This is a genomic window from Paenibacillus sp. EKM206P, from assembly GCF_011066155.1.
GTDB classification, from domain to species: Bacteria; Bacillota; Bacilli; order Paenibacillales; family Paenibacillaceae; genus Paenibacillus; species Paenibacillus polymyxa_D.
Genome location: NZ_JAAMNQ010000019.1, coordinates 1 through 57,671 on the forward strand (window position 1 = coordinate 1; position 57,671 = coordinate 57,671).

The following is a 57,671-nucleotide window of genomic DNA, read 5'->3' on the forward strand; positions in this document are numbered from 1 at the left end:
GCATGCTTATTTTTCACTATACCATAAGGTTTCTAATTATTTTGCTGGAAATGTTGACAAGCTATTAGCTGGTATAGTTAAACAAAGGCAGCCGATCACTATGATCGGCTGCCTTCTTGTCTTTTATGAGCTATCGTTTTCCGTTAGCATAATGACTTACTGTGATACGGTTCACCGTGCTGTTTGTAACGGCAAGTTTAATGGTCATCTACACGGAGGGCCTTCTTAGCGTTATAAGCTACAAACTTTACAACGATTACTCAGATAACGGACGACAGCATCAATAAGAGCAAGTCGGGAGAAACGAACGCGTTCACGAAATGGTTTGTAAAATACGAATGATTTCTTTTTCGATAACGGAATCGTCAACAGTATCCAGATACTCAGGACTAATCACTTGATACTGTTTCATCTTATAAAATTCCATAACGGCTTGTTTCAAGGTGAGATCATACCATTGAATACTAAAGGTCGGTTCCATAATGCGCCGAAGCGTAGCATCGTCTTGAACTAAGGACAGCGCAACGTGCATTCTGTTAAAAATCTTTTTATCCATACCGGATTGAAAAAAAGATTGTAAATTTTTAATTCTATTTTGTTGAGCAACGGAAATATTTTCAAAAAGTCGTGGATAAAACTCCTTAAGGTCTTGCAGGAACAAATCGGATAAATAAATAACACCTATTAACGATTCCAGAAACGTTTTTTGAAAGCGATCAATATATGAAACGGAATCATCATATACAACGGTGTCAGCCTGCTGCAAGTACTGAATTCCATACTCTACAACCTGTTCGATGATTTCATCTTTGGATGAAAAATGCTTGTAAAGCGTCACTTTACTAATATCCATATGTTTTGCGATATCGTCAATTTTCAGTTGGCTGAATCTGGTTCTTCTAATTACAGGTTTGATTTTATTAAGATATTGATCTGCGCTCATGGGTTTTCTCACGATTGAAGCCTCCTCTACCGCTCGTCAAATCATATTATATCAAAATAGAGGTATCAATAAACAATGTTTAAAAAGATTATTAAATTAACTAATTTTATTAAATTAGTTTACTTAGTTTATTTATCCGATGTATAATCTCTCTTGTAATGAATATCCAATCAAGGAAGGGATAACGGTCCCAATAAGCGATATCCATTTCTCGAAATCACATTAAAAAAGGAGATTACACAATGAAAATCACAGTTCTCGGCTCACTCGGCAATATTAACCGCAACTACCTCCCATCCCTAATCGCAGACGGCCACGATGTTACCGTCATCACAAGCTCCAAAGATCGTATCGCCGACATCAAAGCGCTCGGTGCCGAACCAGCGGTCGGCTCAAACCTCGACGTCGAATTCCTCGCGCAGGCTTTTGCAGGTAGCGACGTCGTCTACCTCATGATATCAGGTATCAATTATGCCTCTGGCACCGACATGTGGCAGACCGCCATTGATCTTTCTGAAAATTATAAGGCCGCTGTGCTAAAATCAGGCGTAAAAAACGTCGTCAACCTCAGCTCAGTCGGCGCCGACAACCCAAACGCCGGCATTCTCTACAGCTATCATTTTGCAGAAGAAGCGCTAAACTCGCTTGAAGACGTGAACGTTGTCCACATCCGCCCTGTCGGCTTTTACAGCAATCTTTTTGCCGACATGCAAAGCCTAAAAACCCAGCAGACCATCTTCAGCCCAATTTCAGTTGACATCCCACAAGGCTGGGTCAGCCCCGTTGATATCGCGGACGTCGCTTACGCCCTGATTTCTCACACCCCATCGGGTAAAAGTGCGAAGTTCATTGTTAGTGACTGGGCCACAGGTAACGACTGGCTCAATGCCCTTGCTGAGAATGGTATCGAGGCCAAATACCAACAAATCACCGTTGAAGCTCTTGCTGAGAATATGAAAAAAATCGGCTTCCACGAAAACACTGCCAATGCCTTTGCCCAAATGAACCGCGCCTGCGAGAACGCCGACGAGTTCTACGTCAGCCTCCGTGCCACCGACTACCACCTCGGTAAAGTCAAGGTCGAAGACTTTGCAAAAGTTTTTGCAGATGTGTATATTAAATCTGTTTAAACAGCGAGAATATTGTTTAACCTGCGGATGAGAACGCGCCTAAGTGCGCTATTTCTTTCGATAACTTGAGACCTCGAATAGGGTTTACTATGACTTGGTTTTGACATATAAAGAACAAAGCTCGCTGAAGTGACAGCGAGCTTTGTTCTTTATTGATGAATGCGCACAAAAAAATAACCTTACCTGTGATAAGGTTCATATCGATTGACTTTAAACTAATCTGCTCGTTAGCTTAATGAAATAGCGTCAGTCTAATGTAGTGTAGTGCTTAGGAGAAAGAAAATAAGCCCATCACTTTGATTTGGAGGTTAAATCATTTCCAATTAATAAAGGGATAGGCTCTCTTTGGTATTAAATAAGGCGTGGTAAAAGCCAATTTATTGAGCTATCGTTTCCCCGTTAGCGTAATCAGCGATAAATAAATAAGCTCAAATTTTTTTTAATATACGCGGCGGATATATTTTTGTTCAAATCTTGTTTCTTTACTTATTGTGTAGAAACAGCCCTTTATGCTTATTGAAAAAATCAAAGTACACTTTTGGGTTTTCTAATTCCCACCATTGCTTTATGTCGACTGGATTAGCTTCTAAATCATATATTTTTGTAAACTCCATCGCCAGTAAAAACGGTGAGTGCGTTGCAATGATAAATTGACATCCGCAATAGTGAGCCATTTCCTCTATCATTTTGACAAGTTCAAGCTGCATTTTAGGAGATAGACTGTTCTCCGGTTCATCCAAACAATATAATGTGTCATTTTTAAATTTGGAATTAAAATAACTCAGGGCTGTCTCCCCATTGCTGTTCAGTTTAATTTCGGTGCCGGCGACTCTGCGAATAAACTCCCTGCGTGAAATTGATTTTTTTCTTGAGAGCACCTGTAACCTCAATGCTTCATAATCATCCATGCTATTCATTTTCACTGTATTGCCGAATTTCAGATTTCCCCATTCCGATCTTATATCTTCTGTGCTATCCACGATTTCATCGTTGTTTGTGCGGACTGTAAGCATATAATCAAAAATATCGTCACTTGTGATTATCCTACTTCCATTTGGAATTCGATGTTTAAATCCCTCGTCGTCAAGTCCAAGTTCAAATTTACAATGTTCAACATATGAACTGAACAATTCACTTGAATTGAATGGTGCAATACGATTTAGTTCCAATTTATTCGCTATGAGATTTAGAAGTGTGCTTTTCCCCGAGCCGTTTCCTCCATATAAAATTGTGATTTTTGAAAAGCTCAATTCGGAAAACCGATTTTTTGAGAAAATGCCACATGGGTAAGTTTCGTCGACATATCCAAACCTACCGCCATTGTATGCCATTCTTTGTTCTATCAATGAGGATTCTTCATCTATAGGCAATATGAATTTATCTAAATACATTTTCATTCCTCCGTAATTCATCTAACCTGCTCTTATGTTTTCTCTTCCGTTTCAATTTGAAGTTTTCAACTAGTAAACCTCCCTCAATAATGTGGGAGCTTCCTCTTCTAAAAGCATTGATTGCTCAATCCCCTTCCATTCATAGTCGATGTAGGTATTATAGCAGACGAAATCTACTTATCTTATCTTGGTTGTGCTAATCTGCTCGTTAGCTTAATGAAGCAACGTCAGTCTAATACTTTATTTTTCAGTCTAGAACTTTATTTTCTTTTGACAATAGCGGCAGTATGGACATGAGGTTGATCCATGCTGCCGCTATTTTTCTGTTTTCTGGGAGGAATATGCCTAACTTACTTGCTAGCGAAGGTGTTATTTTTGGTGATTTTTTCGGTATTCGGATGGAGTTACCTTGTTGACCGTTTTGAACATCTTGGAGAATAGGAGTACATCTTTATACCCTACAGACCGAGCAATATCTCCGATTTTAAGGGAAGTATTTCTTAATAGGGAGCACGATTTTTCCATCCTCAAATGTAATAAAAATTCCTGCGGTGACTTATTGAGTTGCTGTTTAAATAAACGATGCAAATACGAACGGTCAATTGAAATGTACTTAGCAATATCACTTACGGTAATGAAGTGTGAGTAGTTTTGTTGAATGAAGAGAAGCGCTTCTTTAATATACCGCTGCTGTCTTACCTCAGGGTTGACTTCCTGATTAGGGTAAAGTTCAAACATCAGATACAGAAATTCATACAGCTTGGATGTAAGCAACAGGTCTTTGTTGGATTTCAGCGTAGAAGAAACCACGATGCTCTCCATACAGCGGGCAAGGCTGCCCTCCGCTTCAAACCGGAAAATGGGATTGTCCCTATGGATACAGGTCCGGCTTAGATATTCTTTTGCTTGCACCCCATTAAAACCAATCCAGGCATATTCCCATGGGTCAAGCTCATCCGCTTCGTAGTAAATTAAAACCTTCGGTTCAATAAAGAAAGCATCGTTTTTCTCCAAATGATAGATTTTATCGTTGACTTTAAAGATCCCTTTTCCTTTTAAAATAAAATGCACCATATATCCGCTTCGAATGGCTGGACCATAAGAGTGTTTGCTGGTACAGCTCTCTTTGCCACATGTGTATAGATTGAGATCCAGATTGTTATAGGAATGATTGGAAAAATGCGAACTCATTTGGTTTCACCCCTTAATTCATCTCTGCATATTATCACACTGTTTCATATAGAGTCTACATTATTCCATATAATTATTAAAACTATTCAATTATTATTAGAATGTAAACGATAAGCAAACAACATAATTTATACTTTTTGAAAATATTACTATTGGCGCTACAAGGGGGTCACTATGGCTATAATCATCGATAAAGAAAAGCTTTTATTCCATTTACAAGGCAGCAATACCAGTTATGTCATGCAGGTTATACGAGGTGGTTATTTATCCCATCTGTATTGGGGAAAGAAAATTCAGAACTATCGGGGGAGCAATAAAATCATCTTTATGGATAGAGGATTTTCGCCCAATCCCGATGGCGAGGATCGAGCCTTTTCACTGGATACCATCCCACAAGAATATCCGTCATTTGGGAATAGTGATTTCAGGATTCCTGCGTATCAGATTCAATTGGAGAATGGTTCTACCGTGACCGATTTTCGGTATAAAGAACATCGGGTTTTCCAAGGCAAACCAAAATTGAAAGGGCTTCCTTCTACGTATGCAGAGGATGATGGCGAAGTAGCAACACTGGAAATCGTCCTTGAAGACCCATTAATTGATGTAAAGGTTGTACTATCCTATAGCCTATATCAAAAGCGGGATGTCATTACCCGTTCAGTCCGTTTCGAGAATGAAGGTCGGCAACAGCTAAAACTGCTTAGAGCGTTAAGTGCCAGTGTGGATTTTCGAGATGATGAATATGAACTCATTACCTTGTATGGTGCGCATAACAATGAAAAAAATATAGCAAGGCGAAAAATTGTACCCGGAATTCAAATGGTAGACAGCTGCCGTGGCGCTAGCAGCCCTCATCAGGCACCCTTTATGGCACTTGTAAGAGAAGGGACAGATGAAGATCAGGGCGAAGTATACGCCTTTAATCTGGTGTACAGCGGGAACTTTACGGCCCAGACGCAGGTAGATTCCTATCGGAACACAAGAGTCACGATGGGGATTAATCCTTTTGATTTCACATGGCTGCTTGAACCAGAGGAATCGTTCCAAACGCCAGAAGTGGTCATGGTATACACCGAAAATGGCTTGGGCGGTATGTCGAGAATTTATCATGATTTATACAGGAACAGATTATGCCGTGGGCCTTTTCGTGACAAGGAGCGGCCGATCCTGATTAATAACTGGGAAGCTACCTACTTTAACTTTGATGCCAACAAGATTGAGCAGTTGGCGAAGGAAGCTCAAAGTGTGGGAGTGGAGCTGTTTGTATTGGATGATGGGTGGTTTGGAAAACGAGATGATGACAATACTTCATTAGGCGATTGGGTGGTGGATCGTCGCAAACTTCCAGATGGATTGCCGGATCTTGCAAACCGCATTCGAAATCTGGGTATGGAGTTTGGTTTGTGGTTTGAACCTGAAATGGTATCCATAGACAGCGACTTATACAGAAAGCATCCCGATTGGTGTATCCATGTCCCTGATCGTCCGTATACGTTGGGAAGAAATCAGCTTATGTTGGATTTATCGAGGAAGGAAGTGTGTGAATACGTTATTAAATCGGTTTCCGATATTTTATCGGATGTTCCAATTACTTATGTAAAATGGGACATGAATCGTCACATGACGGATGTGGGTTCGGCAGCCTTGCCACCTGAGAGACAAAGGGAGACTGCGCATCGTTATATCCTGGGACTCTATAATATTATGGAAGAGCTTACATCAAAGTTCCCCAATGTCTTATTCGAGAGCTGTTCTAGTGGAGGAGGCCGTTTTGATGCCGGCATGCTCTATTACATGCCTCAGACCTGGACGAGCGATAATACGGATGCCATTTGCCGACTGAAAATTCAATGGGGAACAAGTCTTGTCTACCCGCCAATTACCATGGGGGCACACGTTTCCACAGTACCCAACCATCAAGTGGGTAGAATAACTCCCTTGGAGACAAGAGGTTATGTCGCCATGGCCGGGAATTTAGGATATGAGCTGGATTTGACGACATTAACCGTTGAAGAAAAAGAAGTGGTGAAAAAACAGATAGCTCTATATAAAGAAATGAGATCGCTCATTCAGTTTGGAAATTTTTACAGAATGATTAATCCGTTTGATGAAAATGAAGCCGCATGGAGCTTTGTGTCAGAGGATCAAACGGAAATGGCGGCCAGCTATTTCAAGGTTTTATCCCAACCCGCTGCCGCGATTAAAACGTTAAAATTCAAAGGTTTGAATCCAGACTACGTTTATAGAAATGTAGAAACCGGTGAGCTGTTCGGCGGTGATGAATTAATGCATGTTGGCATAACGCTTGCCAGGGTGAAGCAGGACTTTTTAGGCATGTTCTGGAGATTTGTTAAAGAAGAGATCTGATTCAGCTAGAGGAGGGTTTACTAGATGGAAGCAAAAGAAAAGCGGTATAAGCACATTTCTCAAGAAATTTTAAAATATATCGGTGGTGAAGAGAACATTATCGGTGTGGCCCATTGTGCCACAAGATTAAGAATTGTACTTGAGGACAATGAAAAAGCGGAATTAAAGAAGATTGAAGATATTGATCTGGTTAAAGGTGTTTTCATAGCGGGGGATCAACTGCAGATCATTTTTGGAGCAGGGTTGGTCAATAATATCTATGCCGTGTTCTCCAAACTGACCGGAACAGAAGATATGTCATTAAGTGATGTCAAATCAAAGTCCGCACAAAAGCAAAATCCTTTTCAAAAAGCCATTAAATCGCTGTCAGATGTCTTCATTGAGATCATGCCGGGAATTCTCGCCGCCGCATTGTTAATGGGGATAACCGGGCTGTTAGGTCAGAAGGGGTTATTTGGTCCTAAATCGATTGTGGAGATGTATCCAATTTTTCAAGGGATTAATCGCTTTGTTCAAATCGTTTCCACGGGTATTTTCACCATCCTGCCGCTGCTTGTTGTTTATTCTGCAACCAAGAGATATGGCGGTCGTCCTATTCTGGGGCTTGTGCTGGGTGCGATTATGCTGCATCCGGCCCTGGCGGATGCCTTTGAGGTAGCTAAAGGGAGTCAAAATCCGGAATCGATCAGTCTTTTCGGCCTTCCCGTACAGTTGGTTGGATTTCAGGGTGGTATTATTATTGCTCTAATGATGGGATACGTGGTAGCCAAGTTGGATCAGTTTTTTAACAAAAAGGTTCCAGACATGATTAAATTATTTTTGGCTCCGTTGCTGACGGTCTTTGTTTCTTCCCTGCTATTGTTTACGATTATCGGCCCTCTTGGGCGAGAGTTGGCCAGTCTAGTCACCGTTTCGCTGCTTTGGATGACGCAAAATCTTGGAATATTCGGTTTTATGTTTTTTGCAGGCATTCAGCAGATCATTGTTATTACAGGTTTACATCATGTTATGGGTGCGGTAGAAGCGCAGCTGTTAACCGATACAGGCAGAAATTTTATCAACCCATTGGCATCAGTAGCTTTGATGGCTCAAGGGGGCGCCGTTTTGGGGTATATTCTTTTGAATCGCAAAGACACTAAAGTTAAAGAAATGGGTTACTCTGCATTCGGGTCTGTACTTTTTGGAATCTCGGAACCAGCGATCTTCGGGGTCACTTTAAAGTATAAGTTCCCCTTAGTTGCTGGATGCCTCGGAGGAATGGTTGCGGGAGCATATGTATATTTAAGTAAACTGACAGCCATAGGATTCGGAACCACGGCTCTTCCGGGCTTTGCAATTGCAGCGTCGGATTATCACGGTCATATCAATTATCTTGTCGCTCATCTTATTGCCCTGTTATGTGGGGCATTATTTACCTTGGCTTACGGTGCTATCAAGAGCAAGAGGTCACGAGCCTGAACCAAAAGAACATTAGCAGGTTGAAAAAATTAAGCTTTTATGAAAACGGTTAAAGGAAGAGAATATTTGTGGAATGGACAAGAGAGCATAGATGAAAAATTAAAAGGGCCGTCCTCCGTCGTTATAAACGACCGAGGATGGCCCTAAGTTTTACATAGGTATGCATGTACATTCGTTAAAGCTAATCGATGCCACCATCGCTTTCAATCAGCCCTTTGCCGATTACATTGGCCGAAACCGGAGGCTTGCCGAGCTCCCGAGACCATATGGACAATTGCCCAATATGGTGGATTTGGTGGGCAATGACATGGCGCATCACCTCGCCCCAGGCATCCATTACAATTCTGCCGTCCGGGAGGTGATCTTCAAACCTTTTCCGTTCCAGACCATCATGCCAGGCGAGCACGAACGGCTCGACATTGAGTCGAAACTTCGCATCCAGCTCACGGACCTTGTCGAGCGTATCATACAGAGAGAAGTCCTCCTGAAAGTCGGGTTTGCCCTGAATCGTTTGAATCCAGCTCCACTCCACATCAACGATATGAAAGAGTGTCTTTAGAATGCCGCCGACTCCGCCGACGCGTTGTTTCAGTAATTCCTCCTGCGACACCTCTTCACACCAGCGGTACCATTGTTCCCGAATCATCCAGTTGTAACGAAAAAAAGTCTGCATCCATCAACCTCCAGAGCCATATTTGAGAATCATCTCCACCAGTTTACCATGGAATGCCAAAAGGGCTGTCTCATTCGTAGAAAATCTACTTTTGAGACAGCCCTTATTATAGGATAAGAATGTTGCTACTGGCTTATTTCTTTGCAGCCGCGTAACGTTTGTTGACTTCATCCCAGTTGATTACATTGTAGAAAGCTGAAATGTAGTCTGGGCGTTTGTTTTGATATTTCAGGTAGTAAGCATGCTCCCAAACGTCCAGTCCAAGTACCGGAGTCAGACCTTCAAACAGCGGGCTATCTTGGTTTGGAGTGCTAGTGATCGCCAGTTTGCCGTCTTTGCCGACAACCAACCAAGCCCAGCCGCTACCAAAACGAGTTGTAGCTGCTTTAGTGAAGTCTTCTTTAAATTTGTCATAGCCGCCCAGTTCATTGTTGATTGCTTCAGCAATTGCACCTGTTGGCTGTCCGCCACCGTTAGGACCGATAACTTCCCAGAACAGGCTGTGGTTGTGATGTCCACCACCGTTATTGCGAACCGCAGTGCGGATGCTTTCTGGAACGCTGTCCAGATTAGAGATCAGATCCTCCAGGCTTTTGCTTTGCAGTTCGGGAGCGCTCTCCAGAGCTGCGTTCAAGTTTGTAACATATGTGTTATGGTGACGATCATGGTGAATTTCCATTGTCTGTGCATCAATGTGCGGTTCCAATGCGTCTTTTGCGTAAGGAAGTTCTGGTAATTGAAATGCCATAGTAAAATCCCTCCTGGTTATATGGTTGGGTAAGTGTTCCTATGTAATAATACCCTCGACAGTTATATTAAACCGCATTCAGCCTATTTAATCAACATTTTTGTTTGTAAAATAGCAAACTGGGCAATACGGCCTGGTAGATAGCATGTCCAAAAACCCGCTTGGAATACACAATACATAGGTAATAAGAGGTAAATTGTGAACATTAAAATGTAAACGCTTTATATACAGCGCTTACATGAGAAAAAGGGATGTATTCCGTCAAAAAGTATGGTTTAATGGTCAAGGAAGCAGAAATTTCGGCTTTTTTGTCGTCTGCTATAATCTGTCATGTCTATGACATGACGAACTTGAGGGCATACACCCTTTTCCTGTTCTTCATTTCATATATAGCAGATCGTATGCATTTTTATCATAATGCCTTGTGATTAACACCATGATAAGAAATTTAAGGATTTATGTAAAAATGACGGTGCTGTCTCAATTTTTTTATTATGCTTACGAAAAGGGAGATATTACTTATGCACGTTCGTTCCTTTCAATTAAGTGATGTGAACTCAGTAACGGAACTCATGCAAATTGCCTTGTCAGAGGAGTGCTACAAAGAGACGGTGAAAGCATTTGCCCGTCAGCTTTCGTGGGATTCCGGTTTGATTATCGTTGCAGAAGAAGAGGGAGAGATCGTGGGTGCTTTGATCGGCACGATCGATCAGAATGATGGTTGTTACTATCGTATCGCTATTCACCCGGATCGTCGTCGGATGGGAATCGGCAAATCGCTTGTGGAGTCCATGGAGCAGCGTTTTCAGCAACGTAAGGTTAGCCGTATTTGGGTAGCGGGGGACAAGCATAACAGTGTGGCCATGCCTTTGTACGAAGCGATGGGCTATGGAGCAAGCCAGATTTTACAGGCTTTTCAGAAGCTGAGTATTTTGGCGCCTCATTAATTGGAAATCGAAATAAAGAGAATTGAATAACATTAAGTATAATATTTACATTTAGAGCATATCTGAGTAACCGTTGCAATCGGGTACGGGATATGCTTTTCTATTTATAACAGGGTTGAGGAGGTTTAATTATGGACGCTTTGGCTCCTTCGTCAGGCCCGCCTCCCTCGCCGGAAACGTCCAAACAAGCAGGTCGCTCTGGTTACATACGCGATTGGTTAGTCACTCTTCTGATCGCTATGGTCGTCTTGCTGCTTCTGAACCTGTTTGTATTTAACTTGTCCACGGTTAGAGGACATTCGATGCAGCCGACGCTAATGGAAAGCCAGCATTTGTTCGTTAACAAGCTGGTTTATAATTTTCATGATCCGGGCAGGGGGGACATTGTGATTTTAAAAGATCCCGATTCCAAGCTGTCGAACCCAAGATTTTTAGTGAAAAGAGTCATAGGTATTCCCGGAGATGTAATCCGAGTTGAACATAATCATTTGTATGTGAACGGTGAACTGCTAAATGAACCTTACACTAACTCTGACGTGGAGGATGGTGATTATGGTCCTTTTACGGTGGAACCGGGGCACTTTTTTGTCATGGGAGATAATCGCCATACTGCAGCAAGCAAGGATAGCCGCTATTTTGGCAGCATTAAATCTCAAGATTTACTGGGACGTGCAGAATTTATATTTTGGCCGATATCTGAGTGGAAATGGCTATAGAGCAACTAAAGTCTGAAATTAAGGAAAGGAAGAGGATGATGAAAGAAGTGATGGTATATACCGACGGCGCTTGTTCGGGAAATCCGGGTCCTGGGGGCTGGGGGATCGTTCTGCTGTATGGGGAGCATCGTAAGGAGCTGTCAGGTGCCGAGAAAATGACGACAAACAACCGTATGGAGATTAAGTCCGTGATTGAAGCACTGAAGCTGCTCAAGGAGCCTTGCCATGTGAAAGTACACAGTGACTCTGCCTATGTCGTCAATTGCTTCAAACAGGGCTGGATTAAGAACTGGCTTCGTAATGGCTGGCGCAACAGTAAAAATCAGCCAGTGGAGAATAAGGAATTATGGGAAGAGCTGTGGGAACTGATGGGTAAGCATGAGGTTGAATATGTGAAGGTTAAGGGGCACAGTGACAACGAACTGAATAATCGCTGTGATTTTCTGGCGACCAGTGCTGTTAAAAATTTACGGTAGCATCTGCTGCTATTTTCTGTTGAAATTTGAGATATGAGAATTTTGCAAATCCTCATATCTGTAATGATAAAAAGTGGAAGAGAGGTGAGTATCGGATGCAACGCGGATTGACTCAGGCGGCTGCCGGAACCGCTTCGACTTGGGCTTCGCTCAAGCAGGAAATTATTGAGGCGGCTCCAGGGCTGGGTATCGACTCCATCGGGTTCGCATCCGCCGACCCCTTTCTGTCTCTGAAAGCTATATTGGAAGAGCATCGTGCGAAAGGCTATGAATCCGGCTTTGAGGAGCCAGATATTGATAAGCGGATCTACCCGGAGCTGTATGGCTCACAGCCTGCATCTCTGATTGCTATTGCGGTGGCGTATCCTTCCAAAATGAAGGACCCGCCGAAGTCGGACAAGGGGAAGTACCGTGGTATTTTGGCGCGTTCAGCCTGGGGGAAAGATTATCATCTGGTACTACGCGAAGCGATGGAAAAGCTTGAGGCTTTTATAAGTGAGCGGGTGCCTGATGCCATTATGAAAAATATGGTGGATACCGGAGAACTGTCGGATCGAGCCGTTGCGGAACGTGCAGGGATTGGCTTTAGCGGCAAAAATACGATGATGATTTCACCGACGCTGGGATCATGGATTTATCTAGGTGAGCTGTTGACGAACATTCCTTTCCAGCCAGATGAACCGGTAACGGAGGGTTGCGGCGAATGTACCAAATGTTTGGATGCCTGTCCTACGGGCGCGCTTGTGGGTCCTGGACAGCTGAATGCCCAGCGGTGCGTATCCTTTTTGACGCAAACGAAGGGCTTTCTGGATGAGGAGTTTATGCGGAAGATAGGGAATCGGCTGTACGGATGTGATACTTGCCAAATGGTATGCCCCAAAAATCGGGGTCTCAACTGGGATCACCATCCCGAGCTTACACCCGATCCTGAAATTGTGAAGCCGTTGCTGCTGCCGTTATTGGATTTGAGCAACCGTGAATTCAAAGACCGATTTGGTCAAAGTGCGGCGGCTTGGCGGGGGAAGAAGCCCATTCAACGCAATGCAGTCATTGGACTGGGCAATTTCAAGGATATCAGTGCGGTGCCCAAGTTAACGGAGGTTTTATTGGATGATCCGCGTCCCGAGCTGCGAGGCACGGCGGCGTGGGCTTTGAGTCGAATAGGAGGGGAAAACGCTATGACAGCGATCAAGCAAGCATCAGAGAAGGAACAACATGAGCAAGTACGCGAAATGATCGCGCAAGCGCATTCCAAACTAGAGGAACAAGAGCAGGCAGAAGAGCAAAAGGCATCTGAATTATCAAAACCAGAAGTAACGGCCGGGGATTCACAGGGTCCAACGGCGATTTATTATGATGAGATGGAGACACCTGTGGGCACGTTGACGCTGTGCGCTACGGATCGGGGGGTGTGTCGAATAGACTATGGCGTTTTTCACGCGAAGGAAGCACTGCTTCAGCAATGGGCCCGAACATGGATTGGGGAATACGTCTATGTGCAGGAGCCGGAAAAGCTGTGCGAAGCCGCGGATCAACTGCGTGAATATTTTGCCGGAGAACGACGGGAATTCAGTATAGCCTATGATTTGAGAGGCACCCCTTTTCAAGAGCAGGTATGGCGTGCACTGCAAAATATTCCGTACGGACAAAGTGTGTCCTACAAAGATATTGCGGAATCGATCGGACGAGCCAAGGCGGTACGTGCTGTGGGTGAAGCCAATAACAAAAATCCGTTACCCATTCTGTTTCCATGTCACCGGGTATCGGGTGCTAATGGAAGTTTGGTCGGTTATGCTGGAGGCTTGCCAGTTAAGACGAAGCTGCTGGATTTGGAGAAACAATAAGGACATATGTTTGCAAAAAGTGATTTGCTAGCTGTCCCATGTTTTGCTATGATAGGTTCGTGTGTAATTCAAGATGTTTCATATAAATATACAGAGGTGACGACTTCGTGGTGTGGAATATTGTCATTCCGATTATTACCCTGATTGCTGGTTTGGTTGGGGGATTTTTCATCGGTGCTTATTATCTTCGTAAACAGCTTGAAAAGATGCAAAACGACCCTGAAACGCTGCAAAAAATGGCCAAACAGATGGGTTACAACCTGAATGGGAAACAAATGCAAAAAGCCCAGCAGATGATGAAGAACCAACAGTTCTCCAAAAATCAGCCTGGTCCGCGTAAAAATCAGGGCCGTCGGAAATAATGAGCAACGTGAGTACGGATGCCGCATGAGGTTGCTGCATAGAGGAGGATTACTGTGGCTGGCGTAAAAGATTATATTAACCGCAAAGCTGCGGATAACCGGGATAAAATCGAGTACCATGTGGAGCAGATTTTACAACTGATCGGTGAGGACCCCAAGCGTGAAGGGTTGTTGGAAACACCGGCACGCGTTGCGCGCATGTATGAGGAAATATTTGCGGGTTATGAGGTTGATCCCCGGGATGCGTTGGGTGTGACATTTGACGAGAATCACGAGGAGCTTGTGATCGTGAAGGACATCGTCTATTACAGCCAGTGTGAGCACCATATGGCTCCTTTCTTCGGAAAAGTGCATATCGGCTATGTACCCAGCGGCAAAATTGTAGGATTGAGCAAGCTTGCACGCCTGGTAGAGGCAGTGACCCGCCGATTGCAGGTACAGGAGCGTATTACATCACAGATCGCTGATATTTTAAATGAAGCGGTCTCCGCTCACGGGGTTATGGTAGTCGTAGAAGGCGAGCATCTGTGCATGTGTGCAAGAGGTGTCAAAAAGCCTGGCAGCAAAACAGTAACGTCTGCGGTACGCGGTACGTTTCGTGATGATGCTGCGCAGCGCGCAGAGTTTCTGTCGCTGCTTAAGGATTGATCGAACATCGCAAGACGTTTATGTGATGAACAAAAAAAGGGTGGTTTACGCATAGGCGTAGCCACCTTTTTTTGTTAACATCAGATATAGACGACGGGATAGCCGCCTTAAAATTACGATTAGCCTATGGATAACAGTTATTTTTATAGATAGGGGATAACGTATGGAGAATGTACATAGATCAACAGAAAAAACAACAGCTTTGCCTGAGTTGCAGTGGTTTGAAGCACCACTTGCGGACACTCAGGAGGACGTTTTGTCTCCGCTGGCTTGGGAGGAGCTGGCCTGTCGGCAAGTAGGGAAAGGAGCTGCACCCATTTTGCATCTTTGGCGGCATCCGTCAGCGCTTGTGATTGGTCACCGGGACCGCAGGCTCCCTTACGCCCCACAAGCGATGGAGCGAGTGCGCAACGCGGGAACCTCGGTATGCGTACGCCCCTCGGGGGGAGCGGCCGTCATGCTGGACAGGGGGATGCTGAACCTGTCCTTGATCCTGCCGAATCCACAGCGGGCCATCAGCCTGCATGAAGATTTTCGGCTCATGGCAGGGCTAATTACCGATGCGCTGGTTCCGTGGTCTGGCGAGGCGCAGACCGGAGAAATCCCCGGGTCCTTCTGTCCCGGGGATTACGATGTCAGCGTCCGGGGCCGCAAGTTTTGCGGCATTGCACAGCGACGTCAAGCCAAGGCGTATATCATCACAGCCTTCGTGATGATTGAGGGCAGCGGTGCAGAGCGTGCACAGGCGGTACAGCAATTCTATACAGAGGCAGCCGGAGATACGTCGACAGGCGTGCAGCAGCAGGATTATCCCCGGGTGAATCCAGCAACGATGGGGAGCCTGGCAGAGCTGGCTGGAGTGCCGTCTGTTGAGGCGTACACGGCATCTCTGCGCCGTGTCGTCGAGAGCCAGACAGTCATTTTACCTGCCGATAGCTGGCTGGTACAACCGGAAGGATGGACCGAACAAATGGCAGCGCTCAGAGAGCGATACGATTTGCAGGTGTAGTTTGTCTTTAGCTTAGAAGCCTATTAGTGCGTGTTCAAAAAGTCGGCTTTTCAGGACCGAGAAAGTTGGATGAAGCTAGGGACTGAGTAGCGGAGCGTAGACAGATCTACGTGAGCAACGGAAGGCCCGGCTGAATTCAAGATTCGACGTCGAATCCGCTTCTTGAATAGCTTCGTTATGGAAAGACGACTTTTTGAACAACCTCTAGAAGGGTTGCCATCTCAGCTTGGAGGCTTGATCGTAGCGTGCTTCCACTTCAGGCCAGTTAACGACATGCCACCAATCCTCAATGTATTTGTTGCGCTCGTTTTGATGCTTTAAGTAATATGCGTGTTCCCACACATCTATCGCCAGCAGCGGAATGGACTCCCATTGAGTCAGATTCTGGTGCTTTTCGGCCTGCAAAATTTCAAGCCGTCCCGCGCGCGGACTCCATACCAGGATCGCCCAGCCGCCACCCTCGACCTTTTCGGCTGCCGAACTGAATTGTTTTTTGAATGCATCGTAGCTGCCAAAATCTTTTTTAATCTGTTCAGCCAGCGGTCCGCTTGGGTTTCCACCGCCTTGAGGACTCATGATCGTCCAAAAAAGAGTATGCAGATAATGGCCTGCGCCGTTGAATGCCAGTTCGCGTTCCCAATGTTTTACGAGATCAAAATTACCTGTTTTTCGGGCTTCTTCCAGCTTCTTTTCCGCTTTATTCAGGTCATTCACATAGCTCAAATGATGCTTGTCATGGTGAATGCGCATCGTTTTTTCATCAATATACGGTTCAAGCGCATTATAGGGGTAAGGGAGCGGTGGGAGTCGATGTCCTCCAATAGGAACCGACCGGCCGATTGAGGTTTTTTCCGTTGCCGAAGGTTGAGCCTGGCTGGATTTGACGCCTTTAGTCGTCCATGTGCCTTCTCCCCTTATGCCTGCCTGACGTTCTCGAAACGCTTCCTCTGGGTAATTCTCACCCTCTGTCGCTACATGATACAACCCAGCAGCCCTTGCGATGGAGCCAGGTTCTTGAAAGGGGGTTGTCGAGATTAGGAAATATTGGCTTTCATGTGCCGCGTGTAATACAACTCCAGCGGATTTTGGCTGCTGACGCAATGCATGACTGTGCTCGCTCAGCAGACCGAGCTGCCGTACATACTCCTGTGACTGGCGGTTTGCGGTTTGTAGCAAATCGTCCAATCGACGATTTAATTCTTGTGAGTCAGGCTGAGCGTTTAATGCTGACTCTGACGATGGCATCTTTACAGATGATGATGCGTCTAATCCCCTTGACTGTTTTGGAGGTTCAGTGAATTCGTGTGTATGTGCTTGTGGGGCAGCCGACAGCTGTTTCCATTCCTGATGCCACGCCTGATCTGCCGGATCAAGTGCGCTCCGTTGCTCTTCAAGCAACTCTATGGCGGTGCGTTCCGTCTGTTCGAATACAGTCCGCCAATCATCCAGCAGCCGTACATAAGTAGGCTCCAGTCCCTCGGTAGCGGATTTAATCACTTCCACATGCCAACTTTCCTGCTGCTTCCAATGCCGAATTTCCTCCAGCACACGTAAGGGCAGGAAAGACCCATAAGTACTCAGCATCGTTTTATACCTCCCGTATCCCACTATGGCTATCCGGCGGATCTGGCAGATCTGCCCTGGATGCATACGTACCCAGTATATTCGCTGTCCTATCGGGAATATGTCTATGAACTCGCTTAATTTGGTCACATCTGTTACGTAGAACAAGAATACCATGGTAAACGAAAAAGAAGCCCAGCTACGGCACGGGTTAGTGTCCGTAGGCAGGCTTCTTCAAGGTGAAGAATTAAATACAGTTTTTTTGAAAAATAATTCTTTACTTTGTAGTCGTTTGTTTGTGGGCATCAGCGATCGTTTTCTTGTCCTCCAGCTCCTGTACACTGCTTAGAAACGTCGATACCCGCCGTAGATATTCACGGGGATGCTCTCTGAAAATAAGCTCATGTATTCCGTTTTTGACAATCCATACACTGGAAAGTGGGTTGGTTTGATTGGCAGCGAGCTTTTCCGCAATAGGATAAGGAGCCTTTTCATCCTGTGTACCATGCACAAACATGATCGGGAACGGATAGTTTTCCTTTTTAACCTCCTGATATGGAATCTGATGCAAGCTGGTGCCGTTCAAGACTGGAAACAGCAACTCCAGAATTTCCAAAGACGGATGTCTTGGCAGGTTAATTTGATTGTGAATGTTATGGTACAGCGTATCCGGCTCCAACAGGAAAGTGCTGTCCAAAATCATTGCGTCCACATCCTTGGTTTGCAAGCCCGCCTGAAGAGCGGTTCCTGCCCCCATGGAGAAGCCCCATACGATAATCTCCGACGAGCCGCGTTGCTTCGCAAGCTGGATCGCTCCGAGAAGCTGCTGGGATTCCGCTTTGCCTCCGGTTGCGACTGATTTGCTGTTTTGTGACGCGAATCCATAATCGAACATGACCACATTAAAGTTCAAACTGTGGGCATAATGCGCCAGATCATACATGGGAATCCAGCTTTCTTCGCGGTTAGCTCCATAACCATGGCTGAAAATAATCGTTTTCCGCGATTGATCCGCCGGGATATACCAGCCTTGTACCATGCGGCTACCATCCTTGGCAGGGAAGCTGACTTCCTCATAAGGCATGTTTTTGGCCTGCATCGGATTAGAGTACAGCGGCGCGACGGTAGGATTCGTAAGTACCCATGCGATGTAAGCATGCAAGGCAATAAAACAAAACAACAGAAAAAAAACGACCGACAGCAGCAGAGCAATCACAACGTGCTTGAACCGCAGCAGACGGGGATTAAAGAGTGGGGTGGACGGCTCCTGAACAGCGGTCTGTAGCTGAGAGTTGCGCTGGGATGTAGAAATCATGTAAGAGCCTCCTTATATAAAATTGATCTTCGTTTCAATAGAATTTAGGTATAATTCCACTTGAAAATGATAGTGTATATCCGTATAGATACCTATTATCGTATGATGGGGGTTATCCAAAGTCAACGCCTGAACCGGAAAAGTAAAAATGATGCAAAGAATTGTCGATGTTTGTTCTCGTTCTGTAATATGGTTGTCACAAAAACATCGGTTTACAGTAGCCGCGACTATTCTATATAATTTATGTAACCATGTTTCATAGTGTGAAACGAATATGGATACAAGAGGAGCGGTTCACGAATGGAAGACCGTAAATTAACCGTTCGCGCTGTAGAGCGTGCACTTGATATATTGCTGTGTTTTACCGCAGATTCGGATCTTGGCCTAACGGAGATTGCCTCCAAAATTGGTCTACATAAAAGCACGGTTCATCGGCTGCTGACTACGTTGGAGGATCGGGGCTTTGTCGTTCGGAATGCCGAAACGGAAAAATATCGACTTGGCTTCCGCATTTGGGAGCTATCCACACATTTGTCCCAAAGTGACGAGCCGGCGGTGTTGTTACAGCCTGCAATGGAAGGACTGCGTGACCGTCTGGGCGAAACGGTCAGCTTGTACTTACGGGACGGCAACATGCGTATTCGCATACAAGCCGTGCAGAGCAATCAGGCGATCCGCAGGGTTGCGCCTGTGGGTGCGCGTATGCCGCTGGCTGTAGGAGCCTCCAGTAAGGTGCTGGCTGCCTTTATGCCGCCGCAGGAGCTGGAAGCCCTGCTAAGCGGGAATGAATGGCCGCCCTCGGTAGACGCGGAGGTCTATAAAGCCCAGCTGCAGGACATTCGCGAGAAGGGCTATGCGACCAGCTATGAAGAACGGGAGCCAGGGGCCGCTGCTGTGGCCGCACCAATTGTGAACCGGAAGGGACAGGTCACTGCGGCTTTATCTGTATCCGGTCCGGTCAGCCGGCTTGCACCCGAGACGCTACATGACTTTGCTCCGATTTTGATCGAAGCGGCGAAGGAAATGGGGCTTATGCTTCCGTAACAAGAATGAATGCAGTTGAAGCAAGCAAAGTGATTTGGTGAGGAGCGTCTTCTTGCTAAATGGAACCTAGAAGGGTTGCCAAAGCCATAAATTTGAAGTAGTCTGATAAGGATGGCGGGATGTCTGTTATGTCCGCCTCATGTGAATAGAAGTATCGCAGTTACTGGGGGAGCCTGTAATGCCGGGCTGAGATGGAATCGTGTAAGATTCCGGACCCTTTGCACCTGATCTGGATCATACCAGCGTAGGGAAGTAATCGGCCATTGAAATGTATACGCAGCTGCTGTCTACGGTGACGCATTGGAATAGGATTATTCCACATGTGCACGGTCTGGATAGCTGCCTCGTTAGATTAGCCGGTTCCCTCGGGAACCGGCTTTTTTGCATAGATCAGCGCCACCCTGGGAATGGTTCCGGATCGGTGTGTCATTTCATCGAAACAGGAGGAATGGACAATGAAGCCGACAGAAGTAGAAGGAACAAAAGGAACAGAATTTAAATCAGCAGAAGTAAGGTTGGCAGGAACAAGGGAAGTTGGGGTAGAGAAGACAAACGGGGAGCAAGCCAGTGGGGTAACGCCCTTTCCAGGGAGCCGTAAGGTATATATTCAAGGCTCGCGGCCGGACATTGCCGTCCCAGAGCGGGAAATTGCTCTTCATCCTACACATACGCCGCAGGGCACGGAGCATCATGAGCCATTGCGTGTGTACGATACGAGCGGTCCCATGACTGACGAAGCCTATCAGGTCGATATCCGTCAGGGCCTGCCTCCATTACGGCGAGCTTGGGCACTGGAACGGGGCGATGTGGAGGCTTACGAGGGACGCGCCGTCAAACCAGAGGATAATGGACTGAAACCTGGCTCCAAACGGGAGACAGTTGAATTTCCCGGCGTGACCAACCGTCCGCTTCGTGCTTCGCAAGGTCGTACAGTGACGCAAATGCATTATGCACGGCAAGGGATCATTACGCCCGAAATGGAATTTGCGGCGATCCGCGAAGGGGTGGAGCCTGAGTTTGTACGGCAGGAATTGGCGGCTGGACGAGCCATTTTGCCTTCGAATATCAATCACCCGGAAAGTGAGCCGATGGTCATTGGGCGTCATTTTCACGTGAAGATCAATGCGAACATTGGTAATTCTGCGGTTACCTCCTCGATTGAGGAGGAAGTGGAGAAAATGACCTGGGCTGTGCGTTGGGGCTCGGATACAGTTATGGACCTATCCACAGGCCGTAATATCCATACCACACGTGAATGGATCATTCGGAATTCTCCTGTACCGATTGGAACTGTGCCGCTGTATCAGGCACTTGAAAAGGTGAACGGCGAAGCAGAAGCGCTGACGTGGGAGTTGTATCGCGATACGCTGATCGAGCAGGCGGAGCAGGGAGTGGACTATTTTACAATTCATGCGGGTGTATTGCTGCGGTATATACCGATGACGGCGAATAGAATGACGGGAATTGTGTCCCGTGGCGGGTCGATCATGGCAGCCTGGTGCCTTGCGCACCATCAGGAGAATTTTTTGTATACACATTTTGAAGAAATCTGCGAAATTATGAAAGCCTATGATGTGGCCTTTTCTCTCGGGGATGGTCTACGTCCAGGTAGTATCTATGATGCGAATGATGAAGCACAGTTTGCAGAGCTGGAAACGTTGGGCGAGCTAACGCAAATCGCATGGAAGCATGATGTTCAGGTCATGATTGAGGGGCCGGGACATGTCCCTATGCATAAAATCAAAGAGAATGTGGATTTGCAAATGGAGATTTGTAAGGAAGCTCCTTTCTATACCTTGGGACCGCTCACGACGGATATTGCCCCCGGATATGATCATATTACCTCAGCCATCGGGGCGGCGATGATCGGTTGGTTCGGGACGTCCATGCTGTGCTATGTTACGCCTAAGGAGCATTTGGGTCTTCCGAATAAGGATGATGTCCGTGAGGGTGTCATTACCTACAAAATTGCAGCACATGCTGCCGATCTGGCGAAGGGCCATCCACGGGCGCAGCAGCGGGATGATGCTTTGTCCAAGGCACGCTTTGAGTTCCGCTGGCGGGATCAGTTCAATCTGTCGCTTGATCCCGAGCGGGCCTTGTCCTACCATGATGAAACGCTACCAGCAGAGGGAGCCAAGGAAGCACATTTTTGCTCGATGTGCGGCCCCAAATTTTGTAGTATGCGCATCACGCAGGACATTCGCGCCTATGCAGCGGATAAGGGGCTGAACACCGAAGAAGCAGTGGCCGCTGGGATGCGTGAGAAGGCAGAGCAGTATCGGGATGGCGGTCAGTAAAACGAATGTGTGAGTTTAGGAACGCATGAATCAAAAAAAGCCGTGGTTCTCTACAGTCGATGTAGGAAACTACGGCTTTTTGGCTTATGTAAAGCGAGTCATGCAACCGGATAAACGGCGCCTTATTTTTTACCCATTTTTTCATTCAAAATGTCCTGAAAGCTGAGCTTCTTCTCCGAGCTATCTTCTTTCTTCTGCATACTCACCGCGTTGGCACGTTGGTATTGGTGGTGAAAGGGCATCAGGGTGTGGACGGTTAAGTTCATTGTATTCATGTAGATCATTCCTCCAATTCCATATTGTCAAATTCAGATTGAGTTGCTTAGGACGTCTGTATAGGACTATTTGTATGTACTTGATGTCGCAATGCTATGTAGGTTGCTTGGTTATGTTTCAATCATTATACCCACATTTTTTCAAAGTAAAACGCTTTTGACATAAAACAGGAAGATGGTCATGTGTGTTCAAAATGCCGATTAGGAGGATGGTCGTTTTAGGGGAAAATGTGCCTAGGTCTAAAACAAGGGCTTGAGGCCCGTTTTCTTAGTTTAGTAGTCGGGATTGTGTTTTTTTGTCGAATAACCTTGTAAAAGGAGGGTTTTGTGGACTCCTCAAGTCAGGATTGAGGCAGTCTGGTGGCGAATTAAAGTGTCAAAGTTGTATTGACTTTATGTTTGGTAGTAGATACCATGAACTGGTTGTCAGCGTATTTTGACAACAAGAGTCAGCCAATCGATCTGGCGATTCATCCTTTGAAATGTTAGAGAGAGGATTAGAGCATATATGAAAAAATGTATTGCAGACATCGCATTTATTATTCTGGGTGCGTTTTTTTTCGCACTAGCTGTTAATCTGTTTGTGATCCCGAATGAGTTTGGCGAGGGGGGCGTTACAGGGGTCACAATCATCCTGTACTACCTGTTTCAGTGGTCTCCCTCGATCGTTAATCTGGTGATTAATGGCTTGCTGCTGATTGTCGGATATAAATTTTTGGACAAGAGAACGACCTTGTACACTATCATTGCGGTCGCTTTTAACTCGCTGTTTTTACATTTAACAGTCAACTGGCGGATTGATTCGCATGAGCCGACGATTAATGCCGTTTTTGCCGGAGTTTTGGTGGGGGTCGGCATTGGCTTAATCGTACGGGTAGGTGGCACAACGGCGGGAACGGTCATTTTAGCCCGGATTGCCAACAAGTATCTGGATTGGAATATCAGTTATGGCCTGCTGTTTTTTGATTTGATTGTCGCATTCTCTTCCTATTTTATTATTGGCCCGGAAAAATTGATGCTAACTATCGTTATTTTGTACGTTGGTACGAAGGTGATGGACTTCATGATCGAAGGACTGAACCCCAAAAAAGCGGTCATGATTATTTCGGAGCACCAAGATAAAATTGCCGAGATGGTCATTACGAAAATGGATCGTGGAGTTACTGTCCTGTCAGGCCACGGTTATTACACTAAAAATCCAAAAGAAGTGCTGTATATCGTCATTAGTAAACAAGAGGTATCGGCGCTCAAAAAGATAGTGAAAGCCATCGACACAGCAGCGTTTATCACCATTCATGACGTGCGGGACGTGTTCGGAGAAGGTTTTCTGGATATTTCGAAGTAGCTCGCGTGCGAAGGTTAGGTTATAGGAGAACATAGTTGGAAGTCGGTCCTGAGGGATCGACTTTTTTGCTTTGAGATGTTTATTTTAATAATCGAAATAGAGTAGATAGATAATAACTTCTTTTCGAAACAGAAGAAAAGCTATTTTTTGTAAAAAATATTGTGAATGTGACTTTGATCTCTTATTTTTTTGAAAAATATGCATTATGATCTGACAATAATATATATTTTATTAAAATATATTCATTTTTTATATTGAAGTATTATAAATGCACTTACTTCTAAAATCAACTGAGAAACAGTTTCAAGTGAGGTTGTTTTGAGTGGAGAATAACTATGATTTAAAAAAAGAATTTAAAAAGCCGTGGATTCAGATTTCTATTTTATTTATTATATTGCATTTTATAAATTCATTTATTATATTGCCTTCAATGAACCCGCTAAAGCTCCCTTTAGCTTTTTTTATTGTGTCATCAGGAGCGATGATTATCTCTTTTCTTATTGTTGTCTTGTATCCAAAATTCTCGAAACATAGAGAACAATTTTCTGAAAATAATTTGGTTCCATATCGTAAAATATGTTCCAGTGTGTTTGTTGTTCTAAATTTTATTTTTCTTTTTTTAATGTTACTGTATTCAAATGCTATTTACTTCAGTCCCTTAAATATAGTTTTATTGGTTTCAGCGATATCGCACTTAACAGTAGGTATCACATTCACTAAATTAACACCTAACCGTTTAATTGGTTTGAAGTTCCCATGGCTGCTTTCGAATGAAAAGGCATGGAAGAAGACGCATCGTATCTCTGCTTATATTTGGATAGCCTTTGGCTTAATCGGGATCGCTATAGGATTAGGACAAGAAGTTAATGTGTATATGGTGCTCGCTTCTTGTTTACCGACGATGATTAGTTTTGTTACTTCTCTCTTTCTAAGCCATAGGTATAAAAATATAGACTGCTGATATCTGTATAATGCGGATCGATTTAGCATATTAGGGGGATTTCCATGAGAAGTAAATTAAATTTTTCTAATGTATTGTCTTTTCTTATTTCTGTTTTGCCTTTCATTATCTACCTTTTCATGTATCCGAGAATGCCTAGGAATGTAGCAATCCACTACAATTTCAATGATGTGGCTGACCGTTTTGTTGACAAACCCTCCCCTGAGGTATGGTTGTTGTGTGGAATCAGCCTCATATCTTTTATAATTATGCTTATGCTCCAACCCTATTTCAGTCGTCAGTTCAAGAGCGAAGAAGGCTCTGCAATCATGGAAAGCCTGCCTGGTCTCTTCACACTTCTTATAACCCTCGTATTTGCAATCTTGGGTATATGTTTTCTTTTAAAGGCTTGAAGCATGTAAAAAATCCCCTCTCAATGTGCAGTTTCCACTGCATTTGGAGGGGATTTTGTTATTTATACGCTCTTTACTCTTGAATCATTTGACGCAATACGGTTTGCAGAATACCACCGTTGTGGTAGTAGTCGATATCGACGGTGCTGTCCAGACGGGCAATTACCGGGAATTCGAACTTTGTGCCATCCTCGCGTTTAGCCACAACTGTAAGCTCTTGACCAGGCTTCACGTCATTGTTAATGCCGAGGATGTCGAAGGTTTCACGACCATTGAGGCCCAAGCTGGACCAGCCATAGCCTTCCTGGAATTGCAGAGGTAGTACACCCATGCCAACCAGGTTACTGCGGTGAATCCGCTCGAAGCTTTCGGCAATGACAGCCTTAACGCCCAGCAGAAGCGTACCTTTGGCCGCCCAGTCACGAGAGCTGCCTGTGCCGTATTCCTTACCAGCAATGACGATCAGGTTCTGATCGGCTGCCTGATATTTCATGGACGCATCATAGATGGACATTTCCTCATCCGTTGGCAAGTATTTGGTCACGCCGCCTTCAGTACCTGGAGCCACATTGTTGCGGATACGGATGTTGGCGAATGTACCGCGCATCATGACCTCGTGGTTACCGCGACGGGAGCCGTAGGAGTTGAAATCCTTGCGTTCCACGCCATGCTCCTTCAAGTACAGTCCTGCCGGGCTGGAAGGAGCAATGTTGCCTGCTGGTGAGATATGGTCCGTCGTGACCGAATCATTCAACAGGGCAAGCACACGGGCATTACGGATTTCCTTGATATCCTGCACGCCATCCTGAAGTTTTTCAAAGAATGGTGGATTTTGAATATAAGTTGATTTTTCATCCCATTCATACAGTTCGCCTTCAGGAACCGGAATGGAGTTCCATTTTTCATTGGCAGTAAATACATTTTCATATTTGCGACGGAACATATCCGGGCTGAGAGACAGGCTGATGGCTTCCTTGATTTCCTCGGAAGTGGGCCAAATGTCTTTCAGGTAGACAGGCTGATTGTCCTGATCGTAACCGAGCGGATCATTCACCAAATCAATGTTCACTGTACCTGCCAGCGCATAAGCGACAACCAGTGGCGGTGAGCCGAGATAGTTGGCTTTGACCTGCGCATGCACACGGCCTTCAAAGTTCCGGTTACCGGAAATAACTGCGCCAACCGTTAAATCATGGTCTGTGATAGCTTGACTCACTTCGTCAGGAAGTGGGCCGGAGTTACCGATACAGGTTGCGCAGCCGTAGCCTGCTACATGGAAGCCGAGGGCTTCGAGCGGTCCGATTAATCCCGCTTTTTGCAGGTATTCCGTCACGACGAGGGAGCCTGGCGTCAAGCTTGTTTTAACATAGCCTGGCTTTTTGAGCCCACGCTGCACTGCCTTTTTGGCCAGCAAGCCCGCACCGAGCATAACGCTTGGATTGGAGGTATTCGTGCAGCTTGTGATAGCCGCAATAACGACTGCTCCTGTACCTAACTCGCTGGTGGAGCCGTCCGGATGGGTCAGCGGAATCTTCTGTGCGATTTTTTCATCGCTCAGTCCATAGCCGCCCTTGTCCACCGGGGTACGAATAATGCCTTCAAACGTTTCTTTCATGCGGCCAAGCTCAACACGGTCCTGCGGACGTTTGGGTCCGGCGAGACTCGGTACAACCGAAGCTAGATCCAGCTCAATGGTATCGCTGAACACAGGGTCCGGTGTATCGGATGTGCGGAACATGCCTTGGGCCTTGTAATATTCCTCTACGAGGCTTACTTGCTCATCGGAACGTCCAGTGCTGCGCAGGTAGGCCAGTGTTTCCGCATCGACCGGGAAGAAACCAATCGTTGCGCCGTATTCCGGTGCCATGTTGGCAACTGTCGCACGGTCAGCCAAGCTGATGTTAGCCAGACCAGGCCCGTAAAACTCTACGAATTTGCCGACTACGCCTTTTTTACGCAGCATTTGTGTAACAGTGAGCGCCAGATCGGTGGCGGTAGAGCCTTCCGTCAGACTGCCTGTCAGCTTGAAGCCAATCACATCGGGAGTGACAAAATACAGCGGTTGCCCCAGCATACCCGCCTCTGCCTCAATCCCGCCGACACCCCAGCCAACAACACCAAGGCCGTTAATCATCGTGGTATGGGAGTCTGTTCCTACGAGGGAATCTGGAAAGACGACCGTTTCACCGTCAATGGTTTTGGTAGCGGCAACGGAGGCGAGATATTCCAGATTGACCTGATGGACGATACCTGTGGATGGCGGAACGGCGCGGAAGTTGTTGAACGCCGTTTGCGCCCAGCGCAGAAAACGGTACCGCTCCTCGTTACGTTCAAACTCTACATTAATGTTGTAATCCAGCGCATCACTGGTACCGAAAGCATCGACCATGACCGAGTGGTCGATAACGAGATCGACGGGAACGAGCGGATTGATTTGCTTCGGGTCCCCGCCTGCTTTTTTCACCGTATCACGCATAGCTGCCAAATCGACAACCACGGGGACACCGGTAAAATCCTGTAGCACGATGCGTGCAGGAATGAACGGAATCTCCTTGTTGGTGTCCCGATCCTCAGCCCAGCCTGTCAGCTGCTGTACATGTTCTTCAGTGATGGCGCGTCCGTCAAATTGGCGAACCGCGGCTTCCAGCAACACTTTAATGGAGAAAGGCAGCTTGGCGATACCGCTTTTTCCTTGTTCCTCCAGTGCCTTAAGACTGTAGTAGCGATAAGGCTTCCCGTTAACTTCCAGACTACGGGCGATGGAGAATTGATCTTTTCCTGACATAAGTATTACCTCCTTGAAGTGAATGCTTGGGGGAAAATAGGGATGTCGTTTTTTCGACGTCTTGCCCAGTTGGTTTAAATTGGTTGCGTTCTCAATTACATCTTCAGTGCTTCTTAACGTGTTAGAGGTTGTGATGAATGCAATTTGTTTCATTAGATGAAACGTGATTTCAAAATGATTGCTTTTGGATTAAGTATACCGTTTTCAGACAGTTCCGTAAAGTTTTTTTGGCCTAAATGATGCGTTGCAGATTGGAAAATAAAACGTCCCGCTCCCTCGCGTTTCGATGTTCATACCAAGCTTTAGAGATTCATACTTATAGATAGAGAGCATTTCAGACCAGAGAGGCAAGAAAGGAAGTTATACATCATTCCGGTTATCCCCGGAAAAGGATAGCGGGACGAATATGGAGGGATTGGGATGGGGGAGCGGGAATGGAAACAGGCCCTTTTTGCTTACGTGAATCAATACAATCGCAGTGAAGTGAATGGTGTACCGCAGCCGGATGAGTATCTGGAGGTGGGGCAGCGGATGGAACGAGCAGCACGTGCGGCCAGATTGGAGCAGTGGTACAACGAACGGGATGCTGTTCCCCTACGCAGCGAGACACGCGCCAAGCCGCTACGAATGGTGCAGGATACGCCGGATGAGGCTGTGGTAGATGTACAACTGCATGTCCGACTCTTTTATGAGAAGGGCGGGATGACTCACCGGGAGGATCGGATTGAACGGGAGCGTCTGACGTTCACACGCGAGGGTGAAGCCTGGCAGGTAGCGAGAATTGAGCGAGATCCGGCAGAAAGGAAGCCAGCGGGGGGAGAGGTTCCTTTTGAACAGGCTTCGTTTAATCAGGGAGGGAGTTTGCCGCTGCTGAATCGCGGTGTGCTGGGCTTTGGTACGTCCGCACGTCCCAGCCGATATCGCCGTGAAGAAGCAGCGGCTTATGCAGATCAGTGGTGGGATAGCTTTAACCCAGAGTTTGAAGGTTTTGATGTGGATTGCACCAATTATATCTCGCAATGCCTCTTTGCAGGGGGCGCACCGATCCACTATACTGGTAAAAGAGAATCGGGCTGGTGGTATAAAGGACGGGTCGCCGGACGTGAGCTGTGGAGCTACAGTTGGGCAGTTTCCAACAGTCTGGAGCGGTATTTGGGCTCCAGCTCATGGGGTTTGACTGCTGAGCAGGTGAGTCGACCGGAGCAGCTCATGCTGGGGGACGTCATTTTTTACGATTGGGATGGTGACGGAACCTTTCAGCACAGCACGGTGGTAACGGCCTTTGATGCGGGCGGCATGCCGCTAGTCAATGCGCATACGGTAAGCTCCAGACATCGTTATTGGGACTATAAAAATTCGTATGCGTGGACCGACAACACGGTATATCGCTTTTATCACATCGCCGACTATTTTTAAATGAGATGATGGATAACAGGTATAGTGACGCAAATCAGTCATAATGACGAAAGTAGGAAAGCGGAGGATAGGCATGGCAAATCAAAAATTGACCGTAGGGCTGGTGTACGGTGGCAAATCGGGCGAACATGAGGTTTCGCTGCAAACGGCGTATGCGGTAATGAACGCATTTAACTATGAGAAATACGAGATTATTCCTTTTTATATTACGAAGGCTGGCGATTGGCGTAGAGGGGCGCTATTAAGCGCTCCTCTGGCTTCTGTAGAGCAATTGAAGCTGGAACGTGCAGAGGGCGGTACCAAGGCGGCATTAGATACGTTGTTCGGCAAGCTGTACGGAGAGCAGACGCTGGATGTGCTGTTTCCGTTGCTGCACGGCACCTTTGGCGAGGACGGAACGATTCAGGGTCTGTTCGAAATGGCGGATATGCCTTATGTCGGTGCAGGAGTGTTGGCTTCGGCAGCAGGTATGGATAAAGGCGTCATGAAGAAGCTGTTTGAGCATGCAGGATTGCCGCAAGTGAAATACTGTTATTTTAATAGTACACAGTGGGCCCAAACCAGTCATGATCTGGTACGTAATATGGAAACCGAGCTAGGTTATCCTTGCTTTGTCAAACCGGCCAATCTGGGATCAAGTGTCGGTATTTCCAAAGCCAGCAACCGAGAAGAGCTGGAAAAGGCTGTAGATCTGGCTTTGCAATTTGACCTGAAGGTGATTGTCGAGGAGTACGTCGATGCCCGTGAGATTGAGGTCAGCGTACTTGGCAATGACGAGCCGATTGCCTCGGTACCGGGTGAAATTGTATCGTCGAGTGATTATTATGATTATGCTGCCAAATATACGGATGGCCAATCGGAAATGCTTATTCCGGCACCGTTGGATGAGGAAGTGGCAGATCGGATTCGTGAAGCCGCATTACAAGCATTCCGCGCGCTGGAAGGCTGCGGGATTTCCCGTGCCGATTTCTTCGTCAGACGCTCGGACGGACATATTCTTATTAATGAAGTGAATACGATGCCTGGTTTTACACCGTTCAGTATGTATCCATTACTGTGGAGAGAAACTGGCGTATCCTATACAAGTCTGCTGGATCGCATGATTGCTCTTGCACTGGAGCGTTATGAGCGCAGGTCGGCACTGCACTACGAGAACTCATAAACGAAACAAAGGGGAGCTGATCACTCTCCTTTTTGTTCATATATGGCACTTACTTGAGCATTTCACTCAACCCTTAATGATGAAAGGTGGCGGCTACACATGGGCTTTCAAACTGAATTTAACTCCGTGTGCAAATTCAAGAGCGAACAAGAGCTTTACGAACTGCTGGAATACGGACGTGGCAAAATGGTTAAATCCGGGCTGCGCGTGTTTCCGACAGGCCAGAAGGTCATTGCTTACAGCGTGGACAACGTGGCAGTAGCCATCGTGCAGATTGTGGGCTGTATCGCCGAAATTAATTTCCAGGGCGATGAAGTGACCGAAGTTGAAATGATCCTCATTCGTAAGCTGAATGAAGAGGAATCAAGAATTCAGACCGCATTGGCGGATGAAATGTTTTTTGGAGCACAGCAGCAATCCTAGCTGTTTGCTTCTTGCAATTTGTGCGATAACACCGAATCAGCATGTGCTTTTCCGGGTATGATCAGTAGAAAAGGGTTTTAGGTCACAGAACGAAAGCGGCCTTACCATCTACTGCGAACTACTGAAAGGAAGACACCCTATGATCGTAAGGTTAGGTTATGTAGCCATGTCGGTTACCGTGCAAAATGCATCCCCCTCTAAAACCATGACGATGGCCAGCTTTAACAAGATTGGAGACCGAGAAGCTGCGATCCGCAAGCTAGAACGGATAGCAGCCGAAAATCTCCATAATACATTGAGGCTGCTACGCCATAATCGTGCTAGTGATATCCAGGTCTATCGTTTCTCATCCAAGCTGATTCCGCTCGCGACCCATCAGGATCTGCGGGATTGGGACCCGTTTCAGGCGCTTGCTACTGACTTCGCAGAGGTTGGGAACTATGTCAAGGCGAATAGGATGAGGGTATCGTTTCATCCCGATCATTTTACAGTGTTAAGCACTCCCCGTCCTGAGGTGTTGGAGAGCTCCATTAATGACTTGAAGTACCACAAAGCGATGCTGGAGGCCATGGGGCTCGGTGCCGAAGCCAAGAACAACATTCATATTGGTGGTGCATACGGAGATAAGGTGACCTCAGGCCAGCGTTTTGTAGAGCAGGTTAGTGCTCTGGATCTTTCGTTAAGAGAACGTTTGACGCTGGAAAATGATGATAAAACATTCAATGCGGTGGAAACACTGGAAGCTTGCAAAATAACGGGCTTGCCGATGGTTCTCGATATTCATCATCAATGGGTCAATAACGAGGGTGAGAAGCCGTGGGAGCTATGGCCAGACATATTGAATACCTGGAAAGGGGAATTGGCCCAAGCCGGATCTTCTACTGATCATCCATTGCCGCCCAAAATTCATGCCTCCAGTCCCAAAAGTGAAAAAGACCCTCGTGGTCATGCAGACGGTGTTCTGGTGGAGCCGTTGCTGACCTTTCTGCGCAATATTGCTGGATATACGGATCGGATTGATGTCATGCTTGAAGCCAAGCTTAAGGATGAAGCGTTATTCGGATTGATGAATGAACTGCGTCTTCAGGAAGATAATGGGGTCAAAGTGCTGGATGGGGCTTCCGTAGAAATTATGCCTTAGAAAGTAGTATTTTGCGGATAAAGCTCTCATTTGGGGAAACTTTATGCAGTTTATTGTGTATACTAGAATGTGTAAACTAGCAAACTTGTACTGAAACAGAGATGGTTAAGAGACTGTGCTGTAGGCCAGCTTCGTAAACCACGTAACAATGATATAGAAAGTAGAGTGAACACGTTGAACGAACATGAAAACGAAAAGGTTCCCTATATCGTATCAGGAAAAAGCTATACGGCCGTGGCTATTAACGCGGCATCCAAAGCCGGGGAATGGATTAAGAGCAAGCTGGGAACTGTTGAACATTTGAATACCAAACAGTCTCCTACGGATCTAGTGACCGAGGTAGATAAAGGTGCAGAACAGATGATTCGCAGACTGATTCTGACCCATTTTCCCGATCATGCGATTTTGGGTGAAGAAGGTGTAGAGCCGGGAGCCGAAGCTTCGGCCCGCGCACTAGAGGCTGCCCGTGAAGAGGAATATTTATGGATTATTGATCCGGTAGATGGCACGACCAATTTTGTACACAGTCTGCCGTATTACAGTGTGTCTATTGCCTTGGCCCATCGTGGAGAGGTGATTGTCGGGGTTATTTATGATCCGTCCCGTGATGAAATGTTTGTAGCGGAAAAAGGAAAAGGCGCATATGTGCATGGTAATCGCATGCAAGCCTCAAGAGAAGAAACACTGGGAGATAGTCTGGTGTGCATCGGCTTCCCGCCAGATCGTACGTATGCACAACCGCTAAATATGAAAATCACGCAGGTTCTTACACCTCAGGTACGCGGCATTCGGGCGCTGGGCTCGGCAGCATTGCATCTGGCTTATGTGGCGTCGGGACGGTTATCGGCCTATTGCGAAATTGGTTTGAATGCGTGGGATGTAGCAGCGGGCGCTTTGCTGGTGCAGGAATCAGGCGGTACCATTACCGATACATTGGGCAGACCTTATGACCTGAGTGTACGGCATATTGCAGCTACGAATACAGCTATTCATTCTCAACTTATTCAAGTGCTGAAAGAAGCAGACGCAACCGGGTTATAATTCTACGTAGGGACCATCACCCTAAAGGAGGAAATCGCGATGAGTCAATCCGAAGAATTGGAACGCCAGCTCAGTGAACTGCTGACGGAAGGCGAAATTCGTGAGAATGAGGCCCAAAAGCGGGAACGGCTCAGCCCTAAATATGAGGTGCGGGTTCAGACTCATATCGATCCCATTGTTGAGGAAACGCGTAAATACCGGAGTATGGCACGGGAACTTGATGACCGATACGACGAATATATGAGCAAGGCGGACAAATCGAAACCAACCGATCAACGCTAAGCAAATGCAAATACCTCTTGCCGAATGACCAAGGCATGGGGTATTTTGTATGTTATAAAGGAGGCGACAATCACTGATTACCTACTTTAAAAGCGCTTACAAAAATGCTGGAATCCATCATAAAATGGTACTGCTGATCACGGTGCTTATGCTGGTTAATTTTGCAGTTGTTGCAGTCATACTTAAGTACGTATTTCACATTTATGATAATCAAATGTACAAAAAAACATCCGAAGTACTCAATATTTCTTCAATCGGTATAGAAAATGAGCTGAAGGATGTGGAAAAAGTTACTTTCAAGGTAACAACGGACGAGCAGCTTCAACGTTATTTGCTGCAATTGGAAAAAGAGAAATCCCCTTATGCCAAAATGGTGCTGCGTAAAAAAATAACGAATAGGCTTGTCGCCTTTGCCGGCTCTGAAACCTATGTCTATTCTATGATGGTCATCGACAAAGAGGGACAGGTCATGAGTGCGGGCAACCGCGAAGGTATTCCCCAAGAGCTTCGATCCACCCTGTCGGAGCTGGCAGACGAACATGACGGTTCCAATGCATGGTATGCCGCAGGTCATTCCTCCTTGCTGGCAGCTCGGCAGTTCAAATCCTTTACCGATTCCAATTTTACGCTGAATGGGCTCGGAACGCTTGCGATTCGTGTACGAATTGACCGGATTGTAGCGGACCGTGTGCAAACCTCCGGTCGTGACGGACAACTGATGATTACAGATGGAAGGCGGATGATTTATCCCGAAACACCACTTTTGAGTGAGAGTGATATTCAGGCCGAGCTGGGCCGGAAGCAGCCTTACGGGATTGCGACCTACTCAGGAGGAACCTTTTTCGCTGCTCAAATCAAATCTTCTTATACGGATTGGACGTATTTGCATATGACCCCCTTCGATGATATGTTTCGCAGCATTACGATTATCAAAGAAGTTGTAAGCGCTATTTTTGTCATTATGCTTCTTATCGCATTGGCTCTGGGGGCTAGATTGTCAGGGAGCATTACCAAACCGATCGTTCAATTAATCCAGAACATGCGTAAAATAGAAAAAGGCGATCTCGACCGTTTGGAAGAGGAAGCACTTGGTGCGGTCCCCCTTTCCACACAGGATGAGGTAGGCTTGCTTCATCGAACGTACAAGAAAATGATTCGCCGCATTCGTGAGCTCATTAATGAGAATGTTGCCAAGCAGCTATTACTGCGGGAAACAGAGCTAAAGGCGCTCCAGGCCCAGATTAATCCACATTTTTTATACAATACATTAGAGTCCGTGAACTGGCTCGCCAAGGCCAATAAACAGGACCGGATTTCAGAGATGGTGGAAGCACTTGCTTTTCTACTGCGCAGTGCGGTCAGTTTTGAGGAGCAGCTGATTCCGCTTCGAAAAGAGCTGGATATTGTAAGGAGCTACGTAACGATCCAAAAAACACGTTTTGATGAACGTCTCGTTTTCCATCTGGATATTCCGGAAGAACTGATGGATGCACAAATTCCGAAGCTAACGCTTCAGCCCTTGGTGGAGAATGCCATTCATTATGCGCTGGAGCCGCGAATTGAACCCTGTCAGATTGCTATTATTGCGAGAGAAAGCGAGGGGGCTCTATTTCTGCGAGTTGAAGATGACGGACCGGGAATGACGCCGGATTTCTTGGAAAAGCTGCGAAGCGGGCAGGTTACGACTCGTGGGCAGGGCATTGGACTTACGAATATTCAGGAACGGATTAACCTGACATTTGGTACACCTTGGGGGATAGAGCTGCATAGCGAGTCAGGAACAGGAACGTCGATTCATGTCTGTATTCCATATGTGAAAGGGGATCAGGGTCGTGTACAAGGTGCTACTGGTTGATGATGAGCGTATGATTTTGGAAGGCATATCACAGGTGGTTGATTGGGGGAAAGCGGGCACGAGATTGGTTGGCACGGCACGTAACGGGATTGAGGCTTATGATCAGATTCAAGCCAGCCCACCTGATTTTGTGATTAGCGACATCTCTATGCCAGGACTAGACGGTATCGGACTGGTTGCCAAAACGACGGAGCATTTTCCAGACGTCCGTTTCATTCTGTTGTCTGGCTACAAAGATTTTGACTATGCCTGTCGGGCCATGCAATACGGGGTGAAGCACTACTTGTTGAAGCCATGCAATGAGCGGCAAATTCATGAGGCTCTGACCGAGTTGGGACAGGAGCGGGAGGAGCAGGAAGAACGCAAGCAGTTTGTAAACCGGATGAAGCTAGATTTTCAGCGTATGCTGCCTCATGTGAAGGAACACTTTTTGAAGGAGTTTATTTCCTATAAAACTTACGGTAGCCGCGATATCGCATTTTATGAGCGGTTATTCGGACTTGAATTGCAAGATAAGCAGGTTCGAATGCTGCTGCTGCGGGTGGAGGAATCCCATGAGCCGGAGCATTTATTTGCATTGCAAAATATAGCGGCAGATTTGATGGATGATGTCTTGCTCAGTACGACCATGCAGGGACAATTGCTCATCGTGCTGGAAAGCGAGGATGATACGTCACGGTTTATGAAACAGATTGAAGCGGTACGTGCGACATTTCATCGCTTTTACAAACTGGAGGTAACGGTCGCAGTTAGTGAGTCGGATAGTATGCAGCATTCACGGGGGATGTACCGGGAGACACTGCATTGTATGAATCACCGTTTTTACACCGGGGAGGGCAGTCTGATTACGAAAGAGGATTTAGCGACTGAGGATACCCGGGAGATGGCAGATTTGGAGCTGGACGAGGAAAAGTTCGGTCTGCTGATCAAGGCTGGAAATACGGTGGAGGTTGCACAGGAAGTGGATCGGTTATTCGGTATTTTGTCCCGGATGAAGCTGGAAATCTCTGTGACCCGCTCTTATGTGCTTCAGCTCTATGCCGCTATGATCCGTATATGCCCTGAAGAAGAGCGTGCGGCGTTTACGAGCCGAATGGTGGTGCTGGCAGAGCAAAAAACGCTGGCATGTCTCAAATCTTTTGTACAGGAAGCTGCCGAACGAATGACCGCAATCTATTATAAAAGTAATGTGTATCGCCAATCTTCTACCGTTGATAAAATGATCACTATTATTGAGCAAAACTATAGAAAATCCGATTTGTCGCTGAACGGAGTGGCAGGTCAAATGCTGTATATGAATTCCGACTATTTAGGGAAGATTTTCAAAAAGGTGACGGGGGAAAACTTCTCACACTACGTCAATCGTTATCGGATCGAACGTGCGGCTGAGCATATTCGAGAGACAGGAGATGTAAAGGTGTTTGAGCTGGCCGAATGGTTCGGCTTCGGCGGGAACGCGCAATATTTTAGCCAGGTGTTCAAAAAATGGGCGGGTATGACGCCTTCCGAGTACATTAAATCACATGAACGGGGATGAGCTGATGGAGTCCCACTGTTTTTTAAACCCAGGAAACCTGATTTGTGTATTCCAATGCTTCTCAGATTTTGGGAAAATAACAACAGGAGCTAATGTAAACGCTATCAAAAATGCGTAAATACGTTGTCACTTGTAATTTGGCTCCTTTCTAGAACAGCGAAAAGGGGAGAGATAGGTGGGCAAAAAGGGATGGTTTCTGATTATAGCTATGCTGCTCGTTTTGACGACAGCATGTAGCGGAGCGGACGGCGGCGGCAATTCGGGCACAAGTGCAGACGGGAAAGTAAAGTTACGTATCGCTTGGTGGGGATCGGATACGCGTCATGAATACACGCAGAAGGTCGTTGATTTGTATAAGCAGAAAAATCCTAATGTAACGATCGATGTGGAATATGCCTCTTTTGATGACTATTGGAAAAAGCTCGCCCCACAGGCTGCGGCTAATCAGTTACCGGATATCGTGCAAATGGACATTTCGTACATTAGCCAATATGCAAAAAATGGTCAACTGGAGGATCTCGCGCCTTACTTAAATCAAAAAATTCAGGTCGCTGACGTGAACGAAAATGTACTCAGTACCGGCGTAATAGCAGGAAAGCAATATGGTATTCCAACAGGTGTCAATGTTCTGGGTTTCCAGTATGATCCGGCGCTGCTCAAAAAAGCGGGCATAGACAAAATTCCTGACAACTGGACATGGGATCAATACAAAGAAATGGCTTTAAAGGCAGCTTCCAATAAAGTATACTTTGACAGCTCAATGGCTGCCGATATTTTCTTCCACTATTATTTGCGTACGCAAGGAAAGACTCTCTACAATGCGGAAGGGACAGGATTGGGGTATGACGATGATAAGCTGTTTGTTGACTTCTTCAGCGGATTGGCTGATCTGATTAAGAAGGGAGCGACCCCGCCTCCTGAAATTATGAACCAGACCAAGGGGATTCTTGAGGAATCCGATATCGTAAAAGGAACAGGCATCGGTATTTGGCAGTGGTCCAATCAGTATGTAGGTTTACAGCAGGTTGTTAACCGCCCCATGGCACTGGCACCAATGTTTGGGCCGAATATGGAAAAAGGCGTATACATGCAGCCTACGATGTACTGGACGGTTGCTTCCCGTTCACAGGTGAAGGATGAGGCCGCAAAGTTTATTGATTTCTGGATGAATGATGTGGAAGCGAATAAATTGATTAAAGGCGAACGTGGCGTACCGATTTCCTCCAAAATCAAGGAAGCTGTTGCGCCAGAGTTAAGCAAGCCTACGAAGCAGGTGTTTGAATTTGTAGCTTCCATGGAGCCGAAGGCTTCTCCAATGAGCCCGCCGCCGCCAGTCGGATCGCCGGAAGTGATTGCGACTCTGACCGATTATATTGAGCAGGTCAATTTTGGACAGATGACACCAGAAGACGCAGCGGCCAAATTCCGGGCTGATGCGAATACTATCCTTGCGAATAACAAGCAATAATGAGCGCAATGTGACCTTTAGGATATCTGACACTGTTTTAGCATAAGATCGATATGATCGAAGGAACGTTTCGTTAAGTTAACCGTGCGTAGTCCAAAGCATGATTGCGCACGGTTGATTGGACGAACCGACTGCATAAGCACCCTTTGCAGACATCACAATATTATTCACATAACAACGAATTATTAATATTATAAAGTTTTGCTAATTCTTTAGAATGCAACAGAAGGGAGGCTTGATGAGCTTGCGAAATCATCAGAGCTTGAAAGCCAATATGACCGGATATGCGTTTATCAGCCCGTTTATTGTGGGCTTTCTGGCGTTTACGTTAATTCCAATGTTTATTTCGCTGTATCTGTCCTTTACCACCTACAACCTGTTCACCCCGCCCAAATGGATTGGTCTGGGTAACTTCGAAAAAATGTTCACAGGCGACCCGAAATACTGGAATTCGATCAGGGTCACGTTTACGTATGTATTGGTCGGTGTACCGTTGCGACTGATTTTCGCGCTGTTTGTGGCTATGATTTTGAATACCAAGTCGCGTATGGTCGGCACCTATCGGACGATGTACTATCTACCGTCGATTATCGGGGGCAGTGTTGCGGTATCCATTATGTGGCGGAACATTTTCAGTAATAACGGCATAGTGAACAGCCTGCTTTCGACCTTAGGGGCGACTCCGGTGAAGTGGTTTGGTGACCCGGATGCTTCGCTTACGATGCTAATCACCTTGTCCGTATGGCAATTTGGCTCCTCCATGCTGATTTTTCTGGCAGGTTTGAAGAACATTCCTGTTGAATTGTACGAGGCGTCCAGTGTAGATGGCGCTAAGCCAGTACGAAAATTTTTCAGTATTACGCTACCGTTGCTTAGCCCCATTATTCTATTTAATCTGATTATGCAGACGATCAGTGCCTTTATGACCTTCGTCCCGGCTTATGTTATTTCTAAGGGCGAAGGAGGCCCGATGGATGGAACGATGCTGCATTCACTGTATCTGTTCCGACAGGCGTTTATGTTCAGCAACATGGGATATGCGGCAGCCATGGCTTGGGTCATGCTCATTATGATTGGGATACTGACAGCGATATTATTTATAACCTCCAGATACTGGGTATTTTATGAAACGGAAAAGGGGCGCTGATAACGATGGCATGGAAAACGGTCAAATGGCCAATTTATCACATACTGGTTGCTGCACTGGCGCTCCTGATGCTGTATCCCGTTTTTTGGATGCTGTTCAGCTCGTTTAAAGAAAGTCGGACGATATTCGTCACGGCATCCTCGCTTTTCCCTACAGAATGGATCTGGCAAAACTATGTAACAGGCTGGAAAGGAACGACTGGCTACAACTTTGGCACGTACATTCTGAACTCGCTCACGATCGTGGTGATTTCAACGATTGGAGCCGTGCTTTCCTCCTCATTGATCGCATTTGGCTTTGCGCGCTTGAAATTCAAAGGGCGTAACTTGTGGTTTGCTTTGATGATGGTGACGCTTATGCTACCAGGGGATGTGGTACTGGTACCGCAATATATTATTTTCACCAAGCTCGGTTGGATCAATACGATCTTACCGTTGGTGGTACCCTCCTTTTTCGGGATGCCGTTCTTCATCTTTCTGATGGTGCAGTTTATACGAACGATTCCAGGAGAGTTGGATGAAGCGGCGACGATTGATGGATGCGGCAAGTTCCGGCTGTATTTTAGAATTATTTTACCCTTACTCAAGTCGTCGTTGGCTACAGCGGCAATCTTCTCTTTCTACTGGAAGTGGGAGGATTTGCTAGGTCCGGTACTGTATCTGAATTCGCCGGAGAAATATACCGTATCTATTGCACTCAAGATGTTCCTCGACAGCGAGTCGGCTTCCAACTGGGGAGGAATGTTCGCGATGTCTATCCTAAGCCTGCTTCCAGTTATCGCTGTATTCTTCGCATTCCAGAAGCAAATTGTAGAAGGAATGAGTACAAGTGGTTTGAAGGGATAAGATTCAAAATCCATAGCGTGAGGATATGAGGCTTACGAGTGGAAATGGAAGGTATCCGGGTTTATACGATTGAATGGACGGGATTTGAGGGCGATGGCTGAGAGGTGAGTAAATTGTGGAAGTTTGATTTTGGTCCGGGGGAGCCTGCGGATGGTTACAAAGGAGTGCCACCGGATTGCTTATATACAACTGAACAGGGCCATGGCTTCGAGACTACGGAGCATGTGTACGGTCGAAAAAGGCAGAGTGCAGCCAAGGATGCACGCACGCGGCTGCGAAGCAGCTTTTGTATTCCACTGAACGCTGCATTTGTTGCAGATGTGCCGGACGGGATGTATCTCGTCACCGTACTGGTCGGCGATTCGCAGGCGGAAACGCTCACGCGATTCAAGGCTGGTGAAGGCAAGCACATGCTTCCCCCAGTACACACGCTGCCGGGCCAGTTTACCGAAGCACTGTTTGCGGTGCCAGTCCGGGGTGGCAAACTACGCCTCACCGTATCAGGCACCGCGCCACGGCTCAATGCGCTGGAGATTGCGCCAGCGCCACAGACCCTCCGGCTATTCCTAGCCGGAGATTCCACGGTTACGGATCAGGACGCATCCGGCTATCCGTATACAGGCTGGGGCCAGGCTTTGCCCGCCCTGTTCAAGCATGATGTCTGCGTGGATAATCATTCCGTATCGGGACGAAGCTCCAAAAGCTTCGTGGACGAAGGGCGGCTGGGTGTCATTTTGGGCGAAATAAAGGCAGGAGATTTCCTGTTCATCCAGTTCGGTCATAATGATCAGAAGCCTGATCCGGAGCGGGCTACAGAGCCTTTTACAACCTACAAGGAGTATCTTCGCCTCTACATCGACGGCGCAAGAGGCCATGGGGCAACCCCGGTACTGGTCACGCCCGTACATCGTCGCTATTTTAACGAGGATGGTACGCTATCTGACACACATGGTGACTATGTAACAGCGGTTCGTGAGCTGGCGGAAGAAGCAAATGCACCACTGATTGATTTGTCTGCCCGCACGCAGGAGTTATATGAGCAGTTGGGTCCCGAAGAGAGTAAAGAGCTTTTTATGTGGCTACTGCCTGGTGAATACCTGAACTTTTCCGGCGGCTTAGAGGATAACACACATTTTCATGAGAATGGCGCGGTTCGTATTGCAGACATGGTGGTGGATGCTGTGAGGGAATTGGATTTGCAACCGCTGCGCATGTATTTACGTTGAAGGACGACCTTTTCATGTACGGGCGTCAAGGAGGTAACTCATGTGAAACTTACCAAAGGGGGAGACGTGGAAATGCCTGCATTGATTTTTGATGAAGAACAAGTTAAGCAGGTGATCGACCGGGTCGTAGAACGCACATTTCAAATGCACTACAGCTGGGATTGGCCAGGTGGAGTCGCCTTTTACGGAGTATGCGAAGCGTATGAAGCGACAGGGAACGAAAAGTATTTGATCCAGCTGAAAGAATGGGTTGACGAAAGTATTGAGGATGGGCTTCCATCTCTCTCGGTGAACGGCGTTTCTGTCGGGCACTGTTTGTTGACGCTTTACCAGGCCACAGGTGAGCAAAAATACCTTGATATTGCCATCGAGATGGCAGAATTTTTGGCCAAAAAAGCGGAACGGTTTGCCGACGGCATTTTCCAGCATACGGTGAACTCACTTCATGATGTATTTCCGCAGCAAGCATGGGTGGATACGATGTTTATGGCCGGTTATTATTTGCTGCGTATCGGTCATCTGTTGGGCAACAAAGAGTATTGGGAGGATGGGGTTCGTCAATATCACGGGCATGAAGAATTTTTGCAGGACCCGGATACGAATCTGTATTATCACGGATGGGATCATGCGAATCAAAGCCGGATGTCAGGAATATATTGGGCGCGCGGCAATTCATGGGCAGCTCTCACGATGGCAAAAGCGCTGAAATTTGTGGAGGTGCAGCATCCATCTTATATGATCATCGATGGCTCGCTGCGTGACCAGCTCAATGCGCTGGTGCGACTGCAATCCCCGGAAGGGCTGTGGCATACGGTGCTGAATGATGATACCTCTTATCTGGAAACCTCGGGCTCGGCAGGAATCGCGACTGCCTTGCTTATGCAAGGGCGGTTGTTTAACAAATACACACAAAAGGCGATCGACGGTATTCTTTCCCGCATTAAGGACGACGGCACAGTAACGGGTGTATCCGCTGGAACCGCTATGATGAACGATATTGACGGCTATCGAAACGTCCCCTACAAACGCATTCAGGGCTGGGGTCAGGGATTGGCGCTTGCTTTTCTGGCTCAACTGTTGCGTACCAAGGAGAATCCATACGGCTAGAAGAAAGGGCATAGCGCCAAAAAGTAATTCGGGTAAAGGAGGCCGATAGCATGGGAGATACTGAACTTTTTCAGGAGCTTTCTCAGGAAAGGGCAGCTAATCAGCCACGAGGCAGCCTATTCTGGGTCATCCCCGATGGGTATATTCCACCGGAAAGCCGGGGAGAGCTGCTCAGTCATGAGAGTATATGCGTGCTGAATTGTGGGAGCCGTGTGGCAAATCTAAGTATAGACATCTATTTTGAAGACCGCGAGCCATTGGAGGGATTGATCGAGGTGGTGGAAGGAAGACGAACCCGTCATATCCGAACAGCCTCGTTGGAGAAATCCGGCGAACGGATTCCGACAGGCATTCCTTACGCAATTACGGTCACTAGCGATGTGCCCATCATCGTACAATATAGCAGATTGGACACGACACAGCCGGAATTGGCGTTAATGAGTGTCATGGCGTACCCTATTTAATCCGACGAAGACTAAGAAGTGAAAAAAAGAAATCTCTCGGCTGGAATTGCGCAGCTGGGAGATTTCTTTTTTTGCAGGCAATTTAGTATTTATTTTTAGCCTGTTTTTTCTGATTTTGCCGAAGTTGTTTTGATCGGCGTGAAGTTTTTTTGCCCTCCGAAATTGGTACCCAGCACGCCGATAATGATCATCACAGCCCCAACAATGTGATAGTAGGCGAGCTGCTCCTTCAAAATGTAAGCACCGGCAATCATGGAAATGAGGGTGGATAAATTACCGATCACACTCATTTTGGAGGCTTCGATCCACTTCAAGGCAAAGCTCGATAACAGCGAGGTGACGAGGGTAGACAGAATGCCTAGATAAACCAGTGCCATCCAGTAACCAGGCTTCACCAGTGGAGCGGTATAGGCGTTTATGGAGCCGTCTATGGCATGGTATCCTAGTGCCACCACGTTAAAAACGATACATCCCAAAATAGAGGTAACATAGGTCAATTCCATGGGGCTATACTTTTGTGTTAAGGGTCGTGCCAGCACATTATAACCGGATAGGCATATCGCAGAAAGCACGAGCAGAAGAATACCCCCATAGCTATTGGACGCTAGCGGTGCTCCGCTTTTCATTACAAATATAAAAACCACACCAAAGACAGAGAGCAGTAAGGAAATCTTTTGGACTACTGTTGTACGCTCTTTAATAAAATAAGAAGCTAACAGCAGCGTAAAGATGGGAACGGTTGCTTGAATAATTCCACCTTCCGATGAAGAAGTGCTCATCAGCCCGAAGGCTTGCAGTGGAAAATACACTAATGGCGAGAGCAGCGCCAGTGGTAAAATGCGCAGAATGTCACGCAATTTGATGTTGAGCTTAATCCAACCAAGCAGCACTGGAACGGTCAAAGCGATAAAAGACAGCGCAAAGCGGTGGGCGATAACATCCAGCGGGCTCGCCTCTGTGACCGTCAATTTTACAAATAAAAATGAAAATCCAAGTATAGCTGCATAGCTGAGAGCTGCCAGATAGGCGGCTCCATTTCTGGAACGACTGTGCATAATAAACCTCCGTAGTCATGACCTTAACCTGTTGTTCTCTCAATATACCCGGATGGCATAACATGATACAATCCATAAAATCTACAACTGTACGGGTACAGTTGTAAAATAAAAAAAGCCGGAACGAAGTCCCAGAGGTCGAATACCCTTCCCTAAGACTACTTCCAGCTCTTATCAAAATTCATATTCTATCACTTACTGCTGGGTTTACTTCCCTTGTGACATCGCCCGGAACGAATCGTCCGCTGCTTCCAGCGTAGCATCTACATCTTCGTCCGTATGCGCTGTTGTGAGGAACCAGGCTTCGTACTTGGATGGTGCCAGATGAATACCGCGATCCAGCATGTGACGGAAGAAGGATGCAAACGCTTCGCTATCCGTATCCTGCGCCTGCGCGTAGTTCGTGATCGGATGATCACAGAAATGCGTCGAGAACGCTCCACGAATACGGTTGATCGTCAATGGCACGCCATAGCGTTCGGCAGAGGACTGAATACCGTCCGTCAGCCTCACAGCCAGACGTTCCATCTCTTCATACACGCCTTCTCCTTGAAGGACTTCAAGGCAGGCGATGCCTGACGAGATGGACGCCGGGTTGCCTGCCATCGTACCCGCCTGATAAGCCGGGCCGAGTGGGGCAACCTGCTCCATGATCTGCTTGCTGCCACCGTAGGCACCAATTGGCAGACCACCACCCATGATTTTGCCCAGCGCGGTCAAATCTGGCTGAATCGCATCATGGTTGTCCAAACCTGCATACGTTTGGGTAGAGCCGAAGTGGAATCGGAATGCGGTAATGACCTCGTCATAAATGACGAGTGAGCCGTTCGCACGCGCCATGGAGCACAACCCTTCCAAATAACCGGGCTGCGGCATAACCATGCCGAAATTACCGACAATAGGCTCGACCATGACTGCCGCCACATCGTCGCTCCAGCGCTCCAAAGCTTGGCGCAACGCGTCGAGGTCATTGAATGGCACAGTAATGACCTCGCTCGCAATGTTGGTTGTAATGCCTGCACTGTCAGGTATGCCCAGTGTAGAAGGTCCAGAGCCAGCAGCTACAAGTACCAGATCCGAGTGACCATGGTAGCAGCCGGCAAATTTGATGATCTTGTTCCGCCCAGTATAAGCCCGTGCCACACGAATCGTCGTCATGACTGCTTCTGTGCCGGAATTCACAAACCGGACCTTGTCCATAGAAGGAATGGCTTCCTTCAGCATCTTGGCCAGTTTGATTTCCAATACCGTTGAGGTTCCGTATAATACGCCATTCGCGGCCGCTTCGCTGATCGCCTTGGTAATATGGGGGTGAGCATGTCCGGTAATAATAGGGCCGTAGGCCGCCAAATAATCGATATACCGATTATCATCCTCGTCCCAGAAATGAGCGCCTTGGGCGCGTTTCATGAATACTGGAGCACCGCCGCCCACAGCTTTAAAGGAACGTGAAGGGCTGTTAACGCCCCCGACAATATGCTCCAGGGCTTCTTTATATAGTGCTTCGGAGTTTTCCCGTTTCATCATCAAAAACTTCCTTTCCGTTCATTAAAATAGGGTATACACACGCCAAAGGGCAGCGTTCACGGCTGCCCCTGCATACATCATTATAGCTCTTTTTGACCTGTCTTTGTTGTTGATTGTTTGGAAGCATTCTCATCACTGGCTTTACTGCCCCCTGTAAAAGAAGCTTTATCCGTCTTGGTAGACGATGCACTGTCTGGCTGTTTTGTTTCGGTCTGATCCTTATTTTGTTCCTGTGTTTGTGTGGGTGGATTATTAAAAATATCCTGCACATACGTTTTCAGTTCTTCCGGATCGCGGACAGTAAGAACTGCCGCGCCGCCCACATTCTCTTCTCCGAGCATCTTCATCGGTGGAACCTGTTCACTGCCTGCAAAGTTGCTTTGGTACCCCACATTCGCCAGCTTCCACATATCGTTAACACTGAGATTTGTGTCGATGTACGGGTTAACCTGCTCTAAAATGTTCGGCAGGTTGGCGATGGAAGTCGTGGTCTGCATTTTCTGGGCTACGGCCTCCAAAAATGCGCGTTGCCGTCCTGATCGGGAGAAGTCGGACATCGCATCGTGGCGGAACCGCACATATTGAAGCGCCGTGTTGCCATCCAGATGCTGCATACCCTTTTTCAAATCAATGTCGTACTGATGTTTATCTGCATTACTTGTATAATGCATATCCTTTTCCACTTCAAAATCAATCCCGCCTACGGCATCCACCAGTTTGATAAAGCCCTGGAAATCCGTGTACACGTAATATTGCACCGGGATGCCCAACAGATCGCCAGCCGTCTTCATGGCTGTGTTAGGTCCGTGAGTAATGGCGGTATTAATTCGATTTTTTCCGTAACCGGGAATATCCACGTACGTATCACGCAAAATAGAGAACAGGTGGATTTTTTTCTTGACGGGGTCCAGTGACACGACCATCATGCTGTCTGATCGGGGGACTTCCCCTTTCTGGATACCGCGCCCATCGACACCCATTAGCAAAATATTGACCATATCGGTACCTTCCCACTTGGGCGGTTCTGGCGTACGAACCTGATCGACCTGCTTTACATTTTTGAAGGGGGAGTTAGCACCCTCTTTATGCAGATTATCCAGCTGATTATAAATAGATGTAAAATAGTACACGGCAAAGCCGATAATCGCGACGATAACCAGGGCTAGAACCGACCATATCGTCCTTTTGGTTCTGCTTGTCATGGATGCTCTCCCTTTCGCTTTTCAGTTCATTACATTATAATTTCTTTTTGGAGCACAATCAATTTAACTATGGATTTTACAAATCCTGATTGAGAGGTATAACATGCTGGCAATTGATGTGCAGGATCTGCGCAAAACATTTAAGGTTCAAAAAAATCGCGAGGGCCTAAAAGGCGCCTTCCTTGATTTATTCGCCCGCGAATACAACGAGGTGGCCGCGGTCAAAGATATCTCCTTCCGTATTCCACAAGGGGAAATATGCGGTTATATCGGTGAGAACGGCGCTGGAAAATCCACCACGATTAAGATGCTGACAGGTATTCTCGTGCCGACATCGGGACATCTCAAGGTGGGCGGTTATGTCCCCTATGAGGAGCGCGAGAAATTTGTAGGCAACATTGGTGTTGTTTTCGGTCAACGCAGCCAGCTTTGGTGGGACATCGGTGTGATCGAGTCTTTTCAGCTACTGCGGAAAGTATATCAGGTTCCGGCTACTGACTTCAAACGCAGGCTGGATGAGCTGGTGGAGAGGCTGCAATTGCAGGATCTGCTAAGCCGCCCGGTACGCAAGCTTAGTCTCGGGCAACGGATGCGCTGTGAGTTGGTAGCAGCTTTGCTGCACAATCCGTCTATTGTTTTTCTGGACGAGCCGACCATTGGGCTCGATATTATGGTAAAGTCCGAAATCCGCGAGTTTCTAAAGGACATGAACCGGGATTACGGTACGACTATTTTGCTGACAACCCATGATTTGCAGGATATTGAAGCGCTGTGCTCGCGCGTCATTATGCTGGATGATGGGAATATCATCTATGATGGTGGTCTTGAGGATCTGAAGGCGCGTTGGGGTACAGGTCGAGAAGTACGGTTCCAGTTCGGCACATCGACCCAATTGGAGCAATTACAGGCATGGACTGCTGATATGCCATTGGCTTGGACGGTGGATAATGATTTGGCTGCCAAGGTATGGATTCCTCTTCATATTAATGTATCGGATGTGCTCGCTTGCGTAGTCGGTCGCACGGACATTACGGATATCAAAATCATTGAAACCAACACGGATGATATCGTCCGCAGTATCTATCAGTCTGGCTCGGCTGAACGCCAGGGCAATCCGGTAGTGGAGGCCAAAGTTCATGCTTAGCGTATACACCGATTTTATTCGTATCCGATTTCTCACGATGCTGGCTTATCGTGTGAACTATTATTCAGGAATCCTTATTTATTGCATGAATATTGGCGTGTATTATTTCACATACAAAGCGATATATGGCGATGCGGGTAGCATTGGAGGCTTTACCGCTGCTCAGATGACGACGTATGTAGCCGTATCGTGGATGGCGAGAGCCTTTTATTTTAACAATCTGGATCGCGAGATATCGACGGATATTCGTGATGGAAGCATTGCAATTCAGATGATCCGACCTTATAACTATGTACTTGTTAAATTTATGCAAGGACTCGGCGAGGGAATGTTTCGTTTTCTGTTGTTTATGATTCCAGGTATGGCGATTGCGTTGCTGCTATTTCCGGTGAAACTTCCCACGGATCCGGTAGCCTGGGTTGGTTTTCTGGTCATGCTTTTTTTTAGCTTTATGATCAACACTCAGATTAATATTATTACGGGATTAACGGCCTTTTTTATCGAAAATAATGAGGGCATGATGCGTATGAAGCGCGTAGTTGTAGATCTGTTTTCCGGGTTGATTTTGCCAATCAGTTTGTTCCCAGGCTGGCTGGCGACAATCGCCCAATGGATGCCGTTTCAGGCGATTACCTATTTGCCGGGCTCTGTATTTACGGGACGTGTAAAAGGCGTTGGCATTTGGAATGTACTGGGTATCCAAATCATTTGGCTGGTCGTTCTGCTCGTGCCGATGATCATCATTTGGCGACTGGCGCGCAGACGTCTGTTCGTGCAGGGAGGGTAAGCCGATGATGTACTATTTGGGTCTCATTAGCGAATATTTAAAAAATTACATGAAGTCACGGCTCACCTATCGGGCCGACTTTTGGGTAGAAGTGATTTCAGATCTGCTGTTTCAGGCCACGAATCTTATTTTTATCCTGGTTATTTTTATGCACACAGACAGTTTGGGTGGCTGGAGTGAAAATGAAGTCGTGTTCGTTTATGGATTTTTCATGGTTCCTTACGGACTATTCAGCTGTTTCGTCAACCTTTGGAACTTTAGCGAGCGTTATATTGTAAAAGGTGAACTCGACCGGGTAATGACCCGTCCTGCGTATAATCTGTTCCAGATTTTCCTTGAAAATGTGGACCCGCCCGCACTGGTCGGCTCAGTGATCGGTCTGATTATTATGGGGATCAGCGGGGCACAGATGGACTTGGCTATGGAGTGGTGGTTCATACCGGCGCTGATCATTTTGAGCCTAAGTGCCGTGGCGATCTATACGGGGATATACACCATATTGACTTCCCTTTCGTTTTTTTCGGATGCGCCGACAGGAATTATTCCGCTCATGTACAATATTCAGGGCTACGGACGTTATCCAGTAACGATCTATAACCGAGCCATTCAGGTTGTGCTGACTTGGATACTACCGTTTGCTTTTGTTGGCGTATATCCAGCCTCCCTGTTCCTTCACCGAGAGGACATGCGCCATATGGCGCTCTTAACTCCTGTGATGGGAATTGTCTTTCTGACCTTGGGCTTACTGGCATGGAACTGGGGAATTCGCCGCTACAGAGGGGCAGGCTCATAGGTCAGGTTATATAAGAACCCCCACAAGATAGGAGATGATGAGATGTCCGCGGCATTTACCGTTATTGGACAAGCGGCACCGGATTTTGAATTGCCTGGGAGTGAAGGAAAGAGTGTCAAGCTGTCTGATTATCGAGGCAATAGGGTGTTGCTGTATTTCTATCCCAAGGATTTGACCTCTAGCTGCTCGACCCAGGCTTGTGATTTTCGGGATAAACATACGGAGTTTGAAGGCTTGAACACGGTGATTTTGGGGATAAGCCCAGATCCACTCAAGCAGCATGACAAGTTTATTGCAAAGTATGGACTCCCTTTTCAGTTGTTATCTGATGAAGAGCATCAGGTCGCTGAGACGTATGGTGTATGGCAGCAAAAACAGATGTACGGCAAACAGTACATGGGTATTGTTCGGTCTACGTTCCTTATTGATGAAAATGGAATTTTAGTTCATGAATGGCGTGGTTTAAGGGTGAAAGGGCATATTGATGCTGCGCTGGCATACATTCAGGATATGGCCTAAGTGAAGAACAAAAAAACCTTTTGGAATCGGATTATGCTTCTTTAAGCATCGGTTTCAAAAGGTTTTTGTTAATTTTTGGATATGTTCTGTCGATGCTTCCACCTTTGCTTGCAGAGATAAACACCCCATAAAACAAGCGGAATGATCAAGCCGTTTGTATAATGCCAGGTAGACATGGGATAAACAAGAGTTCTTACATAATAAAACACATTTGGGGTTATCAAAATGGTCATGCCAAACACAAGCGCTCCTACGGGGATGACAAAGGGGCGGATATTAGAAACTCGGAATAGCTGGGTTGTTCCGAAAGTAAACGCGTAAAAGAAAAGAACACCTTTGAAATAGGCAGCAAGTGCCCAGGTTAAAGCAACAAGCGATTCAACGCGTGTAATATAATTCAATTCATTAATTTTTGTCGTGAGTACAGAAGAAATGTATGGACTGTAATTGGTCACAAAGGGCCCAATCACAAGAAGGGAGAGCAGCAGAAACAGGCTAATCACGATTCCGCCTATAAGGGAAGCAAGCAACATGTCCTTTTTAAAATGGGCTTTTTTGTTTACATAAGGAAAAACCATGAGCATAATAGACATTTCGGCAAAAGGCATAGCCGTGCCTGGAACCATTCCTTTAGCAACAGGAGCTAACCCGTTTTCCAAAACAGGCCGTACATTAGAAAGCTGGATTTGTGGCAGGAGTCCAAGGATCAGACCAGAGAAGATTAATATATATGCTGGTAATAGCATCTCGCTAACACGACCGAAAGCTTCAATTCCCATTAGCGCAGTAAGCACCATTAGGGATATTCCCATAGCGAGCAGGACACGCAGAGGGGTTTGTACAAATAACTGATTATTCAGGAAATCGCCTACCTCTCTAGCAATAAGAGCGGTGTTCATTAAAAAATAAAACAAATACCAGCAGGAGACAATGGTTCCGAATACGGGCCCGAAAATTTTACGGATCGCTTCAATAAGTGTAAGGCCCGGGTAGAGTTCATGAACACGAAGGAGCACGTAAATAATAATTAAACCTAACGGTATGGACAGTATAGAGCTGATCCAGGCATCCTGATGAGCAATATGTGTAATCATAGTCGGATAAATTAAGAGCATATCCCCGATTAAACACATAAACATAAGGACAGTCACTTGCCGAACACTGATACGTTCTTTTTTTGACATTTGTGGCTGCCTCCCTTCTAAAAGCCAAATACATGTGACACAAAAGCGTTAACAGGGTTATAGATGATTTCAATCAGAACCAGCGGGCTTGGCGTAACCTCTGATTTGGCCGCAAGGACACTAAGCCATGTGCCTAATCCGAGCATAATGATGTACACGAACATATCCTTAAAGCGATGCTTTCGGTACAAGCCTGGCAAATCTTTGGCAGCAATGGCTAGAGCGATACAGATAATAATAGTGGTAATCAGCATGTCGATGCTCCTTCCTTTGAGGGTGAGGCTCAACTAGATCCCAGGCTATGATTGCCTTTCGATCTCAACTTGTATACGACAAACAGCAGTAAAGGCAGGATAACGGAATCCGTCAAATCCCAATAAATCCAAGCGTGGACGATCGTATCCAGATAATAAGTAATGTTGGGTGCCGAGACGATAATCAGACCAAATAGGATCATAAAGCTAGGGCCCAGAAAGGTCCGTACATTGTCTAATCGCAGTAGCTGAGTCATTCCTAAGGTAAAGGCATAGAAGTGTAAAATGGTTTTAACAAAGGTAGTGATAATCCAGGCTATGCTCATCATGGATTCAACTCTCTGTAAGAAATTCCCTATATTGATTTTTTTAGATAGTGTATAAGAGGTATACACACTATGTTCGGTTACAAAAGGGCCCAGAACCATGAGAGAAACCAAGAGTAGTACGCTTAACAGAACGCTAGCAGTAAGTCCGGCTAGCAAAACCGATTTTTTTAGACCCGGTTTTTTGCTCACATAGGGAAAAATCATGAGTAAAAAAGCTAATTCTCCGAATGGATAGGACAGTGCAAATAGGCTGCCTTCCATAATCTTGGGAATACCTTGCTCCAGCATAGGCTTAAGCTGCTGACTTTCACATTGGGGAAGCAAGCACAGGATTAAAAACAAAGTGAAAGCCAAGCATAATGGTAATAAGATTTGAGCCGTACGCGCAATAGGCTCCAATCCCATATACATCCCCCACATAAGCGCAAGAATTAAGAGTAAATTGATAACAGGCAGAGGCGTCATAACATAAGTCTGGCTGTTCATAAAATCCCCGACCTCTCTTAAATAAATCGCGGAATTCATCAATAAGTGGAACAAATACCATATCGAGATGAGGGCGCCTAGCCACGGACCCAGAATTCGCTGGCAGAGTTGAATAAAGGTGAGATCAGGATATAGCTGATGTACCCGCAGGAGTAGCAGTAATACAGCCAATCCTGCTGGGATACTTAGGAATGAGCTGATCCAGGCATCCTGCTTGGATATGCTTGTAATGAGGGAGGGATACACCAATACGCAGTCTCCGATAATACTCAAAAATACGAGTACGGCTATATTTCTGATGCTGATACGCCCTTTCTCCTCCACCCAGCTCACTCCTTCATTTGTTTTTGGAATGATTCAAACAAGGAACCAATTTTTTTAATCTTTGTCTGTGCCTTATATTCAATCTGTAAGTCCATAAATGGATTTTCTTTTTCTTCTTTTAGTCTTTTCCAAAGCTCGGGTTTGGACTGGTGAATCAGTTGACCAAAGCCGAAAATGTCTGACTTAAATTCATGTCGAACGGTCTCTACGGAATGTTTCATAATTTCAACAATTTTTTCATTGCTTGCGGCTTCAATTTCTTTAATATCGTCCATACTGTCTAGCTTCATATGCTGGCAGTTGACTTCTCGTACTGTGCTGTTGTTGGTAACGGATATGGAGATAACAGGTTCTCCATCACGAATGATTACTTTTTTTTGAGTGTCGCTACTCAAGGTTAATAGGGCAATGTTACCCCCACCCTGACAATCGGTGTGCCCCGTTGTAGACTCCACTTTATCACTGATGTAACTGAGCCCTTTACTGTCAAGGTCATTGATCCATCCCAGCAATCGGTCTTTTTTGAATACACCATTACCCGAAAACCGCAATATGGTTCCAGGCGATATGCTTTTGGTGGCATCCATACCTTTTTCATTGGACGACTCTATATCTCCCACAGCTTCCAATGCGGGCAGAGTGGACTGGATGTCGGGATTAACCAGATTGCTAAGAAGTTGATCCATGGTTACTTTGGTGGCAGGAGCCCAGGTTTTGGTTAAGGTATCTAACGAAGCAAATAATTTATTTGCCGGCAACTTTTCCAATGGGGTTGGGATCTTTAACATCGTAGAAGCCTTGTTATTCTTGGCTATCGCAATATAAAAGTCACTTCTTGTAAAAGGCTCTCGCATCATGGCTTCAATCGCATCAGCAATCCCTTTTCTCGCATACTCCTCACCTAAAATCAGCATACGAATATGAGATAAATAAATGGAGCGCGGACTTGTATTCGTCATTTTTTCAATGGCCTCTTGAATCGTGGGTGCAGTGGCCTGATAAGTAACGACTGGAGAGCCTGCACTTGGTGAAGATTTGGAAGCTACAGCAGAAGGAATGACCACCTGAGCGGTTACCTGATACTGGTCTCCTTCCATATCCACCCCGATCCCAATAGCGATGCCTAGCTCATTTAATTCCGTGCGATCCCAGCAACCACCTAACAGTAATGCAATCAGTCCCCAGACGAAGAACAAATGTATGGTCTGCTTCATCGTTGATCCCTTCTGGTTTTAGATTTATTGCCGATCCGTCTTTTTTTCGTTTTTTGGCGGATCGTATTTTGGGTAGAGATGGATTGAGGACGCTTCGTCATATGAGGCCAGGGTAAGCGAAACAGCGTATCTTTCATATCGCTTTCCACATAGGGACCGAACGGGCTCATGTAAGATACTCCAAAGGATCTCAGACTGGTCAAGTGTAGCAAAAGTACGATTAACCCCATCAATATTCCAAGAAGCCCAAAGGCTGCGGCTAGCATCATTAAGGCGAAGCGTATAATACGAACCGCTATCGACAGGCCGTTTTCTGGAATAACATAGCTGGAGATCGCTGTGATTGAGACAATAATGACCATAGCCGCCGAGACCACTCCTGCTTCTACAGCCGCTTGTCCAATGACCAGCGTGCCTACAATGGAGACAGCTTGTCCGACAGTCTTGGGAATACGCACCCCGGCTTCACGCAAAATTTCATAGGTGATTTCCATAAGCATCGCCTCGACAAAAGCCGGAAACGGTACGCCTTCCCTTTGTGCAGCGAGACTGACCAATAAGTTTGTAGGAATCATCTCTTGATGAAAGGTAGTTACCGCGATATAAACTGCCGGCGCAAGCAAAGCGATAAAAAAGGCAAAGAAACGCAGCAAACGCAGCAAAGTGCTGATGTCAGCACGCTGGTAATAATCCTCTGCCGACTGGAAAAATTGAACGAACAATGCGGGTATCAACAGTACAAAGGGGGTCCCGTCCACCAAGATAGCGATTCGGCCCTCCAACAGGCTGGCAGCGACCGAATCCGGGCGCTCGCTGCTATAAATGGTGGGAAATGGGGTGAAGGATTCATCCTGAATTTCCTCTTCGATGTAACCCCCTTCCAAAATTCCGTCAATATCAATTCGGTCCAAACGTTCTCTCAGTTCCTGAATAACCCCTTCGTCAGCAATTCCTTTGATATACATCACGGACACATTGGTATGAGTGACTTGACCGATCTGTCTTGTTTCCATCCACAGGCGCGGATCGCGGATTCGCCTACGAATTAGAGCGGTATTGGTACGTAAATTTTCGGTAAAAGCCTCCATTGGACCCCGTACGACACTTTGGGATTGGGGTTCGCTAACACTGCGATCCTCCCAACCGACCGCATCAATCCATATGCCCTTTGCGTATCCGTCCAGCAAAATGATAATACCGCCAGATAGCATCTGGTTGAATAAGGCATCCATTTCGTCCACACTACCTGAGTTACCTGCAATCAAAACTTGATTCTTCAAATAGTCGAATGGTTCTGCGCCCTCCGGTACATGATGTTCATTTACTCGCATCAATGAACGGAGAACGGAATCATGGAGCAATTGAGTGTTGATCAGACCATCAATATAAAATAGAGCTGCTGGCCATTTTTGCATCCATAATAGCTCTTTAATGATTACATCTCCGCTGTTTCCAAAGGAGCTTTCGATATGATTCACATTATCCTTCAAGTTAGAGGACACATGAGTAAGTGGACAACTTTTATTCTGATTTGGCATACGTAAAATCCTCCGATATTGGAGTTTGTTGGCTTAGTATGCTCTTAATATATGAATTTATGCCTTGCGATTATAGAGCGATTTTTATAAATTAGATATGTAACTAATTAGATTGATATATAATAAATGAATCCTAAGTATCGGAGTTGATTAAAATGGTAGATAGGCAATACAGGAAGTTATTTGCCGCAGGTATCATTAACGGAATAGGAGACCGATTCTGTCAGATCGCTTTGTTGGCTTTAATTTATCGGCTTACCGGTTCGGGATTCAGTGTGGGTATCATGCTGGGATTGCGGATGATTCCTTTTTTAGTCCTGTCACCTGCGGCGGGCGTGCTTATTACCCGTATATCCCGGCAAGTGCTTATGATGACTACGGATCTTTTCAGAGGCTTGGCAGCCCTTGTCTTTTTAAGTATTCATAGTCCTGAGGACATATGGATCATTTATGGAGTCAGTACCCTGCTAGCCTGCGGAGAAGCTTTGTATGCTCCTGCTCGTAAATCGTCCATTCCGCTGCTTGTTCATCCCTCCGAATTATTGAAGGTGAACAGTCTTGAGCAGGTGATGAGCGGGCTGGTGCTGGTTGTTGGTGCTGCTGCCGGAGGCATCATATCTGCTCTCTTTGGACCACAAGCTGCATTTATATTGAACGCAGCAAGTTTTTTTGCCGCAGCTATGATCGATCGCAATATTGCATTTCCACCTGTCATGAAGGAGAAAATAAGCAGGGAGGATTCCTATGTTAAAACACATCAAACTCCTTCGCTGTTAGATTCAAACCGGAGCAGATCACGAATGTTGGACTGTATCCTTTCATCTGTTCCTCTCCAGGTTGTTATTGCATTTGAGTTGCTGGTTCCTATGCTCAATGGCATTGATAATGTTCTGATTAGTGTATATGCAGTGCAGGAATTCAGGCTGGGCGATGCCGGGATCGGATTGTTTTACGCCGCTTTGGGCGCGGGTCTGGTTGCCAGCTATGCAATAGGACATTTATTCAGTGGTTCTTTGTTGAAGGGAGGACTGGTATGCCTTTTGTTGGAGGGAATTTTACTTATGGGATTAAGCGGTATTTATCACGCATGGGCGGCGGTTGCTATTTACTTCTTAATTTCGTTGGCTGGCGGGGTAGGGGCCATTTGTCTGGATACATTATTAATGCGGGAGACCCCATTGTATTTACAGGGTCCATTGTTGGGCATGCTGACGGCGTGGAGCCAAGGTATCATCGGACTGTCTATGTTTGGAGCAGGGGTGGCGATTGAAATGATGGAGCCGCGTATGCTGGGTTTGGCTGGAGGTGCGGGGTTTATTGTGATATCTATCGTGATTTTGATGTATTATGCAAGGACTCGTAGCCGCAAGGCAGCATGAGTGTGATTACTTCGTGTCATCCTTGTTGCTGGTTTTCACCGATTTTTCGGATTTGCGTAGCGAGCTAAATAGGAAGCTTCTCCACCGGTAAATCATATACAGCAGGATTATGAACCCAACGACTCCCGCAATTCGCAGTGCATACAGCTCTACCAAATGGAAAATGGCATCCCATTGGGGACCAAACAGCTTGCCGATGCTTAGAAAGAGGATGACCCAGAATAAAGCACCGCTGTAAGCATACAAGACAAATTTACGGAAAGAAAGAGCAATAATTCCGGCAAAATAACCGGTAAAATGCCTGACACCGGGGATGAAATATCCAAGGAAAATAAGCCAGTATCCATATCGTTGAAACCATTTTTGTGTTTTCTGAAGCTTGTCCGGCGATAACAAAACCCATTTACCATATTTCTGAATAAAGGGGAGTCCAGCCCACTTTCCGATAAAGTAGGTAATAGTCATACCGAGGGTTGTGCCCAAAAAAGCTAGGAGCACCAGTTTACTGAAATCCAGGGTACCGGCATAGGAAAGATATCCCGCGTATGCCATTGTGGTTTCCCCGGGAAATGGTAAAGCAATAAACTCAAGCAGCAAGCCGAAAAAAAGGACGCCGTAGCCGTATTCTTCGAACAATTGCGCGATCCACTTCAGCACATCCATCGTTTACACTCCTACGAACAAATTGAGTATTTTAGAATCAATTCATTTTAACAATCTTTTTATGCCCGCTCAACTCCGGTTGATTTCTTGACGTCTTGTTTTATCGTTGCGTATAATGAAACGAACAATTGAGGGAGGCACGGTAATGAATAAGCCTAATGAAATCGTTGTAGTTCTCGACTTTGGAGGACAATACAACCAGTTAATCGCAAGAAGAATTCGGGATCTCGGCGTATATAGCGAGCTCCTTCCATACAATACGCCTGCGGAGAAGCT

At 46.3% G+C, this 57,671-nt stretch carries 54 protein-coding genes and 1 riboswitch (1 of these 55 running past the window's edge); of the genes, 36 read left to right on the forward strand and 18 right to left on the reverse strand.

The genetic code is table 11. The annotated features are described in order from the left end of the window. A partial coding sequence (locus tag G9G53_RS26635; protein WP_238796291.1) for a hypothetical protein occupies positions 1–229 on the forward strand: 229 nt, incomplete at its 5' end. Positions 230–313: 84 nt separating this feature from the next. Here the strand turns inward: G9G53_RS26635 and G9G53_RS24185 are convergent. Continuing rightward, positions 314–955 (reverse strand): TetR/AcrR family transcriptional regulator, encoded by a 642-nt coding sequence (locus G9G53_RS24185; RefSeq protein ID WP_029515793.1) that lies wholly within the window; start codon positions 953–955, stop codon positions 314–316. A 230-nt stretch (positions 956–1,185) separates the two neighbouring features. Here G9G53_RS24185 and G9G53_RS24190 point away from each other — a divergent pair, with 230 nt between their 5' ends. Beyond that, positions 1,186–2,073 (forward strand): NmrA family NAD(P)-binding protein, encoded by an 888-nt coding sequence (locus G9G53_RS24190; protein WP_029515792.1) that lies wholly within the window; start codon positions 1,186–1,188, stop codon positions 2,071–2,073. 482 nt (positions 2,074–2,555) lie between these two features. Here the strand turns inward: G9G53_RS24190 and G9G53_RS24195 are convergent, their stop codons facing one another. Both G9G53_RS24195 and G9G53_RS24200 read right to left on the reverse strand, forming a co-directional pair. Then, positions 2,556–3,485 carry an AAA family ATPase gene (locus G9G53_RS24195; protein ID WP_090738462.1) on the reverse strand — a complete coding sequence of 310 codons (930 nt, stop codon included), beginning with the start codon at positions 3,483–3,485 and terminating at the stop codon, positions 2,556–2,558. 348 nt (positions 3,486–3,833) lie between these two features. Continuing rightward, a complete protein-coding gene (locus G9G53_RS24200) occupies positions 3,834–4,655 on the reverse strand; it encodes an AraC family transcriptional regulator (protein WP_039270637.1) in 822 nt (273 codons plus the stop codon). Between the two features lie 174 nt (positions 4,656–4,829). Between G9G53_RS24200 and G9G53_RS24205 the strand changes: the two genes are divergently transcribed. Both G9G53_RS24205 and G9G53_RS24210 read left to right on the forward strand, forming a co-directional pair. Next, positions 4,830–7,022: an alpha-galactosidase gene (locus G9G53_RS24205; RefSeq protein WP_165150755.1), complete on the forward strand. Its 2,193-nt coding sequence runs from the start codon at positions 4,830–4,832 to the stop codon at positions 7,020–7,022. A gap of 24 nt (positions 7,023–7,046) precedes the next feature. After that, complete coding sequence (locus tag G9G53_RS24210; RefSeq protein ID WP_029515788.1) at positions 7,047–8,480, forward strand: PTS transporter subunit EIIC; 1,434 nt, start codon at positions 7,047–7,049, stop codon at positions 8,478–8,480. Positions 8,481–8,661: 181 nt separating this feature from the next. Here G9G53_RS24210 and G9G53_RS24215 read toward each other — a convergent pair whose 3' ends face one another. Then, a complete protein-coding gene (locus tag G9G53_RS24215; RefSeq protein WP_029515787.1) occupies positions 8,662–9,153 on the reverse strand; it encodes a DinB family protein in 492 nt (163 codons plus the stop codon). A gap of 133 nt (positions 9,154–9,286) precedes the next feature. Then, complete coding sequence (locus G9G53_RS24220; protein ID WP_029515786.1) at positions 9,287–9,901, reverse strand: superoxide dismutase; 615 nt, start codon at positions 9,899–9,901, stop codon at positions 9,287–9,289. 521 nt (positions 9,902–10,422) lie between these two features. On the opposite strand from G9G53_RS24220, the gene G9G53_RS24225 reads away from it, so the two are divergent. From G9G53_RS24225 to G9G53_RS24255, 7 genes are all read left to right on the forward strand, one after another. Further along, on the forward strand, positions 10,423–10,848 hold the full coding sequence (locus G9G53_RS24225) for a GNAT family N-acetyltransferase (RefSeq protein ID WP_029515785.1): 426 nt from the start codon (positions 10,423–10,425) through the stop codon (positions 10,846–10,848). A 131-nt stretch (positions 10,849–10,979) separates the two neighbouring features. Next, positions 10,980–11,564, forward strand: coding sequence for a signal peptidase I (gene lepB / locus G9G53_RS24230; RefSeq protein WP_165150757.1), 585 nt, complete (start codon positions 10,980–10,982; stop codon positions 11,562–11,564). A 38-nt stretch (positions 11,565–11,602) separates the two neighbouring features. Beyond that, positions 11,603–12,040: a ribonuclease HI gene (rnhA, locus tag G9G53_RS24235; protein WP_023986996.1), complete on the forward strand. Its 438-nt coding sequence runs from the start codon at positions 11,603–11,605 to the stop codon at positions 12,038–12,040. A 95-nt stretch (positions 12,041–12,135) separates the two neighbouring features. After that, on the forward strand, positions 12,136–13,884 hold the full coding sequence (gene queG / locus G9G53_RS24240) for a tRNA epoxyqueuosine(34) reductase QueG (protein WP_165150759.1): 1,749 nt from the start codon (positions 12,136–12,138) through the stop codon (positions 13,882–13,884). Positions 13,885–13,991: 107 nt separating this feature from the next. Beyond that, a complete protein-coding gene (locus tag G9G53_RS24245) occupies positions 13,992–14,246 on the forward strand; it encodes a YneF family protein (RefSeq protein ID WP_013308742.1) in 255 nt (84 codons plus the stop codon). Positions 14,247–14,300: 54 nt separating this feature from the next. After that, on the forward strand, positions 14,301–14,894 hold the full coding sequence (folE, locus tag G9G53_RS24250; protein WP_013308743.1) for a GTP cyclohydrolase I FolE: 594 nt from the start codon (positions 14,301–14,303) through the stop codon (positions 14,892–14,894). 163 nt (positions 14,895–15,057) lie between these two features. Beyond that, complete coding sequence (locus G9G53_RS24255; protein ID WP_165150760.1) at positions 15,058–15,903, forward strand: lipoate--protein ligase family protein; 846 nt, start codon at positions 15,058–15,060, stop codon at positions 15,901–15,903. A gap of 204 nt (positions 15,904–16,107) precedes the next feature. On the opposite strand, the gene G9G53_RS24260 is transcribed toward G9G53_RS24255, so the two are convergent. Continuing rightward, on the reverse strand, positions 16,108–17,487 hold the full coding sequence (locus tag G9G53_RS24260; RefSeq protein ID WP_029515780.1) for a Fe-Mn family superoxide dismutase: 1,380 nt from the start codon (positions 17,485–17,487) through the stop codon (positions 16,108–16,110). Between the two features lie 256 nt (positions 17,488–17,743). After that, positions 17,744–18,781, reverse strand: coding sequence for an alpha/beta hydrolase (locus G9G53_RS24265; RefSeq protein ID WP_029515779.1), 1,038 nt, complete (start codon positions 18,779–18,781; stop codon positions 17,744–17,746). A gap of 300 nt (positions 18,782–19,081) precedes the next feature. Here G9G53_RS24265 and G9G53_RS24270 point away from each other — a divergent pair, with 300 nt between their 5' ends. Both G9G53_RS24270 and thiC read left to right on the forward strand, forming a co-directional pair. Next, positions 19,082–19,825 carry an IclR family transcriptional regulator gene (locus G9G53_RS24270; protein ID WP_165150762.1) on the forward strand — a complete coding sequence of 248 codons (744 nt, stop codon included), beginning with the start codon at positions 19,082–19,084 and terminating at the stop codon, positions 19,823–19,825. Between the two features lie 155 nt (positions 19,826–19,980). Then, positions 19,981–20,093, forward strand: a riboswitch (TPP riboswitch). A gap of 187 nt (positions 20,094–20,280) precedes the next feature. Beyond that, complete coding sequence (gene thiC, locus G9G53_RS24275; RefSeq protein ID WP_069011280.1) at positions 20,281–22,125, forward strand: phosphomethylpyrimidine synthase ThiC; 1,845 nt, start codon at positions 20,281–20,283, stop codon at positions 22,123–22,125. A gap of 122 nt (positions 22,126–22,247) precedes the next feature. Here thiC and G9G53_RS24280 read toward each other — a convergent pair whose 3' ends face one another. Next, positions 22,248–22,400, reverse strand: a complete 153-nt coding sequence (locus G9G53_RS24280; RefSeq protein ID WP_010348453.1) for a hypothetical protein — start codon at positions 22,398–22,400, stop codon at positions 22,248–22,250. 508 nt (positions 22,401–22,908) lie between these two features. On the opposite strand from G9G53_RS24280, the gene G9G53_RS24285 reads away from it, so the two are divergent. The 3 genes from G9G53_RS24285 (at position 22,909) to G9G53_RS24295 (ending at position 25,098) form a co-directional block, all read left to right on the forward strand. Next, entirely contained in the window at positions 22,909–23,745 is an 837-nt protein-coding gene (locus G9G53_RS24285) for a YitT family protein (protein WP_029515776.1), read from the forward strand. Between the two features lie 322 nt (positions 23,746–24,067). Then, on the forward strand, positions 24,068–24,706 hold the full coding sequence (locus tag G9G53_RS24290) for an SdpI family protein (protein WP_029515775.1): 639 nt from the start codon (positions 24,068–24,070) through the stop codon (positions 24,704–24,706). Positions 24,707–24,750: 44 nt separating this feature from the next. Then, complete coding sequence (locus G9G53_RS24295; protein WP_029515774.1) at positions 24,751–25,098, forward strand: DUF1648 domain-containing protein; 348 nt, start codon at positions 24,751–24,753, stop codon at positions 25,096–25,098. Positions 25,099–25,171: 73 nt separating this feature from the next. Here G9G53_RS24295 and acnA read toward each other — a convergent pair whose 3' ends face one another. Further along, positions 25,172–27,883: an aconitate hydratase AcnA gene (gene acnA, locus G9G53_RS24300; protein ID WP_029515773.1), complete on the reverse strand. Its 2,712-nt coding sequence runs from the start codon at positions 27,881–27,883 to the stop codon at positions 25,172–25,174. Between the two features lie 420 nt (positions 27,884–28,303). Between acnA and G9G53_RS24305 the strand changes: the two genes are divergently transcribed. From G9G53_RS24305 to G9G53_RS24370, 14 genes are all read left to right on the forward strand, one after another. Further along, positions 28,304–29,299 (forward strand): amidase domain-containing protein, encoded by a 996-nt coding sequence (locus tag G9G53_RS24305; RefSeq protein ID WP_029515772.1) that lies wholly within the window; start codon positions 28,304–28,306, stop codon positions 29,297–29,299. A gap of 73 nt (positions 29,300–29,372) precedes the next feature. Then, complete coding sequence (locus G9G53_RS24310; RefSeq protein ID WP_029515771.1) at positions 29,373–30,461, forward strand: D-alanine--D-alanine ligase; 1,089 nt, start codon at positions 29,373–29,375, stop codon at positions 30,459–30,461. Positions 30,462–30,560: 99 nt separating this feature from the next. After that, positions 30,561–30,884: a hypothetical protein gene (locus G9G53_RS24315; protein WP_007428793.1), complete on the forward strand. Its 324-nt coding sequence runs from the start codon at positions 30,561–30,563 to the stop codon at positions 30,882–30,884. Positions 30,885–31,023: 139 nt separating this feature from the next. Continuing rightward, the gene (uvsE, locus tag G9G53_RS24320) at positions 31,024–32,025 is read left to right on the forward strand and encodes a UV DNA damage repair endonuclease UvsE (protein ID WP_029515770.1); all 1,002 of its coding nucleotides are present in this window, start codon (positions 31,024–31,026) and stop codon (positions 32,023–32,025) included. A 174-nt stretch (positions 32,026–32,199) separates the two neighbouring features. Continuing rightward, positions 32,200–33,066: an inositol monophosphatase family protein gene (locus G9G53_RS24325; protein WP_029515769.1), complete on the forward strand. Its 867-nt coding sequence runs from the start codon at positions 32,200–32,202 to the stop codon at positions 33,064–33,066. Positions 33,067–33,105: 39 nt separating this feature from the next. Further along, positions 33,106–33,348, forward strand: coding sequence for a hypothetical protein (locus G9G53_RS24330; protein ID WP_029515768.1), 243 nt, complete (start codon positions 33,106–33,108; stop codon positions 33,346–33,348). 124 nt (positions 33,349–33,472) lie between these two features. Continuing rightward, positions 33,473–35,203 carry a sensor histidine kinase gene (locus G9G53_RS24335; RefSeq protein ID WP_209018226.1) on the forward strand — a complete coding sequence of 577 codons (1,731 nt, stop codon included), beginning with the start codon at positions 33,473–33,475 and terminating at the stop codon, positions 35,201–35,203. Continuing rightward, positions 35,181–36,740 (forward strand): response regulator transcription factor, encoded by a 1,560-nt coding sequence (locus tag G9G53_RS24340; RefSeq protein WP_165150763.1) that lies wholly within the window; start codon positions 35,181–35,183, stop codon positions 36,738–36,740. The genes G9G53_RS24335 and G9G53_RS24340 overlap by 23 nt, the downstream gene beginning before the upstream one ends. Positions 36,741–36,915: 175 nt before the next feature. Then, a complete protein-coding gene (locus G9G53_RS24345) occupies positions 36,916–38,208 on the forward strand; it encodes an ABC transporter substrate-binding protein (protein WP_165150765.1) in 1,293 nt (430 codons plus the stop codon). Positions 38,209–38,446: 238 nt separating this feature from the next. Next, positions 38,447–39,355: a carbohydrate ABC transporter permease gene (locus G9G53_RS24350; protein ID WP_023987015.1), complete on the forward strand. Its 909-nt coding sequence runs from the start codon at positions 38,447–38,449 to the stop codon at positions 39,353–39,355. A gap of 5 nt (positions 39,356–39,360) precedes the next feature. Then, positions 39,361–40,200 carry a carbohydrate ABC transporter permease gene (locus G9G53_RS24355; protein WP_013308762.1) on the forward strand — a complete coding sequence of 280 codons (840 nt, stop codon included), beginning with the start codon at positions 39,361–39,363 and terminating at the stop codon, positions 40,198–40,200. A 113-nt stretch (positions 40,201–40,313) separates the two neighbouring features. Beyond that, positions 40,314–41,426, forward strand: a complete 1,113-nt coding sequence (locus G9G53_RS24360; protein ID WP_165150803.1) for a rhamnogalacturonan acetylesterase — start codon at positions 40,314–40,316, stop codon at positions 41,424–41,426. A 72-nt stretch (positions 41,427–41,498) separates the two neighbouring features. Next, positions 41,499–42,533, forward strand: coding sequence for a glycoside hydrolase family 88/105 protein (locus G9G53_RS24365; protein ID WP_165150804.1), 1,035 nt, complete (start codon positions 41,499–41,501; stop codon positions 42,531–42,533). A gap of 50 nt (positions 42,534–42,583) precedes the next feature. Then, the gene (locus G9G53_RS24370) at positions 42,584–42,997 is read left to right on the forward strand and encodes a sensory rhodopsin transducer (protein ID WP_165150767.1); all 414 of its coding nucleotides are present in this window, start codon (positions 42,584–42,586) and stop codon (positions 42,995–42,997) included. 95 nt (positions 42,998–43,092) lie between these two features. Here G9G53_RS24370 and G9G53_RS24375 read toward each other — a convergent pair whose 3' ends face one another. The 3 genes from G9G53_RS24375 to G9G53_RS24385 all read right to left on the reverse strand — a co-directional run bounded on the left by G9G53_RS24375 (position 43,093) and on the right by G9G53_RS24385 (position 46,781). Continuing rightward, entirely contained in the window at positions 43,093–44,052 is a 960-nt protein-coding gene (locus tag G9G53_RS24375) for a DMT family transporter (protein WP_165150769.1), read from the reverse strand. 207 nt (positions 44,053–44,259) lie between these two features. Beyond that, positions 44,260–45,576, reverse strand: a complete 1,317-nt coding sequence (locus G9G53_RS24380) for a glutamate-1-semialdehyde 2,1-aminomutase (protein WP_274386683.1) — start codon at positions 45,574–45,576, stop codon at positions 44,260–44,262. Between the two features lie 83 nt (positions 45,577–45,659). Then, the gene (locus tag G9G53_RS24385; protein ID WP_165150773.1) at positions 45,660–46,781 is read right to left on the reverse strand and encodes an LCP family protein; all 1,122 of its coding nucleotides are present in this window, start codon (positions 46,779–46,781) and stop codon (positions 45,660–45,662) included. Positions 46,782–46,884: 103 nt separating this feature from the next. Between G9G53_RS24385 and G9G53_RS24390 the strand changes: the two genes are divergently transcribed. From G9G53_RS24390 to bcp, 4 genes are read left to right on the forward strand one after another with little or no spacing between them, the layout of a single operon-like run. Then, positions 46,885–47,925 (forward strand): ABC transporter ATP-binding protein, encoded by a 1,041-nt coding sequence (locus G9G53_RS24390; protein WP_165150775.1) that lies wholly within the window; start codon positions 46,885–46,887, stop codon positions 47,923–47,925. After that, the gene (locus tag G9G53_RS24395; protein WP_025718034.1) at positions 47,918–48,712 is read left to right on the forward strand and encodes an ABC transporter permease; all 795 of its coding nucleotides are present in this window, start codon (positions 47,918–47,920) and stop codon (positions 48,710–48,712) included. The genes G9G53_RS24390 and G9G53_RS24395 overlap by 8 nt, the downstream gene beginning before the upstream one ends. A gap of 4 nt (positions 48,713–48,716) precedes the next feature. Next, complete coding sequence (locus G9G53_RS24400) at positions 48,717–49,505, forward strand: ABC transporter permease (protein WP_025718032.1); 789 nt, start codon at positions 48,717–48,719, stop codon at positions 49,503–49,505. Positions 49,506–49,547: 42 nt separating this feature from the next. Continuing rightward, the gene (gene bcp / locus G9G53_RS24405) at positions 49,548–50,024 is read left to right on the forward strand and encodes a thioredoxin-dependent thiol peroxidase (RefSeq protein WP_165150777.1); all 477 of its coding nucleotides are present in this window, start codon (positions 49,548–49,550) and stop codon (positions 50,022–50,024) included. Between the two features lie 68 nt (positions 50,025–50,092). Here bcp and G9G53_RS24410 read toward each other — a convergent pair whose 3' ends face one another. Genes G9G53_RS24410 through G9G53_RS24430 form a run of 5 tightly spaced genes read right to left on the reverse strand, consistent with a single transcriptional unit; the run spans position 50,093 to position 55,353 of the window. Continuing rightward, entirely contained in the window at positions 50,093–51,208 is a 1,116-nt protein-coding gene (locus tag G9G53_RS24410; RefSeq protein ID WP_165150779.1) for a GerAB/ArcD/ProY family transporter, read from the reverse strand. A 17-nt stretch (positions 51,209–51,225) separates the two neighbouring features. Further along, complete coding sequence (locus G9G53_RS24415) at positions 51,226–51,462, reverse strand: hypothetical protein (RefSeq protein ID WP_025718028.1); 237 nt, start codon at positions 51,460–51,462, stop codon at positions 51,226–51,228. Positions 51,463–51,491: 29 nt separating this feature from the next. Further along, complete coding sequence (locus G9G53_RS24420; RefSeq protein ID WP_165150781.1) at positions 51,492–52,601, reverse strand: GerAB/ArcD/ProY family transporter; 1,110 nt, start codon at positions 52,599–52,601, stop codon at positions 51,492–51,494. 5 nt (positions 52,602–52,606) lie between these two features. Next, positions 52,607–53,815 carry a Ger(x)C family spore germination protein gene (locus G9G53_RS24425; RefSeq protein WP_165150783.1) on the reverse strand — a complete coding sequence of 403 codons (1,209 nt, stop codon included), beginning with the start codon at positions 53,813–53,815 and terminating at the stop codon, positions 52,607–52,609. Next, a complete protein-coding gene (locus G9G53_RS24430; protein ID WP_165150785.1) occupies positions 53,812–55,353 on the reverse strand; it encodes a spore germination protein in 1,542 nt (513 codons plus the stop codon). Before G9G53_RS24430 ends, G9G53_RS24425 begins: the two co-directional genes overlap by 4 nt. Before the next feature lie 155 nt (positions 55,354–55,508). Here G9G53_RS24430 and G9G53_RS24435 point away from each other — a divergent pair, with 155 nt between their 5' ends. After that, on the forward strand, positions 55,509–56,732 hold the full coding sequence (locus G9G53_RS24435) for an MFS transporter (protein ID WP_165150787.1): 1,224 nt from the start codon (positions 55,509–55,511) through the stop codon (positions 56,730–56,732). Between the two features lie 6 nt (positions 56,733–56,738). On the opposite strand, the gene G9G53_RS24440 is transcribed toward G9G53_RS24435, so the two are convergent. Beyond that, positions 56,739–57,395, reverse strand: coding sequence for a DedA family protein (locus G9G53_RS24440; protein ID WP_165150789.1), 657 nt, complete (start codon positions 57,393–57,395; stop codon positions 56,739–56,741). Positions 57,396–57,540: 145 nt separating this feature from the next. Here G9G53_RS24440 and guaA point away from each other — a divergent pair, with 145 nt between their 5' ends. Then, a protein-coding gene (gene guaA / locus G9G53_RS24445; RefSeq protein WP_013308777.1) for a glutamine-hydrolyzing GMP synthase crosses the window boundary here: on the forward strand, positions 57,541–57,671 show its 5' portion. It continues 1,408 nt past the right edge of the window; 131 of the gene's 1,539 nt are visible here — the first part of the coding sequence; its start codon is at positions 57,541–57,543; the stop codon falls past the right edge of the window.

Bases quoted from the DNA above. Each gene is read 5' to 3' on its own strand.
- G9G53_RS24190 (WP_029515792.1), top strand. From the start codon at position 1,186: ATGAAAATCACAGTTCTCGGCTCACTCGGCAATATTAACCGCAACTAC.
- G9G53_RS24195 (WP_090738462.1), bottom strand. From the start codon at position 3,485: ATGAATTACGGAGGAATGAAAATGTATTTAGATAAATTCATATTGCCT.
- G9G53_RS24200 (WP_039270637.1), bottom strand. From the start codon at position 4,655: ATGAGTTCGCATTTTTCCAATCATTCCTATAACAATCTGGATCTCAAT.
- G9G53_RS24205 (WP_165150755.1), top strand. From the start codon at position 4,830: ATGGCTATAATCATCGATAAAGAAAAGCTTTTATTCCATTTACAAGGC.
- G9G53_RS24210 (WP_029515788.1), top strand. From the start codon at position 7,047: ATGGAAGCAAAAGAAAAGCGGTATAAGCACATTTCTCAAGAAATTTTA.
- G9G53_RS24215 (WP_029515787.1), bottom strand. From the start codon at position 9,153: ATGCAGACTTTTTTTCGTTACAACTGGATGATTCGGGAACAATGGTAC.
- G9G53_RS24220 (WP_029515786.1), bottom strand. From the start codon at position 9,901: ATGGCATTTCAATTACCAGAACTTCCTTACGCAAAAGACGCATTGGAA.
- G9G53_RS24225 (WP_029515785.1), top strand. From the start codon at position 10,423: ATGCACGTTCGTTCCTTTCAATTAAGTGATGTGAACTCAGTAACGGAA.
- lepB (WP_165150757.1), top strand. From the start codon at position 10,980: ATGGACGCTTTGGCTCCTTCGTCAGGCCCGCCTCCCTCGCCGGAAACG.
- rnhA (WP_023986996.1), top strand. From the start codon at position 11,603: ATGAAAGAAGTGATGGTATATACCGACGGCGCTTGTTCGGGAAATCCG.
- queG (WP_165150759.1), top strand. From the start codon at position 12,136: ATGCAACGCGGATTGACTCAGGCGGCTGCCGGAACCGCTTCGACTTGG.
- G9G53_RS24255 (WP_165150760.1), top strand. From the start codon at position 15,058: ATGGAGAATGTACATAGATCAACAGAAAAAACAACAGCTTTGCCTGAG.
- G9G53_RS24260 (WP_029515780.1), bottom strand. From the start codon at position 17,487: ATGCTGAGTACTTATGGGTCTTTCCTGCCCTTACGTGTGCTGGAGGAA.
- G9G53_RS24265 (WP_029515779.1), bottom strand. From the start codon at position 18,781: ATGATTTCTACATCCCAGCGCAACTCTCAGCTACAGACCGCTGTTCAG.
- G9G53_RS24270 (WP_165150762.1), top strand. From the start codon at position 19,082: ATGGAAGACCGTAAATTAACCGTTCGCGCTGTAGAGCGTGCACTTGAT.
- thiC (WP_069011280.1), top strand. From the start codon at position 20,281: ATGAAGCCGACAGAAGTAGAAGGAACAAAAGGAACAGAATTTAAATCA.
- G9G53_RS24280 (WP_010348453.1), bottom strand. From the start codon at position 22,400: ATGAATACAATGAACTTAACCGTCCACACCCTGATGCCCTTTCACCAC.
- G9G53_RS24285 (WP_029515776.1), top strand. From the start codon at position 22,909: ATGAAAAAATGTATTGCAGACATCGCATTTATTATTCTGGGTGCGTTT.
- G9G53_RS24295 (WP_029515774.1), top strand. From the start codon at position 24,751: ATGAGAAGTAAATTAAATTTTTCTAATGTATTGTCTTTTCTTATTTCT.
- acnA (WP_029515773.1), bottom strand. From the start codon at position 27,883: ATGTCAGGAAAAGATCAATTCTCCATCGCCCGTAGTCTGGAAGTTAAC.
- G9G53_RS24305 (WP_029515772.1), top strand. From the start codon at position 28,304: ATGGGGGAGCGGGAATGGAAACAGGCCCTTTTTGCTTACGTGAATCAA.
- G9G53_RS24310 (WP_029515771.1), top strand. From the start codon at position 29,373: ATGGCAAATCAAAAATTGACCGTAGGGCTGGTGTACGGTGGCAAATCG.
- G9G53_RS24315 (WP_007428793.1), top strand. From the start codon at position 30,561: ATGGGCTTTCAAACTGAATTTAACTCCGTGTGCAAATTCAAGAGCGAA.
- uvsE (WP_029515770.1), top strand. From the start codon at position 31,024: ATGATCGTAAGGTTAGGTTATGTAGCCATGTCGGTTACCGTGCAAAAT.
- G9G53_RS24330 (WP_029515768.1), top strand. From the start codon at position 33,106: ATGAGTCAATCCGAAGAATTGGAACGCCAGCTCAGTGAACTGCTGACG.
- G9G53_RS24335 (WP_209018226.1), top strand. From the start codon at position 33,473: ATGGTACTGCTGATCACGGTGCTTATGCTGGTTAATTTTGCAGTTGTT.
- G9G53_RS24350 (WP_023987015.1), top strand. From the start codon at position 38,447: ATGAGCTTGCGAAATCATCAGAGCTTGAAAGCCAATATGACCGGATAT.
- G9G53_RS24355 (WP_013308762.1), top strand. From the start codon at position 39,361: ATGGCATGGAAAACGGTCAAATGGCCAATTTATCACATACTGGTTGCT.
- G9G53_RS24365 (WP_165150804.1), top strand. From the start codon at position 41,499: ATGCCTGCATTGATTTTTGATGAAGAACAAGTTAAGCAGGTGATCGAC.
- G9G53_RS24370 (WP_165150767.1), top strand. From the start codon at position 42,584: ATGGGAGATACTGAACTTTTTCAGGAGCTTTCTCAGGAAAGGGCAGCT.
- G9G53_RS24375 (WP_165150769.1), bottom strand. From the start codon at position 44,052: ATGCACAGTCGTTCCAGAAATGGAGCCGCCTATCTGGCAGCTCTCAGC.
- G9G53_RS24380 (WP_274386683.1), bottom strand. From the start codon at position 45,576: ATGAAACGGGAAAACTCCGAAGCACTATATAAAGAAGCCCTGGAGCAT.
- G9G53_RS24385 (WP_165150773.1), bottom strand. From the start codon at position 46,781: ATGACAAGCAGAACCAAAAGGACGATATGGTCGGTTCTAGCCCTGGTT.
- G9G53_RS24390 (WP_165150775.1), top strand. From the start codon at position 46,885: ATGCTGGCAATTGATGTGCAGGATCTGCGCAAAACATTTAAGGTTCAA.
- G9G53_RS24395 (WP_025718034.1), top strand. From the start codon at position 47,918: ATGCTTAGCGTATACACCGATTTTATTCGTATCCGATTTCTCACGATG.
- G9G53_RS24400 (WP_025718032.1), top strand. From the start codon at position 48,717: ATGATGTACTATTTGGGTCTCATTAGCGAATATTTAAAAAATTACATG.
- bcp (WP_165150777.1), top strand. From the start codon at position 49,548: ATGTCCGCGGCATTTACCGTTATTGGACAAGCGGCACCGGATTTTGAA.
- G9G53_RS24410 (WP_165150779.1), bottom strand. From the start codon at position 51,208: ATGTCAAAAAAAGAACGTATCAGTGTTCGGCAAGTGACTGTCCTTATG.
- G9G53_RS24415 (WP_025718028.1), bottom strand. From the start codon at position 51,462: ATGCTGATTACCACTATTATTATCTGTATCGCTCTAGCCATTGCTGCC.
- G9G53_RS24425 (WP_165150783.1), bottom strand. From the start codon at position 53,815: ATGAAGCAGACCATACATTTGTTCTTCGTCTGGGGACTGATTGCATTA.
- G9G53_RS24430 (WP_165150785.1), bottom strand. From the start codon at position 55,353: ATGCCAAATCAGAATAAAAGTTGTCCACTTACTCATGTGTCCTCTAAC.
- G9G53_RS24435 (WP_165150787.1), top strand. From the start codon at position 55,509: ATGGTAGATAGGCAATACAGGAAGTTATTTGCCGCAGGTATCATTAAC.
- G9G53_RS24440 (WP_165150789.1), bottom strand. From the start codon at position 57,395: ATGGATGTGCTGAAGTGGATCGCGCAATTGTTCGAAGAATACGGCTAC.